Raw genomic sequence first — 57671 nt, 5'->3', positions numbered from 1 at the left:
TCCAGATGGAAGTGCGGCACACCGTGGAAGGACATGACGAGCTTGTCCGCGCGGCCGTTCTTCGCCCAGTGTTCGCGCACGCTGGCCGCGAGAGCACCAATGTAGCCGGCGTCGGCCGCGAAGGCTCGCAGATAGCGCAATTCCGGCAGATTGCGCCAGCGCAGCAGGGTCTGCGCCAGTTCGTCGATCATCGAACCGGTCGTGCTCGATGCCGCCTGCGGATACATCGGCAGCATCAGGATGCGCGTGCAGCCGTCCATCTTCATCTGCTGCAGTACGTCGCCAATGGCCGGACTGCCGTAGCGCATGGCAAAACGCACGTCGATGTCGGGCTGGCCTTCGGCAATCATCCAGCCGCGCAGCAGCTTGGCCTGGCGCTCGGTGTGCACGCGCAGCGGCGAACCTTCGTCGGTCCATACCGAGGCGTATTTTTCGGCTGACTGTTTCGGCCGCACATTCAGGATGATGACGTTCAGGATGAACCACCACACGGCCTTCGGAATTTCGACCACCCGGTCGTCCGACAGGAACTGCTTGAGGTAGCGCCGCAGCGACGGGGCGTCCGGCTTGTCAGGGGTGCCGAGGTTTACCAGCAACACGCCGGTGCGCGCGGGCTGGCCGTGGGTGTAGGTCGGTTCGGCGATGAATCGTGACATGGGCTCGTTGGGGTTGCGGCGCGCACATCCATGGCGCGCCCGGTTCGGGTGAATCGGGTCAGGTCTGGCTGAGCGCGCTCGAAAGCAGCCTGGCGGTGACGTCGACAATCGGAATGACGCGTTCGTACGCCATGCGGGTCGGGCCGATCACGCCGACGCTGCCGACCACCTGGCCCTGTATTTCGTAGGGCGCGGTGACCACGCTGCATTCGTCGAGTGGTGCCAGGCCGGATTCGCCGCCGATGAACAGCTGCACGCCTTCGGCTTGCTGGGACAGATCAAGCAGGCTGGCCAGTTGGGTACGCTGGTCGAACAGCGAAAAAAGCTCGCGCAGACGGGACATGTTCGACGCCAGATCGTCGACCGCCAGCAGATTGCGTTCGCCGGAAATGACGTACTGGCCCTTGTCGCCGGAAAAGGCCTCGTTGCCGGCCTGCAGCGCAGCCGCCATCAGCGACGTCAGATCGCCGTGCAGCTTTTTCAGTTCCGCCTGCAGCCGGCCGCGGATTTCCTCGAAATCGAAACCGACGTAGTTCTGGTTCAGGAAATTGGCCGCGCTGACCAGTTCCGCCGGCGAGAAATTGCGCTCCGTCAGCAGGATGCGGTTCTGCACCTCGCCCTGATCGGTCACGATGATGAGCAGGATGCGTTTGTCGGACAGGCTGAGGAATTCGATCTGGCGGATGCGCACCATCTGGCGGCGCGGTGCCACCACAATGCCGGCGAAATGGGTCAGTTGCGACAGCAGTTGCGAGGCCTGACCGACCAGCACGCGCGGGTCGGCCGGGCGCAGTTCGCCCTTCAATTCGCTGATCTGGCCGGGCTCCAGCGGCTGCACCGACAGCAGGCTGTCGACGAAGAACCGGTAACCGCGCGGCGTCGGAACGCGCCCGGCCGATGTGTGCGGGCTGGTGATGAAGCCCAGTTCTTCGAGATCCGACATCACGTTGCGTATCGTGGCCGGCGAAAGGTCCAGTCCCGAATACTTCGAAAGCGTGCGGGAGCCCACCGGCTGACCGTCGGCGATGTAGCGTTCGACCAGGGTTTTGAGCAGCAGTCTGGAGCGGTCTTCGAGCATGACTTCGCGGTTTGTGTGCGCTTCCGGCTTCAGATTCTAGAACGGTGCCGCGGGTGCGACGGTGTCAGGCCCGGATATTGACACAGGCCGGCCCGCTCTCGTCGGCTTCGCGGTCGATCGCGGCCTTTGTGGTTTAATTCGACGATGGATAAAACCCCACCGTCGTTCGGCTGCGTCGCCCTGATTGGCAAGTACCAGAGCGCGGAAGTGGGCGAATCGATGCGCACGCTCGCGCACTGGCTGCGCGATTCCGGCCGCGAGGTGCTGATCGAGCAGGATTCGGCAGACGCCTTGTCCGGCAATGATTTCGAGCCGGCTGCGTTCGACGGGATCGGCCGTCGCGCCGCGCTGGCGGTGGTCATTGGTGGCGATGGTTCGTTGATCAGCGCGGCCCGCAAGATGGCGCCGCACGATGTGCCGCTGGTCGGCGTCAATCAGGGGCGGCTGGGTTTTCTGACCGACGTCGCCCGTTCCAACATGCTGTCGGCGATGGAAGCCCTGATGGCCGGGCAATTCACCCGTGAGCGCCGAGCGCTGCTGCAGGCGGGCGTATTGCGTGACGGTGAGTCGATGTTTTCGGCGCTGGCGCTGAATGATGTCGTGCTGTCCAAGGGCGACCTCGGCCGCATGATCGAATTCGAAGTCCGGGTGGACGACGAATTCGTATACAGCCAGCGCTCCGACGGGCTGATCATTTCCACGCCGACCGGCTCGACTGCGTACTCGTTGTCGGCCAACGGTCCCATCGTGCATCCGTCGCTCGGAAGCATGCTCATCGTTCCGCTGTGTCCGCATGCGTTGTCGTCGCGGCCGATTGCGTTGAGCGACAGTTCGGTACTCGATGTCCGGCTGTTTCTGCGGCATGACGCGCGCGCCCATTTTGACGGCCAGGAACATTTCAATCTGCAGGGTGGCGACTGCCTGCGCATCGAGCGATCGCCGTATTGCGTGACCCTGATGCATCCTCCGGGCTACAGCTACTTTGCCATGTTGCGCGAGAAGCTCCGCTGGAGCGAAGCGCCAAAAGAGGCCTGAGCTTTTCCCGTTCCGCCCAATTTACATCATCGATCCGAATCCTCACCGCGCTGCATGCTCGAACGCCTTTTCATCCGCGATTTCATCCTTGTTGACCAGCTCGAACTCGACTTTTCGGCCGGCTTCGGTGCGCTGACCGGTGAAACCGGGGCCGGCAAGTCCATCCTCGTCGATGCGCTCGGCCTGCTGCTTGGCGCGCGCGCCGACGCATCGGTCGTACGGCTCGGACGGGAGCGCGCGGAGCTGTCGGCCGAATTCGTGCTCGCACCGGACAGTCCCGCGCGCGACTGGCTGGTTGCGCAGGATTTCGAATGCGACGGCGACCGGGTCATCGTGCGACGGGTGATCGACAGCGGCAGCCGATCGCGTGCATGGATAGGCGGCGCGCCGGCCGGCATCGCACAACTGCGCGAACTCGGCGGCTTGCTGGTCGACATCCATGGCCAGCATGCACATCAGGCCCTGATGCGCGAATCGGCGCAGCGCGAGCTGTTCGACCAGCATGCCGGCCTGCAGGCTGAGGTCACGGAGGTCACGAAGCTTTATCGGGAATGGCAGGCGCGCGAACAGGCGCTGCTGCGTGCCGTGCAGGACAGTGATGCCGCCCTGCGTGAGCGCGAACGCGTGCAGTGGCTGGTCGAGGAGCTCACCGCACTGGCGTTCGAACCCGCCGCCTGGGCGGCGCTGCAGCAGGAACACAGTCGGCTGGCGCATGTCACGCAACTGCTCGAAGGCAGTGCCGAGGCGCTCGCGTCGCTGGAGGACGGTGAGGTCGCGCTGGATGCGCAGCTCGCCCACATCGCTGCCGTGCTCGGCCGCTTGCAGGGGTTCGATGCGGCGCTGGGCGAATGCTGCAGCCTGATTGATTCGGCGTCGGCCCAGGTCGGCGAAGCCGCGCGCGCGCTGCGCGCCTACGTACATCGACTCGATGCGGATCCAGCGGCACTGGCACGTGCCGATGATCGCATCGCTGCCGTGCTCGGCGCCTCCCGCAAGTACCGCTGCGAGCCGGACGAACTGCCGGCGCTTCTGGCCGACAGCCAGCTGCAGCTCGACCGGCTGGCCGCCGACGCGGATCCGGCCCGGCTCGAGCAGGCGCGCGATGCAGCGCGCACCGCCTGCCTGCAGGCCGCGACGCATCTGTCCGGTGCGCGCAAGCCGGTGGCTGAGCGCCTGTCGGCCGAGGTGACCGCGGCCATGGCCGAACTGGCGATGCAGGGAGGTCGCTTCGAAGTTGCGCTCCAGCCACTCGCAGAACCGTCCGCCACCGGACTGGAAGAGATCGAATTCCGCGTTTCTGCCAATCCGGGGCAGCCGCTGGCACCGCTGGCAAAAGTCGCGTCGGGTGGCGAATTGTCACGCATCGGACTGGCGATACAGGTGATCGCCAGCGCACGCAGCGGAACGCCGACGCTGGTGTTCGACGAAGTCGACGTCGGCATCGGCGGCCGGGTGGCCGAGGTGGTGGGGCGCCAGCTGGCGCGGCTGGGCAAGGCGCGTCAGGTGCTGTGCGTCACCCACTTGCCCCAGGTTGCGGCGCGCGCCGACTGGCAATGGTCAATCGCCAAGCGCAGCGACGCCGGTCAGACGGTCAGTGCGGTGAGCGCGCTCGACGCGGCAGCGCGGATCGAGGAAATCGCACGCATGCTTGGCGGTGAAGTCATCACCGATACGACGCGCGCGCACGCGAAGGAAATGCTGGGCGAGCGCCCGGCGAGCTGATCAACCCGGTTCGGATCCGCCCGGATCGCGCTGTGGCTTCTTCTTGTTCGGGCAGGCTTCGGTCGTGCAATTGGCGAAAATCGTCAGTGCGTGGTCATGCATCGCGAAGCCGTGGTCCTTGGCAACCTTGATCTGGCGGCGCTCGATTTCCGCGTCGTAGAACTCTTCCACCTTGCCGCACTGGATGCAGACGAGGTGATCGTGGTGATGCCCTTCGTTCAGTTCGAACATCGCCTTGCCGGATTCGAAGAAATGGCGTTCCAGCAGACCGGCGTGCTCGAACTGGGTGAGCACCCGATAGACAGTGGCCAGACCGATGTCCATGTCTTCCTGCAGCAGCGCCTTGTAGACGTCTTCCGCGCTCATGTGGCGCACATCCGTGCGCTGGAACAGCTCAAGGATTTTCAATCGCGGCAGCGTGGCTTTCAGGCCGATATTCTTCAGGTTGTGCGAGTTCGCGCTCATGGGCAAGGCTGACGGCAGTATCAAGGTCGCTATAATATAGACTTTCGTCTCCCGTCCCGCGTCGTGCCGCGAGCGGGCGGATCTGCCCGAAGCCCTAACCGAGTCCCGTCCAGCGATGTCCTTCGCCCCCGTGGTAGTTGTACGCTACGCCCTTGCCGCCCTGATTCCGGTGCTCGCGGGATGCTCCAATGTGCCTTCGGCGCTCGACGTGACCAATCGTCTGAACCCGTTCCGCATCGATATCCGCCAGGGCAACCTGGTGACGCAGGAAATGGCTTTCCAGCTCAAGCCGGGCATGTCGCGCGACCAGGTGCGTTTCGTGCTCGGCTCGCCGATGCTGGCCGACGTATTCCATCCCGACCGCTGGGACTACCTGTACTACTTCAAGCCGGGCAACAAGCCGCAAGATACCCAGCAGCGCCGCCTCATTGTCTATTTCGAGGATGACAAGCTGGTCAGCCTCGGTGGCGATGTGGTGGGGGCGGAAGAAGCCGAGTTGAACCAGCCCGAAGCGCCGCGTACCCGCACGATAGATCTGGGCGAGGTTGTCGCGCCGAAGTGACGCGACGCAGGGTCATCGCGGCACATTTCACGTCTGAAAGGATTCCATGTCACCGATGCGCATAGCGATCACCGGGGCGTCCGGCCGCATGGGCCGCATGCTGATCGAAGCGACTTCGCGCGATGAAGGCGCCCGGCTGGTCGCTGCCCTTGACCGCCCCGATGCGCCTGCCATCGGTGAAGACGCTGCCGCCTTTCTGGGCCGTCCGGCCGGCGTGCCGATCAGCAGCGATGTCGATGCCGCCCTGACCGGTGCCGACTTCCTGATCGACTTCACCCGTCCGGAAGCCACGCTGGCTCACCTTGACGCCTGTCTGCGCCACAACGTGAAGATGATCATCGGTACGACCGGCTTCACCGACGCGCAGCGCGCCCGGCTGGTCGAGGCCTCGCGCGACATCGCCATCGTGTTCGCGCCGAACATGGCGGTCGGCGTGAATGCCGTGTTCCGGCTGCTCGACGTCGCCGCACGCATCCTGAACAGCGGCTACGACGTGGAAGTGATCGAGGCGCATCACCGCATGAAGGTCGATGCGCCGTCCGGTACAGCGCTGCGCATGGGTGAAGTGGTGGCCGACGCGCTCGGTCGCTCGCTGGCCGACTGCGCCATCTATGGCCGCGAAGGGCATACCGGCGAGCGGCAGGACACGACCATCGGCTTTTCGACGATACGCGGAGGCGACATCGTCGGTGACCACACCGTGCTGTTCGCCGGCCTCGGCGAGCGCATCGAAATCACCCACAAATCGGCCAGCCGCATGCCCTATGCGCTGGGCAGCCTGCGCGCCGCGCGCTGGCTGGCCAGCCGGGAGACCGGTCTGTACGACATGCAGGACGTGCTGGGCCTGCGCTGAGTGGTGGGTACAGGGCCGCGCGCGCTCCGGTTCTTCAGCCCGCCGTTGTACGGTCGTTAATTCAACAGGTCTTACCTGTCCCGGATTTCCATGCATCCAGCGCTGTCCTCCCTGTTGCTGCAGCACCTTGGCCTGCTATCCATCGATGAAGCCGAAATCGCACGATGGCTTGCCGGCGGGCCATCCGCGGCGGCGCTGGCCGAGTCGCTGCAGCGCATCGACCAGTTGCTCGACGCGGGCGACACGACCGATGCATCGCGCCATCGCTGGCAGTGGGCGCCTTCGAGTTCGCGCTTCGAGGTGTCGGCTGAATTCAAGGCAGCACTGGGTTACGGCCCGACCGATCTGCCGGACTCGCTTGCGGTATGGCGCGACATCGTGCATGCCGACGAAACGACCGCCTTCGACCAGTGGCTTGAAGACAGGCTGGCCAGCATGGCGGACGACGCCTCGCTGGATTGCCGCGTCCGCCATGCCGACGGCCGTACGGTCTGGGTCAGGCTGGAAGCCGGTGCAACCGAGCGCGACGAACGCGGCCGCGTCACCCGGGTATCGGGCTATCTTGGCCAGCTTGATGCGCGACGGCAGGCCGAAATAGAACTGCTGCTGGCCAAGGAAAAGGCGGAGGCGGCCAGCCGGGCCAAAAGTGACTTCCTGGCCAACATGAGCCACGAAATCCGCACCCCGATGAACGGCATCATGGGCATGTCGGAACTGATGCTGGACACCGCGCTCGACAGCGAACAGGCCGAATACGTGCGTGCCATCAAGACGTCGGCCGATGCGCTGCTGGTCATCATCAACGACATCCTCGACTTTTCGAAGATCGAAGCCGGCAAACTCGCAATCGAACAGGTCGAGCATTCGGTCGGGGACGTGGTCGGAGATGCCGCGCGCGGGCTGGCCATCGCGGCGCAACACAAGGGGCTGGAGCTGTACTGTCGCCTGTCACCCGATCTGCCGGTGCGCATGCTGGGCGACCCCGGGCGCCTGCGGCAGATTCTGGTCAATCTGATCGGCAATGCCGTCAAATTCACGGCGCGCGGTGAAATTGAAATCGGCTGCGAGACAACAGGCACGCCGGTCGGGAGCGGCAGCGAGGTCGAACTGCATGTCTGGGTGCGCGACACCGGGATCGGCATCGACACTGCGAAGCAGGCCGTCGTGTTCGAAGCGTTCGCGCAGGCCGACACCTCAACCACGCGGCGCTTCGGTGGCACCGGCCTCGGACTGGCCATCTGCAACCGGCTCGTGTCCCTGATGGGTGGCCGTCTGTGGCTGGACAGCGTGCCCGGGCAGGGCTCGACCTTTCATTTCACGCTGCGCGGCACGGTGATCGAACAGGCCACGCTGCCAGCGCACTTCCGTCGCTTTGCCGGGCGCCACGTGCTGCTGATCGAAGACCACCTGCCGTCCCGCAGTGTGGTGGCGGCCATGCTGGGCGACATGGGCGCTTCGGCGCTGGCGGTCAGTTCGGTGCAGACAGCGCGCCAGGCACTCAAGCAGGCACATGAATCAGGGCGCCCGTTCGACATCCTGCTGGTTGACCGCACATTGCCGGATGCCGACGCCTTTGATTTCATTTCCGCCTTCTGCGAGGGGCCGAACCGGCTCAATCGCGTCGTGATGATGTTCAGCGGCTCCAATCAGGCGGCCGATAACGCACACGCCCGCTCGCTGGGAGTGCGCGGGCGTCTGCACAAGCCGTTTTCGGCGAACGAGCTGGCCGGCGCGCTGGCCGAGGCACTGGCCACCCATCCGGACGACGCCGCACCGGAAATGGATGATTTCGCTTTTGCCATCGGGGATCTCGATATCGAGCGCTCGCTGGCGCACGAAGGCATCGGCAACGCGCGCAAGCGGCGTGTGCTGCTGGCTGAAGATAATCCGGTCAATCAGCTGGTGGCCGTGCGTACGCTTGAGCGTGCGGGATATGTGGTAACGGTCGCGTCGAATGGTCAGGAAGCGCTGGATCTTCTCGAGCGCGACCACTTCGAGGTGGTGCTGATGGACGTGCAGATGCCGGTCATGGGCGGCATCGAGGCCACGCGCGCCATCCGTGCGCGCGAGCAGCGACGGTCCTGGGTGGTCGATACCGACCATGTGCAGCACATGCCCATCATCGCGATGACCGCCAATGCGATGAAGGGTGACCGCGAACTGTGCCTGGAAGAGGGCATGGACGACTACATCAGCAAGCCGGTCAAGGCGGACGAACTTCTGGCGACGCTGGAGCGCGTGCTGTCGCGCAGCGAACCTGACGGTACGCCGGTCAGTACCGATTTCAACGGTGCCGTGCTCGATGCGGAGCTGCCCGAACCGCCGGTGATCGACATTTCACACACGCTGGAAACCCTTGAAGGTGACCGCGCGATGGTCTTGCGCGTGATCGATGTGTTCCTCGGCGAACTGCCGCAACTGCGCAGTGGCCTCAAAGTGTGCATCCAGCTCAAGGACAGTGCCGGCGTCGCCCGCATCTGTCACCGCCTTCGGGGCTCCCTGTCGGTATTCGGCGCCGCGCGCGCCGAAGCCGCCGTAGTAAAGCTCGAGGACAGCGCCCGCTTGGGCGATGTACCGGCGCTGGCAGGACAGCATGAGCGGGTGGATGTCCATCTCGCCCGGTTGTCCGAAGCGCTGCTCGACGCGCGCGATGCGGTGATGGCGCCCGCGGACTCCTAGGGCGTGTTCTCATTTGTCGAATTAACGGTATGCCAAATGGAAGCGCCATCGAAAAAGTCGTTCACGGTCAAAGGCATAGCAGGGGACTGTTCACAGCGGCCTGAATCTGGTCATATCCTGACTTTTGGGCTGATGTCAGGATGGATCGGAAGATGCTGCGCGATGACCAATGGGAGCGCATTGAGCAACTGTTGCCCGGCAAGGCGACCGACCGTGGCGTCACGGCCAAGGACAATCGGCGCTTCGTCGAAGCGGTGTTGTGGATCATGCGTACAGGCAGTCCGTGGCGCGATCTGCCGGAGGAACTGGGGCATTGGCATCGGACCTTCGTTCGCTTCTCGCGCTGGCGCGAGAAAGGGGTGTGGGAGCGGGTCGCCACAGCGCTGCGCAGTGAGGCCGACATGGAGCATCTGTTCCTCGACTCGACGATCGTGCGCGCGCACCAACATTCTGCCGGCGCCCAAAAAAAGCGGGCGACCAGCAAATCGGCCGCTCCCGGGGTGGATTGACCACCAAGCTGCATGTGGCAGTGGATTCCTTGGGCAATCCAACGAGAGTCATTCTCACGGCAGGCCAGATCTCCGATATTGGGCAAGCGGCCGCACTGATCAAAGATCAGCTTGCCGAGTTCATTGTGGCCGACAAGGGCTACGACTCGGATGCCTTTGTCGAAATCATCACGGCGCAAGGCAGCCAGGCGGTCATTCCACCTCGCTCCAACCGACTCAACCCTCGTGGGTTCGATCGCCATCTCTACAAAGATCGAAATCTGGTCGAGCGCTTCTTCAACCGCATCAAGCAATTCAGACGCATCGCCACGCGATACGACAAACTCGCTCAGTCCTTCCTGTCCTTCGTTCATCTCGCTTGCGCATTCGTCTGGTTGGCATAATTGAGAACAGACCCTAGTCTTCCGTTTCGATGTCTTCGTGCTCGGCGTTGAGATCACCAATGCTGTAGCGGCGCAGTTTCACGTACAGACTTTGCCGGCTCAGGCCGAGCATTTCGGCTGCCGATGCTCGGTTGTCATGCGTCAGTTCGAGCGCCGCCTCGATGCACAGCTTCTCGATCAGGTCGGTCGATTCGCGCACCAGTTCCTTCAGCGACACGCGGCCGACCAGTCCGGTCAGCTGTTCGACCGACCTGGGCAGTTCGCGACCCATCCGGGGATCCGCTTCGATACGCCGGCTGATGCCACGCACCGTGAAGCCCAGACAAGGCGTTTCGCCATGCGGGACCGACACGGCCGAAATTTCGACTTCCACATCCGAGCCATGTTCACCACGAACCAGGGTGGAAAAAAGCCTGACCGACCCGTGCTGGCGCAGGTTGACCATCAACACCTTGAAATCGACTCCGGGGCGGCCCAGCCAGCGTTCAAGCGGCTCGCCACGCGCCTGCTCGACGGACGCCAGCTGGGAAAGATCGAGAAAGGCGTGGTTGGCCGTCAGGATATGGCCCGATTCATCCGTCAGTACAAAGCCGTCCGGCACGTGCTCCATCACGTCCAGCAGGGCCTGATGCAGACCCGAGGTCGTGTGTTCGACGGCACGTGGCGAAAGGCGCACGAGAAAGAGCGCCGCGTTGTCCTGCCTGACCAGCGATGCGGCGACCTGCAGCTCGCGTCCGTCATCGGCCAGGCGCACGCGCACGTCGTCAGCGCGACCGGCCGCCCTGACACTGGCCAGCAGATCCTGTGCCGACTGCATGCCGGCTTCGTCGAATCCTTCCGGAAAGGTACGCCCGACCAGGCCCTTGGGGGACGGACCGAGCAGGCGGAGCGCCGCCGGATTGGCTTCCATGACGCGCTGACTGCCGGCCTCGACGATGAGCACCGCTTCCGATGTCATCTGGAACAGCAGGCGATAGCGGGTTTCCAGTTGCCGCAGCTTGGCGTAGTCACGCTCGATCGACTGCTGCGCGTCGACCAGTCGCTGCTGCAGCGACGACAGGGAGCGCAGATCGCGGCCGAACGCGACAACCCGGCCTTCGTGCCCGACCTTGATGGCCGAATACAGTACCGGCATGTCGATGCCGCCGGATACCGGATGATTCACGTGCCGCCACTTCTGGGCGGCCTCGGCCGAAGCATCGATCAGCAGGGCCTCGACCTTGGCGCGGCTTTCGACCGTCACGATGTCGGTCCAGCGTCGGCCGACCCAGCCCTCGTACCCATCGGGCACCAGCTCGTCGTTGCCGAAGGCTACATCGCGGATGATGCCCTGCTTGTCCACCACCAGCGCCAGATCCGACGCAGCGGCGATGAGTTTCGCTGTGGAGTTGGCATCGACGCCTCCGAACGATAGGAGGGGCGATTCAAACGGCTTCACGTTGGCAGCCCCCCACTTCCCGTCGATTCTGGAAAACTCACTGCGCTCCTGCTCCAATCCCAATCGTTCACCTCGTCAAACCGGTTCAGCCCTGCGTACATCGCAGCGGCACCATGGCGTCAGCGCGCCGCACAGCGTCTTTTGCATCACTAGCGGTCGCATCCGCACCCACCAGTGCCACCCACTCCGGGTGTTCGACAAAGATCGGGCCACCCACCATCACGATCAGGTCGCGATTGCGGGACGCCAGACGCACCGCTTCGATCAGCCGCTTCAAAGGTTCGATGCGTGCTTCGCTACCGACCGAAAAACCCAGCACATCGAACCACTCATTCTGCGCCGCCAGCACCAGATCGAGGCTGCGGCCGGATGCTTCGGCACAGACTTCCCAGCCACTGTTGCGGAAAAATTCACCGACCATCAACAGGCCCAGCGTGTGCTGGTCCCCCGGTGCCGCAGACAGTAGCACCCTGCGGCCATTCGGCGCGAACGGGGCGTCCGGGCGGAAGCTCGGACCCAACTCATGCACCACCTGCTGGATCCGCCACAGACCGAGCGTCACCTGCGTGAAGTCACACAGGTCCGCTTCCCACAATTCGCCGAGTCGCCGTGCGGCCGGCGCCAGCAACTCAAGAAAAATCGTGTCGGGCGACGCGCCACGTGCGCGTACCGCCTCCACCCACGTGCGCGCGACGCGCGCGTCCTGCGCGAGAACCAGATTCGCGAACTCGACCACCTCCGGCGAAGACGGTGCCGGGCTTTCACAGGCGACCTGCGGTGCCGAGGGGTCGGCGCCGCCGTGCGCGAGCATGAGGCGCGGAATGATTTCAGCTTCGATGGTACGGGCAAGATCGCCCATCCAGTCATCCACCGGAAAAACAAGTTCCCCGCCGTTGTGAATGCCTGATTGCGGAGGGCTTCGCTGAAGTGCATCCGTGTCCGACCAGTACTCTCCCGTCGTGCGCGCCTTGCCGGCGTCTTCCTGCGCTCTTCCGGCCATCTCTCGTCCTTTGGTGTTTGTGTTTTGCCGGCTCCGACTCAGGCGTCCCGCGGCATGGCAGGGAAGCAAGGAACGGCCGTGCTTTTAATGACTTCGTACAGCACTTACCCCGGCGCGCAGCCCATGGAGGCACCCATCACAAGAGCAACCAGCTTATAGAGATAGTTCGCGTCAAGGGCAACTGTCAAGTTTACTTGTCAGTATCGAACGCCATCAACGCTTTGCGGCGACCATTCATCGCGCTTCATGACAATCCGGCTGCAGGTTGTTCGCGTGTCAATCATGATGTACGTCAATTTTTATTGACACTCCGTCTCCAGACGTCTAGATTTTCAGTCAAAGAAGAAAGACCAAGGAGACGTCACCGATGCACCCGCAGCAGGCCAGACCGCAGCCTCCGCTTTACACGGCAGAAGAACGCCGCCGCCGCGATGCATCGCCCTGGACCATGCTCCAGGGTGTGCTGGCGCCGGTGCAGTTCATCGCCTTCCTGATCAGCCTGGTGCTGGTGCTGCGCTTCCTGATGACCGGCGAGGGGCTGCAGGCCGCCTCGGTGTCCGTGGTGATCAAGACGGTGCTGCTGTACACGATCATGATCACCGGATCGATCTGGGAGAAAGAGGTGTTCGGCGTCTGGCTGTTCGCCCGCCCCTTCTTCTGGGAAGACGTATTCAGCTTCGCCGTCCTTGCACTGCATACGTGGTACCTGATCGCGCTGGCGACCGACAGCCTCGGCCCGGACAGCCTGATGTGGCTCGCCCTCGCCGCCTATTTCACTTACGTCATCAACGCCGGCCAGTTCATCCTGAAACTGCGTGCCGCGCGTCTGCAGCAGTCGGCCGCCATGGCCTTCGGCGACGACCAGCTGGTGCCGTGCAAATGAGCAACCTCCAGGACATTCCGGTCGTACTCAGCCAACGTACTGGCAGCGACCTGCCGGTGCTGCGCGAACGCGGTCAGCGCGAAGTGTTCTGCGGGCTGACCGGCATCGTGTGGCTGCACCGCAAGCTGCAGGACGCCTTCTTCCTCGTCGTCGGTTCGCGCACCTGTGCCCATCTGGTGCAGTCGGCTGCCGGCGTGATGATCTTTGCCGAACCCCGCTTCGGTACGGCCATCCTGACCGACCGCGACCTCGCCGGCATCGCCGACGCCAACGACGAACTCGACCGGGTGTGCATGTCGCTGCTGGAACGCCGGCCGGAAATCAAGGCGCTGTTCCTGGTCGGCTCCTGCCCGTCCGAAGTCATCAAGCTTGATCTGGCCCGCGCAGCGGAACGCCTGAACGAGCGGCTGCTGCCGCAGGTGCGGGTGCTCAGCTACTCGGGTTCCGGCATCGAAACCACCTTCACGCAGGGCGAAGACAACGCGCTGAAGGCCTTCGTGCCGATCATGCCGCAGACCGACGCCCGCCAGTTGCTGGTCGTCGGTTGCCTGCCGGACGTGGTGGAAGACCAGTTCCGCCGGCAGTTCGAACAACTGGGCATCGGTCCGGTGAATTTCTTCCCGGGTCGGCGCGCCGATGATGTGCCGTCGATCGGCCCGAACACGCAGTTGCTGCTGGCCCAGCCATTCAATGGCGAAACCGTGCGCACGCTCACCGCTCGCGGCGCCAGCGTGCTGGCTGCACCCTACCCGTTCGGCGTCGAAGGTACGACCGCCTGGCTGCGCGCAGCCGCCCGCGCCTGGCAGACGCCCGACACGCAGTTCGATGCCGTCACTGCGCCGCTGATCAGGCGCGCGCGCGCCGCACTCGAACGCTACCGCCCGCAACTGGCCGGCAAGCGCCTGTTCATGCTGCCCGATTCACAACTCGAAATTCCGCTCGCGCGCTTCCTGAATCGCGAAATGGGCATGGCACTGGTCGAGGTCGGCACGCCTTACCTCGACCGCCAGATGGTCAGCGAAGAACTGGCCTTGCTGCCGCCGGACGTCGTGCTCAGCGAAGGCCAGCACCTGGAACGCCAGCTCGACCGCGTGCGCGCCGCCCGCCCCGACCTGACGGTGTGCGGGCTCGGCCTTGCCAATCCGCTGGAAGCCGAAGGCCTGACCACGAAATGGTCGATCGAACTGGTTTTCTCGCCGATCCACGGCTACGACCAGGCCGCCGATCTTGCCGAACTGTTTGTACGCCCGCTCGCTCGCCGCGAACGGCTGGCGGTCTGAGGAGCAACTGATGCAACTGACCTTGTGGACCTACGAAGGACCGCCTCACGTGGGCGCCATGCGGATTGCCACCTCGATGCGCGACGTGCATTACGTGCTGCACGCCCCGCAGGGCGACACCTACGCCGACCTGCTGTTCACGATGATCGAGCGTCAGGACCGCCGCCCGCCGGTGACCTACACCACCTTCCAGGCGCGTGACCTGGGCGGCAGTACCGCCGATCTGGTCAAGACCGCCGTGGCCGAAGCGTATGAACGCTTCAAGCCGAAGGCGCTGCTGGTCGGCGAGTCCTGCACCGCCGAACTGATCCAGGATCAGTCCGGCTCGCTGGCGTGCGGCATGAACCTGCCGATCCCGGTCATCCCGCTCGAACTGCCGTCCTACTCGAAGAAGGAGAACTGGGGCGCAGCCGAAACCTTCTATCACGTGGTGCGTGCGCTGCTCGCCGATCAGGTGCCGCCGCCGGGCACGCCGCGTCCGGCACGCGCCGAAGGTCGCCGCCCGCGCGCCAACCTGCTCGGCCCGACCGTGCTCGGCTTCCGCTGCCGCGACGACGTGCAGGAAATCCGCCGGCTGCTCGACCTGCTGGGCATAGACGTCAATGTGATCGCGCCGCTCGGTGCGTCGCCGGACGATATCCGTCGCCTGCCCGAAGCTGACTTCAACATCGACCTCTACCCCGAAGTGTCGCGCACGACCGCGTCGTGGCTGCAGCGCAATTTCGGCATGCCGGCCACCCGCGTCATTCCGATGGGTGTCGGCGCCACGCGCGACTTCATCGCCGAAGTCGCACAGCTGGCAGGCATCGATGCGTCGGCCTTGCTGGCTTCCGAACAGCCGGGCGTTGCGGGCTTTTCGTCCTCGCTGTCGCGCATGCCCTGGTATGCACGCTCGGTCGATTCGACCTACCTCACCGGCAAGCGCGTGTTCATCTTCGGTGATGCGACCCACGCCATCGCTGCCGCACGCATCGCCAGGGAAGAAATGGGCTTCACCGTTGTCGGCCTGGGCACCTACAGCCGCGAATTCGCGCGCGACGTGCGCGATGCCGCGAAACTCTACGATGTCGAGGCGCTGATCAGCGACGACTACCTCGAAGTGGAACAGGCCATCGGTGCTGCGTCACCGGAACTGGTGCTCGGCACCCAGATGGAGCGCCACATCGCCAAACGTCTCGGCGTCGCGTGCGCGGTGATTTCGATCCCGATCCACGTGCAGGACGTACCGGCGCGCTACAGCCCGGTGTACGGCTTCGAAGGCGCCAACGTCATTTTCGATACCTGGGTCCATCCGCTGGTGATGGGTCTTGAAGAACATCTGCTGCAGATGTTCCGCGACGACTTCGAATTCCACGATGACGCAGCGGCGTCCCATCTGCCGGCCGTCGCTCGCGACGCACGACACGCTGCAGCGCCTGATGCCGTCGCCCCCGTCGAACCGGTTGCGGCTTCGGTCGCGACACCCGAACCCGTCATCGCCGCCGCGGGCGAGCCGACCTGGAGCGAAGACGGCGAACGCGAGCTGAAAAAGATTCCGTTCTTCGTGCGTGGCAAGGCCAAGCGCAATACCGAAGCCTTCGCACGCGAACACGGTCTGGCAACGATCACGGTGGAGACGCTCTACGATGCCAAAGCTCACTATGGACGCTGAATCCGTGTCCGCCGACTTCGTGCGCGCCGCACGTCACGACAGAGTGATCGACGCATGACCTCCATCGGACTTCCATCGATGCTGAGAAAACGTGCCGTCGATACGAGCGCTGCCTCGGCGGTCACCCGGCAGCCCATCAGCATCGTGATCGTCACGATGGACACCCATCTTGCGAGCGCGGTCGAACGCGCCCGGCCGCGTCTGTCGCGCGAGTTTCCGGGTCTGACCGTGAGCCTGCACGCCGCGTCGGAGTACGCCGGCAACGAGTCGGCGATCGCCCGCGTCAAGGCAGACATCGCCAGCGCAGACATCATCGTCTGCGGCATGCTGTTCCTGGAAGACCACTTCCTGCCCATCCTCGACGACCTGCGTGCGCGTCGCGACAACTGCGACGCCATGATCTGCATGGCATCGGCCAGCGAAGTCGTGAAGCTGACCCGTCTCGGCCAGTTCGACATGGACAAGCCGGCCAGCGGCCCGATGGCGCTGCTCAAGCGCCTGCGTGGCAACAAGAGCAAGACTGCCACCGGCGGTGCGGCCCAGATGAAGACGCTGCGCCGCATCCCGCAGATGCTGCGCTTCATTCCCGGCACCGCCCAGGATGTGCGCGCCTACTTCGTGACGCTGCAATACTGGCTCGGCGGCTCGGACGAGAACGTGCTGAACCTGTTGCGCCACGTCGTCGACCGCGGTGCCGATGGCCCGCGCAAGGAACTGCGCGGCAAGATCAAGGTTCAGCCGCCGATCGAATACCCGGAAGTCGGTGTGTACCACCCGCGCATGCCGGGTCGCTTTGCCTACGAAGCGTCCGCGCTGCCCGACCCGATCGGTCGCGAACTGCGCGGCACGGTTGGCGTGCTCGTGCTGCGCTCCTACCTGCTGTCGGGCAATGCCGGTCACTACGACGGCGTGATCGCCGCGCTCGAGGCGCGCGGCCTGCGCGTGGTACCGGCCTTCGCCGCCGGACTCGACTCGCGCCCGGCGATCGACCAGTTCTTTTTGAAGGACGGCCACAGCATCGTCGATGCGGTCGTGTCGCTGACCGGCTTTTCGCTGGTCGGCGGTCCCGCCTACAACGATGCCAAGGCGGCCGAGGAAATCCTCGCGCAGCTCGACGTACCGTACGTCGCGGCGCACCCGGTCGAGTTCCAGACACTCGATCAGTGGGGCGAGTCGGATCGCGGCCTGCTGCCGGTCGAAAGCACCATCATGGTCGCCATCCCGGAACTCGACGGCGCGACCAGCCCGATGGTGTTCGGCGGCCGCCCGGGCGCGCCCGGCGTCACCTGCACCGGATGCCATCACGCCTGCACCTTCACTGCAGCGGACAACAAGCAGGACATGCACAGCTGCCCCGAGCGCGCGCAGACACTGGCCGCCCGGGTCGACAAGCTGGTGGCGCTCAAGCGCAGCGAACGCGCCCACCGCAAGGTTGCCATCGTCATTTTCAACTTCCCGCCGAATGCGGGCAGTGTCGGTACAGCCGCCTATCTGTCGGTGTTCGAATCGATGTTCCACACCCTGACGGGAATGAAGCAGCAGGGCTACCAGGTCGACCTGCCCGACAGCATCGATGCGCTGCGCGACAGCGTGCTGTTCGGCAATGCGTCGAAATACGGTGCCGATGCCAATGTGCATACGCTGATCAGCGCCGAAGACCACGTGCGGCGCGAACCGTGGCTGAAGGAAATCGAGGCCGAGTGGGGCCCGGCGCCCGGCAAGCAGCTGAGCAACGGCAGTTCCATCCTGGTGCTGGGCAAGCAGTTCGGCAACATCCTGATCGCGGTGCAGCCGGCTTTCGGTTACGAAGGTGACCCGATGCGGCTGCTGTTCGAAAAGGGTCTGTCGCCGACGCACGCCTTCTCCGCCTTCTACCGCTACCTGCGCGAAGACTTCAAGGCGCACGCCGTGCTGCATTTCGGTACCCACGGCGCACTCGAATTCATGCCGGGCAAGCAGAGCGGCATGGGCGGCAACTGCTGGCCGGACCGCCTGATCGGCGACATGCCGAACGTCTACCTGTACGCCTCCAACAATCCGTCGGAAGGCGCGATCGCCAAGCGCCGCTGCGGTGCCACGCTGATCAGCTACCTCACGCCGCCGATCGCGCAGGCCGGTCTGTACAAGGGTCTGAACGAACTGAAGACGTCCATCGAGCGCTGGCGCACGATGGAACCGGCATCGCCGGAGCGCGCCGACCTCGCGGTCGTGCTGCAGGCGCAGGCCGCCGCACTTGACCTCACCGCCGCCGAGCCGCTGTGGGACATTTCGCCCGCCGGCGGTACCGACGCCCGCGTGATGAAGCTGGCCGAGCAGATGCTCGAGCTCGAATACACGCTCATCCCGCATGGCCTTCACGTGGCCGGGCGCGCACCGTCGGAGGCGGAACGCGTCGACATGCTGCTGTCGATGGCCGATGCCTCGCACGGACAGCAGCTGGAACGCAGTGCGATCGAGGCACTGGTGGCCGGCCTGAGCATCGACCGGGTACTCAAGCTGTCGGGGCTGCCGCGCGACGACAGCACGGTCGAACTGTTCAACGAACTGGTCGACATCAACGGCAAGCTGGCGGAAGACACCGAAGTGGCCGCGATGCTGCAGGCGCTCGACGGTCGCTACATCCGCCCGGCACCGGGCGGCGACATCCTGCGCACGCCGGCAGTGCTGCCGACCGGCCGCAACATCCACGGCTTCGACCCGTTCCGCATTCCGAGTGCATTTGCGGTGAAGGACGGTGCTGCGCAGGCACAGCGCCTGCTCGACCGCTACACCGAAGACGGTTTCCCGTTGCCCGAATCGATCGCCATGGTCATGTGGGGCAGCGACAACCTGAAGAACGAAGGTGCGCCGATCGCCCAGGCGCTCGCCCTGATGGGTGCGCTGCCGCGTTTCGACAGCTACGGCCGCATCGCCGGTGCCACGCTGATCCCGCTGGAAGAGCTGGGCCGCCCGCGCGTCGATGTGGTGATCACGCTGTCCGGCATCTTCCGCGACCTTATGCCGCTGCAGATCAAGCTGCTGGCCGAAGCGGCCTGGCTTGCCGCCACCGCCGACGAGCCGCTGGAGATGAACTGGATCCGCCGGCACGCGCTGGCCTATCAGCAGGAACACGGCTGCACGCTGGAGATCGCCGCGCTGCGCGTCTATGGCAATGCCGAAGGCGCCTACGGCTCGAACGTGAACAACCTGGTGGAAAGCAGCCGCTGGTCGGACGAGGACGAAATCGCAGAAACCTACACGCGCCGCAAGGGCTTCGCCTACGGCCGCACCGGTCGCGCGTCGCAGCAGACCGCATTGCTGCAGAGCGCACTCGCCGATGTGCAGCTGACCTACCAGAACCTCGACTCGGTCGAACTCGGCGTCACCACGGTCGACAACTACTTCGATACGCTGGGCGGCATCACGCAGGCGGTCAAGGTGGCGCGCAACGGCCATACGCCGCCGGTCTACATCGGCGACCAGACCAAGGGCGACGGCGCCGTGCGCTCGCTGCAGGAGCAGGTGGCGCTGGAAACACGAACCCGCATGCTCAACCCGAAGTGGTACGAGGGCATGCTCGCTCACGGCTACGAAGGCGTGCGCCAGATCGAAACCCACATCACCAACACCATGGGCTGGTCGGCCACGACGGGTCAGGTTGCGCCGTGGGTCTACCAGCAACTGACACAGACCTTCGTGCTCGACGACGGTATGCGCAACCGGCTCGCCAGCCTCAATCCGACCGCTGCCGCCAAGCTCGCAAACCGTCTGATCGAAGCCCACGACCGCGACTACTGGCAACCCGACGCGGCCATGCTGGCCAAGCTGCGGGCCGCTGGCGAAGAACTGGAAGACCGTCTGGAGGGCGTATTCCAGCCCGTCAGCGCATGAAATCCCCTACCCCCCGTCCGCCCGTGCGGACACACCCGAGGTTTCAGAGTGAACACAGTCACCACCACCCACGTCCCGCTGTCGGCGCTGAAAACGCGCAACCCGGGCTCGTCACGCAATGACGGAGAGGGCAGCGTGCAGGTCCACCTCGACCCCTCGCTGAAGCTCGGTACCGCGAAGGTTTTCGCGGTGTATGGCAAGGGCGGCATCGGCAAGAGCACGACGTCATCCAACCTGTCGGTCGCCTTTTCCAAGCTCGGCAAGCGCGTGCTGCAGATCGGCTGCGACCCGAAGCACGACTCGACCTTCACATTGACCAAGTGTCTGGTTCCGACGGTGATCGACATTCTCGAAACGGTCGACTTCCATTCGGAAGAACTGCGCACCGAAGACTTCGTTTTCCCCGGCTACAACGGCGTGATGTGCGTCGAGGCAGGCGGCCCGCCGGCGGGCACCGGCTGCGGCGGTTACGTGGTCGGCCAGACGGTCAAGCTGCTGAAGGAACATCACCTGCTCGAAGACACCGACGTGGTCATCTTCGACGTGCTGGGCGACGTGGTATGCGGCGGTTTCGCCGCCCCGCTGCAGCATGCCGATCGCGCACTCATCGTCACCGCGAACGACTTCGACTCCATCTTCGCGATGAACCGCATCGTGGCCGCCATCCAGGCCAAATCGAAGAACTACAAGGTGCGTCTCGGCGGCGTCATCGCGAACCGCAGTGCGGCCACCGACCAGATCGACCGCTTCAACGAACGGGTCGGCCTGAAAACCATGGCGCAGTTCCGCGATCTCGACGTGATCCGCCGCAGTCGCCTGAAGAAATCGACGCTGTTCGAAATGGACGACAGCCCGGAAGTGCTCGAAGTGCAGCAGGAGTACCTGCGGCTGGCGGCTTCGCTGTGGGCCGGCACCGATCCGCTGATCGCGGAGCCGATGAAGGACCGCGACATTTTCGATCTGCTCGGTTTTGACTGAGTCTTCGAACGGGACCGATGACACCATGAACAGCTCTTACACAGATCGCCGCGGCCAGATCCAGACCTACTTCGACCGCACCGCGGTCGACGCCTGGAAGCGTCTCACCTCCGACGCACCGGTGGGCCGCGTGCGGGCAACGGTACGCGCCGGGCGCGACCGCATGCGCGCAACACTGCTCGACTGGCTGCCGCAGGACCTGCGTGGCCGCAAGGTGCTGGACGCCGGCTGCGGCACCGGTGCGCTGGCGGTCGAGGCGGCCCGGCGCGGCGCACACGTGGTGGCCATCGACCTGTCTCCCACGCTGGTGCAACTGGCGCGCGAACGCATGCCGGAAGACCTGAACGGCGGCGAGATCGACTTCCGTTCGGGCGACATGCTGGATCCCGCGCTGGGCTGGTTCGACCACGTGGTCGCCATGGATTCGCTGATCCACTACCGGGCCGACGACGCCGTGCGTGTCCTGTCCGGGCTCGCTGCGCGCACCGAACATTCGATCCAGTTCACCTTCCCGCCGAGCACGCATGCGCTCGAAGCGATGCGCTTCATCGGCAAGTTCTTCCCGCGCGGAGATCGCGCGCCGTCGATCGAACCGGTACGCGAAACCCTGCTGCACCGGCTGATCGACGAAGAGCCGGCGCTCGACTGCATGACCATCGGCCGCTCGCAGCATGTGTCGAGCGGCTTCTACAAATCGAAGGCACTGGAGCTGCGCCGCAGATGAAAACGCTGTCCGCCCGCTCGCTCAACGACCGCGCTGCAAAGCTGTGGACGGGTGTGGGCACGCGCTTCCTGCCGTTCGCCGATGTCGCGACGGCGGAGTTGCCGCTCGGGCGTCTGCTGCGTCTGTCGCTGTTCCAGGTGTCGGTCGGCATGGCGACGGTGCTGCTGATCGGCACGCTGAACCGCGTGATGATCGTCGAGATGGGTATGGCCGCCTGGCTGGTCGCGCTGATGGTGGCGCTGCCGCTGCTGTTCGCGCCCTTCCGTGCGCTGATCGGCTACCGCTCGGATACGCACCGTTCGGTGCTGGGCTGGAAGCGCGTGCCCTATATCTGGATGGGATCGCTGATCCAGTTCGGCGGCCTGGCCATCATGCCGTTCTCGCTCATCCTGCTGTCCGGCGACACCCAGGGTCCGGCGTGGATCGGGCAGGCCGGCGCCGCACTGGCCTTCCTGATGGTCGGTGCCGGCATGCAGACCGCGCAGACCGCCGGCCTCGCGCTGGCCACCGACCTCGCTGCGCCGGCGAACCGGCCGCGGGTGGTCGCGATGATGTACCTGATGCTGCTGGTCGGCATGGTGGTCAGCGGCATCGTGTTCGGCCTGCTGCTGGCCGACTTCACGCAGCTGAAACTGATCCAGGTGGTTCAGGGCTCGGCCATGCTCACGATGGTGCTGAACGTCATCGCGCTGTGGAAACAGGAGCCGCGCGGCATGCGCACGCAGGCGCAGCAGGCGCCGCGGCTGCCGTTCCGCGAAGTCTGGCGCAGCTTTTCGCAGCACGCCCGCGCCACCCGTTACCTGTGTGCGGTCGGTCTGGGCAGCGCGGCCTTCAGCATGCAGGACATCATTCTCGAACCGTACGGCGGCGAAATCCTCGGCATGGGCGTCGGCGCCACCACGTCGCTCACCGCCATGATGGCGCTGGGCGCGATCGCTGCCTTCGCACTGGCCGCACGCGTGCTGGCGCGCGGCTTCGATCCCTACCGTCTGGCGGCGCTTGGCGCGTTGACCGGCATCGTCGCGTTTTCGGCCGTCGTGTTTGCCGAACCGCTGCATTCGGTTCCGCTGTTCCGCGTCGGCGTGGCGCTGATCGGCTTCGGCGGCGGGCTGTTCTCGGTCGGCACGCTGACTGCCGCGATGGGACTCGAAAGCGGCGGCCTGAATGGCCTCGCACTCGGCGCTTGGGGTGCGGTACACGCCACCTGCACCGGCATGGCGATTGCACTGGGCGGCGCGCTGCGCGACGTCGTGTCGGGACTGGCCACGTCGGGCGCGCTCGGTTCAGCGCTGAGCAGTCCGGCGACCGGCTACAGCTTCGTTTACCACTGCGAGATTTACATGTTGTTCGCAAGCCTGATCGCGATCGGCCCTCTGGTCCGCTCTGCGCATCAATCCTCCACACCAGGCAGCACGAAGTTCGGACTGGCCGAGTTTCCCGGCTGATCGTCATTCCAAGAAGGAGAGCAAAATGGGTACGGGTGCCATCACTGCATACATCGACGTCGCGCAGATCACGCTCTACGTGTTCTGGGCCTTTTTCGCCGGCCTGATCTACTACCTGCACCAGGAGAGCAAGCGGGAAGGCTACCCGCTGGAGTCCGATCGTTCGGGCAGCATCAAGGTCCAGGGCTTCCCGGCGATTCCGGATCCGAAGACCTACAAGCTGCAGGATGGCCGTACCGTCACCGCCCCGAACTTCGCTGTGTCACCGCAGACGCTGAAAGCGGTGCCGAGTGCCAGGTTCCCCGGTGCGCCGCTGAATCCGACCGGCAATCCGATGCTCGATGGGGTCGGACCGGGTGCCTATGCAGACCGGGCCGACATTCCGGACGTGACCTATGACGGTCGCCTGCGCATCGTGCCGCTGCGTGCCGACACGGCCTACGGCGTCGCGCATCAGGACACCGATCCGCGCGGGCTCCCGGTGGTCGGTGCCGACGGCAAGGTGGGCGGCGTGGTGCGCGACCTTTGGGTCGACCGTTCGGAAGCGATGTTCCGCTACCTCGAACTTGACGTGCCGGTCGGTGGCGGCACGCGTCGCGTGATGCTGCCGATGAACTTCAGCCGCATCGGCGCCCGCCAGGTCAAGGTGGCGTCCATCCTGGGTCACCAGTTCTCCAGCGTGCCCAGTCTTGCATCGCCCGATCAGATCACCTTCCTCGAGGAAGAAAAGGTCATGGCCTACTACGGCGGCGGCACGCTGTACGCCGAAGCCAGCCGCAAGGAGCCCTGGCTGTGAGCACGCTCAAGGCCGTGCCCAACACCGGGCACGAACACGAGTTCGAACCGCAGCTCGGGCTGCCGGAACGGCTGCCGCAGGATGAACACGTGCTGTGGCAGGGCGCACCGGACTGGAAACGCATGGCACGCGAGCGCTTCCATCTGCCGGCGCTCTCCGGCTACTTCACCGCCATCCTGATCCTGCGTGCGGGTTTCATCCTGTCCGGCGAAGGCAGCATCGGCGATGCGGCGATGGCGGTCGTCATGCTGCTGCCGCTGGTGGTGTTCGCGCTTGGTTCGCTGGCCCTGCTGGCCTGGCTGTCGGCGCGCACCACGGTCTATACGATCACCGACAAGCGCGTCGTGATGCGTGTGGGCATCGTGCTGAGCCTCACGTTCAACCTGCCGCTGCGGCGCATCGAATCGGCCGGGCTCAAGCTGCACAAGGACGGTCACGGCAACATTCCGCTGACGCTGGGCGGCAGCGAACGCATCGCGGTGCTGCACCTGTGGCCGCATGCCCGCCCGTGGCGCGTGACGAAGCCCGAACCCATGCTGTGCTGCGTGCCGGATGCTGCCCATGTTGCGCAGATCCTGCAGACAGCATGGACGGCGGCCGCGGGCGAAGAAGCTGCAGCAGCGGCATCGACTGCGTCGCCGGTACGTGCCGCGAGCAGCGAAGCGACGCAGCCTGCACGCAGCCGGAACGGCAACACCCCGCAACTCGCGATCGACTGAGGTCAGGATCATGGAAGCCCACGTTGTCTCGCATCACCCGCTGTCACGCGGCCCGCTCATTGCCATCGGCGCCATGCTGCTGGTCGTGCTGCTGGCAGTCACCACGGTCAGGCTGTCGGGCATGAACATCAGCGTGCCCGATGCCGCCGCCGTGGCAATACGCGATCTGCGCTTCGAGGACAGGGCCGACGGCAGCATCGCCGTCATCGATGCCCGAAGCGGCGCCGAACTCGAATCGATCGTCGGTGAGCAGGGCTTCATCCGCGGCACGCTGCGCGGGCTCGCACGCGAGCGCAAGCGCCAGGGCATCGGTGCGGACGTGGCCTTCCAGCTGGTCGGGCGGGCCGATGGCCGACTGACCCTGATCGACCCCGCCACCAACCGCCGTGTCGACCTCGATTCGTTCGGCCCGACCAACGCCGGCGCCTTCGTCAAGTTGCTCGACGTTGCCCGGTCGCCCGAAATGCACGCCTCAGGAGCACCGCAATGACTACCGCCACCCACACCGCAGCCGCGGCTGCCGTATCCGAGGAATCGACCGCCAAGGCGCGCGTGAGCACCATGCTCAGCCCGCGCTTCTACACGACGGACTTCGCGGCGATGGAACGCATCGACGTCAGCCCGGTTCGCGCGGAATGGGACGTGATGATGGCCGAGTACGAAGGCGACAACAATCACGATCACTTCCAGCGCACCGAAGACTTCGGAGAGCAGATCAGGCAGCTGCCGCCGGAGCTGCACCAGGAGTTCATGGATTTCCTGATCAGCTCGATCACGTCGGAGTTTTCCGGCTGCGTGCTGTACAACGAAATCAAGAAGAACGTCGACAACCCGGACATCAAGGAATTGATGTCGTACATGGCGCGCGACGAAGCACGGCACGCCAACTTCCTGAACATGTCGCTGAAGGATTACGGCCTGGGCGTCGATCTGGGTGGCCTGAAGCGCACGAAGAAGTACACCTACTTCAAGCCGAAATACATCTTCTACGCGACCTATCTGTCGGAGAAGATCGGCTATGCCCGTTACATCACGATCTACCGCCAGCTGGAACGTCACCCGGAGCTGCGCTTCCACCCGATCTTCCGGTGGTTCGAGCGCTGGTGCAACGACGAATTCCGCCACGGCGAATCGTTCGCGCTGATCATGCGCGCCAATCCGCACCTGCTGCGCGGCGGCAATCTGCTGTGGGTCAGGTTCTTCCTGCTCGCCGTGTATGCCACGATGTACGTACGCGATCACATGCGTCCGCAACTGCATCAGGCAATGGGTCTGGATGCCGACAACTACGATTACGAAGTTTTCCGCATCACGTCGGAAATTTCCAAACAGGTCTTTCCGCTGACGCTGGACACCGACAGCGCGGTGTTCCGTGCCGGCTTCGAGCGTCTGTTCGCGCTGGCCCAGGCGAACGAGCGCGCCAAGGCACAGGGCGGCGTCATCGGCCTGGTCAAGCGCAGCGCCTGCGCGGTGGCGGCATTCGGCACCTTTGCCCGGCTCTACCTGCATCCGGTGAAGCGCAACGACATTCCCGAGTCCGTGCGCATACAACCGGCCTGGTGACACCGATGAGCGACTGGATGACACCGGCGCTGTTTGCACTCGGCCTGTGGTGGTTCGCCACCGGCGCCATCCTCTATCTGGACGGCCTGCCGCGGCACACTTTCCGCCACAGTCTGCTGGCGGCCAGCCTGCTGATGGTGGCGGCACTGTTCGCGCTGAACCACAGCGCGGCCGACACGTCGGTCGCGATGACGTACTGCAGCTTCACCAGTGCGCTCATCGTGTGGGGCTGGCTGGAAATGACCTTCCTGATGGGCTTCATCACCGGCCCGCGCAAGCAGGGCTGCCCGGACGGCTGCGGCGGGGCGGCTCATTTCTGGCACGCCACGGAAGCGATCATCCATCACGAGCTGTCGATACTGGTTGCCGCCATCGCCATCGCGGCGATCACCTGGGGCGATCCGAACCAGACCGGCACCTGGACCTTCATGCTGCTGTGGGGCATGCGGCTCAGCGCCAAACTGAACCTGCATTTCGGCGTGCGCAATTTCAGCGAGGAATTCCTGCCGCCGCACCTGACCTATCTGAAAAGCTTCTTCCGGCGCCGGCGCATGAACCTGCTGTTTCCGTTCTCGGTGACGGCCGGAACCGTCGTGACCGTTCTGCTGATCCAGCAGATCGGTGCAGCCGGCAACAGCGAGGCGACAACCGTCTGTTTCACGCTGCTGACCACGATGTCAGGCCTCGCGGTGATCGAGCACTGGTTCATGGTGCTGCCGCTGCCGTTCAACGCGCTGTGGAAATGGGGCCTGAAGTCGCGCGAAAAGAAATCGGCTCCGGTCGTGAAGCGGGATCATGAATGTCCGACGGCGGTGCACACGCACCGCATCGTCACCATCGACGCCGCCAAACCCTGATCTGCAACCAGGCACCCGTTCGGGCGCAGCTCGAACGGATGCCTGATGCGTCACTACTCGACCTTTGCCTTGCCCAGCAGCGTCGTGACGTGCTCCTGCACGGCCTGCTGCTGCAGGTGCTGGACCATGCGCTCCTTCACCTGTTCGAGCGGCGGCGGGCCCTTCTTGCGCACATCCTCGAGCAGGATGATGTGGTAGCCATACTGCGTCTTCACCGGTTCGGTCGTGTACTTGCCCTTTTCCAGCTTCGTCATCGCGTCACTGAATTCCTTGACGTAGGTCGCCGGATCGGCCCAGCCGAGATCGCCGCCCCGTTCCTGACTGCCGGTGTCCTTCGAATACACGACCAGCGTACCGAAGTCGATGCCGCTGTTCAGGTTGTCGATGATGGATTTCGCCGCGCCCTCCTGGTCAACCAGGATGTGCCGCGCCTTGTATTCCGTGCCGGTGCCCATCTTGGCCGCTGCGCGGTCATATTCCGCCGTGATCTGTGCGTCGGTGACCGGGCGCTCCTTCGACCAGCCGTCGAGGTAGGCGTTGATCACCATTTCGTCGCGGGCGTACTCGATGCGCTGCAGCAGCGCGGGATCCTTGTCCACCTTGCCTTCGCGCGCCGCCTGCAGCAGCACCTCGCGACGCACCAGGTGATCGCGCACGCGCGAGCGCAGATCCGGGCTGTCGAGCGCCCCCTGGGCCACCTGTTCCTTGATGAATACATTGCCAAGTTCCGACGGGATCGGCACGCCGTTGACCCTGGCAACCTTGTCGGTGAACGCTGGGGTCGTCGCGGCCGCTTCCTGTGCCGAAGCGGGGAGTGCTGTACCGATCGCGATCGCGGCGGCCAGACAGCTCAAAGTGTGGTTCATCGATGGATCCTTCTGTTTTCAGGTATGAGCTCTGGCCGCAGCGCTGCGGGCACTGGCGAGGCCATGCATGGGTGGGAACACGGAACGGAAAGGGTTGCAGTCCGGCCACGCTCCCCGGCGACAGATTCTCTCAGGTTCGTGGTCAGCCGCGAACCCCTGCACGGATCACGCCGGTACGCGGCAGACGCTGCAGCAGCGCAACACCCACACGGACAAACTCGCGACACCCCCGCGTGAACGGCTTCGGGCCCCGAGGGGCCCGAAGTGTACTGAGAGGGTCCGGATCCGCCCCCGCAAACGCCGTCTGGCACGGCGGGGGTGATGCAGGAGCGGCCGGACGATCTTTGCCGACCACCGGCACGCAGCCGGCGACCGGACTTACGGCTTTTCTGCTTCCGCCGGCATTTCGGCAGCCGGCTCGGCCGGCGCCTCGGCCGCGGCCGGCATCGCTGCCAGTGCGCCCGCCGCACTGAGCGCCATGTAGTCCTTCAGCATCGACGCACCGTACAGCGGCTTGTAGGCACCCTGATGGCAGGTCGCGCAATTCACCTTGGCCACATCACCCAGGGCGCCGAGGCGATGGACCGGGAAGGTCTGCGCCAGCGGATCCATATAGGTGTTGTTCAGGTCACGCGACATCCGGATGCCGTGCCAGGCCGTCACGCGCTGCGGCGTGCTGGTTTCCCACGACGAGAAGGCACGCGTGTTGTGGCAGTAGGTGCAATTCACGCCGAGGCCATCCGACATGTGCATCATCAACGCGTAGGTGTCTTCGGTCGCCTGGATCGATCCCACCCGTACGTTCGGCAACGCGGTCTTCGCATTCACGGCGATCGTGTTGGCCTTGCTCAGATACGGGGTGAAAGGATCGTAGGGCAGCGATGCATAGGCCACCGACTCGGCCGGCGTGTTCTGCCCGCCCTTGTTGCCGACCATGCGCGTCGCGTGCTTCTGCGGCTCCGGTGCGAACCACACATTCGCCGGCACCGGCATGCCGCGATGGCAGGTGTAGCAGGTGACGCCGGTATCTGCGACGTGGGTCTTGTAGTCGCTGTTGATGGTCTGCGTCATCTGGATCATGCGCCGCGCCACGACCTTGGTGTAGAGCGAGTCATCGGCCAGATTCTGCAGGTTGTGGCAGTAGCCGCAACCCTGCTCTGGCGCGACCCACTGCGTCATGGCAACCATGATGCGGGTGAATTCCGCCACGCTGACGTCGCCCAGCACCTTGACGTTCTGATACACCTCGGACGCCTTCTGCCCTTCCTGCGGCGCGGCGGGAAGCGCCGCGGGTACGGCATGGATGCCGGCCTGCCCGGCGACGATGCGCGGGTTGGCGACCTTGACCATCGCCGTGCCGCGGAAGCCGTGCTGCTCGGTGGTGATCGGCGGCCTTTCGCATGCCGACACCAGCACGCCGGCCGCCAGCAACAGTGCGATGCGGATCGCTGTACAGGACTTGATCATTGTTGCGCTCCTTGCAGCGTTGCGGGATCGACAACCGTGCCGAATACCGCCGGGTACATCGGTGCGACGTGGTGCTTGACCGCCCACAGATACCAGTTGTCGACCACGGTGCCGGTGAGCAGGATGCCGATGCCGCCGGTCAGCGGGCACAGCACTGCGAACCACCAGGCCCAGCGGTGGATGGATTCCATCGACGCGTTGAAGCCCATCGTCCAGCGCCAGAACAGGGCTGCGCGCTCCGATGCCGTACCTCGATCGACGATCTGTTCGATTTCCCGCTCGCCACCGAAGCGGCTGACCGCAAGGATGGTTGCACCGTGCATGGCGAACAGCAGCGCCGATCCGTAGAGGAAGGCGATCGACAGCATGTGGAACGGGTTGTAGAACAGGTTGCCGTAGCGGATCGAGAACGCCGCCGTCCAGTCGAGGTGCGGGAAGATGCCGAACGGAACCGCCTCCGACCAGGAACCCATCAGCAGCGGACGGATGAAGCCGAGCACGAGGTAGAGCCAGATCGCCGCGGCGAAAGCCCAGGCCACGTGGGTGCCCATGCCGAGGGCCTTGGCGCGGCGGTACATGCGCAGCCACCACAGCATGATCGACAGCGTGAGGAAGAAGCCGGCCATCAGCCACCAGCCACCCTGATTCAGCGGCGGCAACTTCAATCCATATTCCGGCGGCGGCGGCTCGAGCGCCAGCCAGAACAGCTGCCGCACGAACTCGATCGGGCTCCAGTTCACCGAGGCCAGCATGTTGAGGCCGATGATTTCGAACGCGACCAGGAAACAGACGATCGATGCGATGCCCAGCCAGCCCAGATAGATCGGGCCGATCTGTGCATCGCCCAGCCTGCCGAACAGATGCACATCCGTGGGTTTGCCCATCCGCTCACGGTCGTCGCGACCGATCGAGACGCCCGGAAAGGCGGGTCCATGTACCTGGACCTGGGTGAAAATATTCTGGTACTCCGCCATGACTCTACCCTCTCTTTCTTCTGTTAGCGCCACACGGGGAGGTTGAGCCACCAGCTCCACCATTCGGGCCAGCCGCGCGTCCAGAACGGGCCGCTGATGATGATGCACACGGCACTCCAGAAGACTGCCGACAGCGCAAGGAACAGCCCGAGACGGTGCACACCGAGCGTGCCGATCGAGTAGCCGATCGCATCGCGGAAGAAGGTGTTTTCATGATCCGGCGTCTTGACCACTTCGCCCTTCGCAGGGTTGGTCGAGGACAGGATGAGCGCGCCGTGCAGCGACAGTGCGAGGGTGGTGGCAAAGAAGAAGCTCACCGCCAGCATGTGCGCCGGGTTGTAATGGAAGTGCAGATACTGGTAACCGGTATTCGAAACCCAGTCCAGGTGACTCATGATGCCGTACGGGAATCCATGTCCCCACGCGCCCATCAGGATGGGCCGGAACACGACCAGGGTCACGTAAGCCAGGATCGCGAAACCGAATGCCACCGGAACGTGATAACCGATGCCGAGCTTGCGACATATCTCGACTTCCCGGAGTGCCCATGACACGAAGGAACCGACTGCGCACACCGTAGTCAACTGCCATAGCCCGCCTTCCATCAGCGGCGCCATGCCCAGCCCGTAACTCAGATCAGGCGGAGCGATATTGATTTGCCACAGATTCCAGGTCGGCCCCTGCGAGGCGCCCCAGACAATCAGTAGCGTGCCCACTAGGGCAAAGAACATCGTGGTGACGCCGAAGAAGCCTACGTAGAAGGGGCCTACCCAGAAATCGAACAGGTCTCCGCCTATCAGCGTGCCACCGCGGACGCGGTACTTTCTTTCAAAACTGAGCATGGACATGCCAACCCCCTTTTGGGAAGCCTTCGGGCCTCCACTTTTCAAACCTGGCTTCGCAACAAGCGAGGCCGGGCAGGCCCGGTCCTCGCCAGACTTGCGCCTTCCTCTTTACTGCACCTGATTCAGTGCAACCGGTGCCGGCATTGCGACACTTGCCGCAGCCATCGGCTTCTTGCTCGGTCCTTCGATCCAGTTGAAGCGATCGGTACTGAGAAGAATGAAATGAATCACGATCGCGAGCACAAACAGAAAGGTAAACAGAGCTACCAGTGATCTGCGCGGATCGAACAACATCCATATACGCCACATATTTTTGCTCCTATGCCTGATAGATGTAAGGAATGACTGAGTACGTCGCTGCCCGGACGCCTTCAATCAGTGACGCATAACCTTCCGAACCCGGCAGCCACGGACGCCAGTTCCAGACGAGGATGTGTGCAACGATTGCGACGACAAGAAAGACGATGAAACTCGTCATGAAAATGGCGTGGAATTCACGCGCCTCGGAAGCTGTCAGTCCTGACAGGGATCCGCTATTGGCATCAGCCATAACATTTACCTCCTGATGGGCCTTTCGGCCGTATTACCACCGCGCAAATCCCGCGCGGCAGGGACTTTCGAGGCGGATCGCACCCCGGAAGATCGTGTTCCGGTCAGACCGGACGCATCTTTCGTTTTCTGTCACTGCGCCTTGTCGGACGGCCGCACTCATGTCGGCTCGAGCGCAAGGCGCGCATTCATGACCCGTTCCGCCGTGATGCGCGCTTCATCGGCGCGGCGGGCGTCTTCTTCCGCCCGGTCGCGCAGGCGCTTGGCGGCCGAGATGCGGACCAGAAAGGGTTTCTCATTCACGTACTGGTCGAGCAGGCGCTGCGCCTCGTCATCCCACGGACGCGTATCGGCGCGCGTGATGCGTGCAGGCGTCGGATCGACCCGGTCCATGTCGGTAGCCAGCGGCAGGATGTGGAACAGCGCGTCGAACAGCGCGTTGCACACCTCCTGCACCACATACGTCGCACCGGCGTAGCCCATGAAGGGCGTGCCCGTGTGGCGGCGGATGATGGCGCCCGGGAAGGACGACGGGATATAGCTGGCGCGGGCGCCGCATTCGGCCATGTACATGCGTTCGTTGTAGCTGCCGAACATCACCAGCGGCGTCTTCTCGCGCACCAGACGACGCACGTCCGCGTTGTCGGTCTTCTGCCCGGGGCAGCGCGACACCGCGAAGTTGCACGGCAGGCCCATGTCTTCCTCGAGGAAGTGGCGCAGGCCGCGCGCGTAGGTTTCGTTGGCGACCACGGCGAAGCTGGCGGTGCCGAAGAAATCCTGGGTGACCGAGCGCCACAGGTCCCAGATCGGCTTGATCGTGGTGTGCTTCTCGCGCTCGATGAACGGCTCCGGATCGACACCGGTCAGTTCGCCCAGCTTGCGCAGGAAAAGGGTTGTGCTATGCAGGCCGATCGGCGCCTGCAGGTAGGGACGTTCGAGCGTTTCGCAGAGCAGGCGACCGAATTCCCGGTACATGCAGACATTGACGTCGGCATTGACCAGCTTCGGTACGTCGGCCAGGTGACTCCCGAGCGGGAACACCATATTGATTTCGCAGCCGATGCCTTCGACCAGGCGGCGGATTTCGGCCAGATCACTCGGCGTGTTGAAGGTGCCGTAGATCGGCCCGATGATGTTCACCCGCGGCTTTTCGCCTTCGGCGCGCGGCTTGCGCTCCGGAATCTTCTTCGTGCCGTACTGTGTCCAGAGCCAGTTGATGGCGCGATTCGCGCACTGCCACTGGTCCTCGTCGATGGTGCGCGGCAGGAAACGCTGGATGTTCGTGCCTTCGGGCGTCACACCGCCGCCGATCATTTCGGCGATGGAACCGGTGACCACCACGGCCGGCATGTCGGGATCGAGCACCGCGTGCGCGCGCTTCATCGCGCCTTCGGTACCTTCGCGCCCGAGCTGCTCTTCGGCCAGTCCGGTCACCACGATGGGCAGTTCATGCGGCGGCAGGCCGTCGGTGTAGTGCAGCACCGAGGTGACCGGAAGGTTTTCGCAACCGACCGGACCATCGATGACCACCTGCAGTCCCTTGACGGCGGTGAACACATACACCGCACCCCAGTAGCCGCCTGCGCGATCGTGATCGAGGACTAGCATGTCGTCCTCCGCCCGGCCGTCCGAAGGAGGGCGACCGCCCCCTCGGGGGGCAGCCGATGTTTGGCGCGGGGGCTCCGATTCGGCCTCATATGGCCTCCTCTACGCTGCGCGCCTTGGCCAGCCTGGCCATTTTCGCCTTGTAGGCGGTGCGGAACTCGGGATGGTCCTTCGGCGATTCCTGCCAGACACCGGCGGTGTGCCGGGTGCCGACGCCTTCGAAGAAGTCGCTCATGGTGTCGAAGCGCGCCTTGTTGGCGATGGCGCTGTTGATCACGGTAGCCAGCGAGCCGGCACCGGCCGGTCCCATCAGCGGGCGGGCGGAAATCAGGTTCGTGAAGTACAGACCCGGAATGCGCGCTTCCTTCGCCGCTTGCACGATGGGCGTCGTGCCGATCGCCAGGTCGGGCTTGAATTCGTGCATTGCCGCCAGATCCTGCTCCAGCGACGCGCGGTACTGCACATGGACGCCGTGCGCGTTCAGCCAGTTGAGGTCGGCCGCGCTGTGCACCGTCTGCGGGCAGGCCGTGCCGACGTAGCGCAGGTCGGCGCCGCTTTCGACCAGCAGGCGGGCGACCAGCAGTTCCGACCCTTCATAGCCGCTCAGCGTGATGCGACCCTTGATCGGATTGGCCGACAGCGCGCCACGGATGGCCGGCAGGAAGCGGTTTCTGGCCGCATCGATCTGCGCCTGTCCGACATTGCACGCATTGCCGATGGCCTGCAGCCATGCATCGGTGCCGTCGTGTCCGACCGGCGCCGAACCGACGATGGCGCGCCCTGCGGTTTCGAATTCACGGAAACTCGCGGTGTAGAAAGGATGGATCCCCGCCACCACGGCGCAATCGAGGGCTGCGTACAGCTCGCGCCACTCACGCGTCGGGACCACCGGACCAGCCGCCAGGCCAAGGGGTTCCAGCATTGCACCGATGCCGACCGGATCCACCGGAAACATTTCGCCCACCAGGGCGACCGTGGGCTTGTCGCTGATGCCGTTGCGCGGCGCCTGCACCGGGCCCTGCTCGGCTTCGGTGCGTGCGTATCTCAGCATCGCGCCGGCCAGTACGTCCTTTGCCTCGGCGTGCGTCGGCACGCCGAAACCCGGCACGTCGATGCCGATGATACGCACGCCGTTGATGTCCTTGGGCAGCAGCTGCAGCGGCACACCACTGGCGGTCGGCACGCACAGGTTGATGATGACCACTGCGTCGTACTGCGCCGGATCCGCCAGCTTGAACACCGCTTCGCGGATATCTTCGAACAGCTTGCCGGTCACCAGCGATTCGCTGTTGAACGGCACGTAACCCACGCTGCGACGCGCACCGTAGAAGTGCGAGGTGAAGGTCAGTCCATAGACGCAGCAGGCCGAGCCCGACAGCACGGTCGCAGTGCGGCGCATGCGCAGGCCGACACGCAGCGAGCCGAAGGCCGGACACATCGACTGCGGCTGGTCATGCGGACCCTTCGGATAATCCGCGGCGTACTGATCCAGCACATCGCTCTTGCCGGCGGCGCGGGCCGCACCCTCCAGCTGGTCGCGACCGGCATGACAGCCCAGACCGTCGCTTTTCAGCGCATCGGCGTTGATGACCTTGATGTCGGAAATGTTGGACATGGTGGCCACCTCAAACGGTGTCGTACACCACTTCGAGCGTGGGCTTGATCACTTCATCCTTGCCCAGCATGTCGGCCACGGTGGCCGGCGTCATCACATAGTCGCGCCCCGTGACATCGGCGGCGAACAGGCCCAGCAGCCCGTCCTGCGTCATCGGTTTCGGCCGTACCGGCGGCGCTTCGGCCACATTCATCGCCAGTTCCTCGAACAGCGGCGCCCACTGCGAGCCGGGCCGGCCGATGATTTCGTAGCTGGCGCTCTTGCGGCGGATGTCGTCGTTGGCGGGAATCGTGGCCAGCACCGGTATGCCGGCGGCTTCGGCAAATTGCGCCGCCTCGCCGGTGCCGTCGTCGCGGTTGATCACCACGCCGGCCACGCCGACGTTGCCACCGAGCTTGCGGAAGTATTCGACCGCACTGCACACGTTGTTGGCGACGTACAGGCTCTGCAGGTCGTTGCTGGCGACGACGATGACCTTCTGGCACATGTCGCGGGCGATCGGCAGACCGAAGCCGCCGCACACCACGTCGCCCAGGAAGTCGAGCAGCACGTAGTCGAAGCCCCAGTCGTGGAAGCCCAGCTTTTCGAGCGTTTCGAAGCCGTGGATGATGCCGCGACCGCCGCAGCCGCGACCGACTTCCGGTCCGCCCAGTTCCATGGCGAACACGCCATCGCGGATGAAGCAGACATCGCCGATCTTGACTTCCTCGCCGGCGAGCTTCTTCTTGCTGCTCGTTTCGATGATGGTCGGGCAGGCCTTGCCACCGAACAGCAGGCTGGTGGTGTCGCTCTTCGGGTCGCAGCCGATCAGCAATACCTTCTTGCCCTGCTGCGCCATCATGTAGCTGAGGTTGGCGAGCGTGAAGCTCTTGCCGATGCCGCCCTTGCCGTAGATCGCGATGATCTGCGTCGTCTTGGTCGCTTCACCGGTCGGAACCGGATCCGGATCGATGGCGGCTTCGGCACGCAGCACCTTGTTCAGGTCGAACTTGATCGGCGAAGTGCCGGACGATGTTCCGCAGGCGTCGCTCATGACATGGATCTCCAGTCGAGAATCATTTTCAGGCAGGCCGGATCGGAAAACGCCGTGCGGTATGCCGCATCCGCATCGGTCGCAATCTGCCGGTGGGTAATCAGACCTTCGAGCGACAGCCGTCCTGCGGCTGCCATGTCGCGCACCGTCACCAGATCGCTTTCCAGCCACTGCGCGGCAATGCGCAGGCGGGCTTCACGCATGAAGGCCGGCGGGAAGTTGAAGGACAGTGCGTCTTCGTAAAAACCGGCCAGCACAATCTCTCCGTGCGGGGCCAGCCGGGCAATGAGTGCGTCGAGCAGGCTGCCGTCGCCGCTGACATCGCAGATGCAGCGGTAATTGCGGCGCTCGTCGGTGGCGGGGTCGATGACGCGATAGCCTTCTGCGCCGTCGGCGCGCGCCGGATTGCGTTCCCACACGATCGGGTCGCCCCCGGCGGCAACGGTCAGGCGGGCGATCATGCGACCCAGAACGCCGTGGCCGATGATCAGGTCGGGCAGGTGATCGCCGTCGGCGATCGCATGTTGCCCGGTCGCCGCAAGCGCCAGCAGGATGCCGCGTTCGCCGAAGCTGTCGTCCAGCGTGACAGTGCGGGCAGCCGGCACCACCAGGCGGGAGGCCGCACCGCCGAACAGGCCGCGCACTTCGCCGAAGCAGCGTGCACCCGGCACAAATACGTGATCACCGACATTCAGACCGGACGTGGCACCGGCGGCGCTGACGCGCCCCACCGATTCATAGCCCGGCACCAGCGGATAACCCATGCCGGGGAACGGCGGCATGCGGCCGGACCACAGCAGGCGCTCGGTGCCGGTACTGATGCCGCTCCACTCGACGTCGACCACAACATCGGCATCGCCTGCCGGTGTCAGTTCGAGCTGGCTCAGCTCCAACTGCTCCGGCTGCTTCAGTACTACGGCAATACTGTTCATCGCGCCTCCGCGTTGAGGACCCCGTCGTCCATGTGTCACGACTGCTTGTCACCTTGAGTGTCATTCTAGACTTACTCTGATTAGTGTCAACTAATCATTACATTTATGTCTGTAAATGTTTCGGACGCGCAACCAGCACGCACGTCTGCAAAGGAATACGGGTCGGAATCAGGCCGATCTGGCAGAAGCCGGCGGCACGCAGCATTTCGGTCAGGCGGGCTTCGGAGCGCGGACGCCCGCGGCCCATCGCCATCAGGTAGAAGCCGAAGTAGGCATCGCCCACCGGCTCGGCGCCACGCACTCCGGACATCTGTTCGGCAATCAGCAGCACGCCGTCGTCCGGCAACGCACGATGGATGGCCCGCAGCAGCGCCATGACGTCTTCGTCGTCGTGGTCGTGCAGCACGCGCACCAGTGACACCAGATCGGCACCGGTCGGCATTTCGCCCGACTGGAAGGAACCGCCGAAGGCCGTGGCACGCGCGGCAAGACCGGCCGCATCGAAACGCATGCGTGCGCGCTCGGCGACCGCCGGCAGATCGAACAGCTGAAGTTTCAGGTCGGGCGCGCGCTGCGCCGCCGCGGCGAGGAAGCTGCCGTCGCCACCGCCGATGTCGAGCAGGCAGCGATGCATGGCGACCGGATAGGCGTCGAGCACCTCCGCCGCCACCATCGGCTGCGACGCGGCCATCAGCGCCGTGTAGTCGCGGATGCGTTCGCCTTCCAGCGCCGACGCCTGTTCGTTGCCGGCATACGGCCAGTATTGCGACAGCGCGGTGCGCTGCGACAGGCCGCGCAGCAGCGCCAGCGGATCTTCGAAATCGCGGTAGATGCGGCCGTGGTGTTCCACCATCGCCGCGATGCCCGGGTTGGCGACCATCGCCGTGCCCAGCATGCCCAGACCGTACCGGCCACCTGAACGACGGGCCACCAGGCGCAGCGCGACCGCCGCGTCGAGCAGACGGGTGGCCGCTTCGTCCGACATGCCGATGCGCGTTGCAATCCGATCTGCCGCCAATGGCCCGCCGGCCAGCAGCCGGAACAGGTCGACCCGCACGCAGGCCAGCAATATCTGCGAATAGACGAAGCCGCCGCACAGATCGAACAGCGCACGCGCCTCGCGCCGGGCCTTCCAGCGGGTCAGCGGAAACGCAGACGCCCAGTGATGAAAGCGCGGGCTGCTCAGCAGGCGATCGGCCGCGTCACGCAGGCGATCGGCGAGACCCGGCTTGCGATCGCCGTCGAAGGCCGACGACTCCATGCTGAACCGGGTACTCATTTCGTCTGTGCGCGGTCAGGAAGCGGGCAGGCCCGGCTTCAGAGAACGCTGTCTGCAAGTTCGCGCGGGATCAGCCGCGACGCTTCCATCGCGATGACGGCGCGCAGACCGTCGGCACCCGAACACACCGGTACCGAATCGATGGCTTCGGCCACCAGCAGGTTGAGGCGACGGATCGCACCGTGCAGGCCCAGTTCGCGCACTGCGCTCGGACGGCCGAGCGCCACGTCGCGGCCGACCGGCTTGCCGATCCTGGACGCATCCGACGCCGCATCGAGGATGTCGTCGGCGACCTGGAAGGCTTCACCCATGCAGTCGCCGAGCGCACGCCAGGGGCCGGGATCCGCGCCGGCAGCCGCGGCACCCGCCATCGTGGCCGACGCAAACAGCGAACCGGTCTTGGCCTGCTGGTATTCGCGCAGATTGACGTCGGACTCGCATTCCCAGGCCTGACCGGCCACGATGCCCGACGGCACGCCGACCCCGCGGCCGATGATGGACAGCAGCGGCACCAGACGGTAGGGCGCATTCGCGCCCCCACGCGCCAGGGTCTGGAAGGCGAGCACGATCAGCGCATCGCCGGCCAGCACCGCAATGCGTTCGCCGTAGGCGCTGTGTACCGAAGGTTTGCCGCGGCGCATCGGTGCATCATCGAAGCAGGGCAGATCGTCATGCACCAGCGAAGCGCAGTGCAGCAGTTCGATGGCGGCGGCGGCATGATCGGCCACCGAGGTGTCGTCTTCGCCGCAGGCGCAGGCGGCGGCAAGACACAGACGCGGGCGGATGCGCGCACCACCGGGAAACACGGCATAGCGGATGGCGGACGCCAGCAGCGGCGGGCAGGTCGGACCGTCGGCATGCGACAGTGCGGCCTCCAGCGATTGTTCGACTGCCGCACTCAGGGCCCGCTCGATACGCTTCATGCCGTCCATGTCCGTCTCCTGTTGTTGTCGCCGCGACTGTCAATCTTTCTTGTCGCATAGTCGTGTAATGTAATGTAGACATTACACTCAGCAACGTCAATCACGATTTACAAGAGCTTCCGTGAGCGCGCATGACAAGGTCGGAAACGGGCAGGATGCGGAGCGATGCCGGCGCACAACAGGCCGATGAACGCGCGCGACTTCTCGGCCCGCGTGCCGCCGGGCGGCTATCAGTGGTGGTATGTCGATGCGATGAGTGACGACGGCCACTACGGCCTGACCATCATCGCCTTCATCGGCAGCGTGTTTTCGCCGTACTACGCCGCAGCGCGGCGACGCGCACCGGGCCGGGCCGATCCGCAGGATTTCTGTTCGGTCAATGTCGCGCTGTACGGCGACTGCCGGCGCTGGGCAATGACCGAACGCGGCGTCGGCGCGCTGCGCCGTTCGGCCCATGAACTGGCCATCGGCCCGAGTCGCCTGCACTGGGACGGTGACGCGCTGGTGATCGATCTCGATGAAGTGTCCACGCCGCTGCCGCAACGCCTGCGCGGACAGGTTCGCGTACAGTCACCGGTGCTGTCGCGCAACGCCTTCGCGCTCGACGCCGAAGGGCGCCACCTGTGGTCGCCGATCGCGCCCTGCGCGCGGGTCAGCGTGCAGCTCGACGCGCCCGCATTGCACTGGCAGGGCGACAGCTATCTCGACAGCAACGCCGGCGAAACCTCACTCGAAGACGCCTTCAGTCGCTGGCACTGGTCACGTGCCAGCCTGCGCGGCGGCGACACGGCCGTGCTCTATGACGTGACACGGCGCGATGCGTCGAACGCGTCGCTTGCGCTGCGCTTCGATGCCCGCGGCGGCTTCAGCAGCTTCGACCCGCCGCCCGAGCAGAAGCTGCCGACCACGTTGTGGCGCGTCGGTCGCGCCACGCGCAGCGAGCATGCGGCGCCGCAGGCGCAAACGCTGGAAGACACACCGTTCTACGCCCGGTCGATGGTGCGCACGCAGCTGCTCGGCGAATCGGTCGGCAGCATGCATGAAAGCCTGGATCTCGACCGCTTCCGCAGCCGCTGGGTGCAGACCCTGCTGCCCTTCCGCATGCCGCGTCGCAGCGGCACGCGGGTGCGCGCGGCGCTGTAAGCTCAGTGCGCGGCGCCGTTGTCCGTGTCCGCCGCGTCCGCCCGCGCGCGGTCTTCGCGGATCTGGCGTCGCACCGATACCAGTTGATACACGGCGAATCCGAGCACACCGCCGAACACCAGAACCGCTTCGATCAGTTTCAACATTGTGGAACTCATGTTTCGCCCTCCTTCGGCCATTCATTTGCGGCACCTCTTCCGGTGGTGCTGACCCCACCCTCCGGCACAGGTTCTGCCGCTGCACCGTCATGAGGGCGCTCGACTGGACACGCGACGGCAGCGACTGGCCAAACCGCGCGGCCAGCCGCTTCGTCGACGCAGGCGGGCTGCGCTGGCATGTGCAGGTGGCCGGCGACGGACCCGTCCTGTTGCTGCTGCACGGCACCGGCGCCGCCACGCATTCGTGGCGTGCGCTGCTGCCCGAACTGGCGACGCGTCATACCGTCATCGCGCCGGATCTGCCCGGCCACGGGTTCAGCGGCACGCCGGTGTCGCACCGGCTGACGCTGCAGGGCATCGCGCGCGCGCTCGGCGGACTGCTGGCGGCGTTGCAGGCGGAGCCACAGGTGGTCGCCGGGCATTCGGCCGGCGCAGCCATCATGCTGCGCATGAATATCGACGGGCTGCTGCCGGCACGCACGCTGGTCAGCCTCAATGGCGCAATGCTGCCGTTGCCCGGGCTGGCCGGGCTGCTGTTCCCGCCGGCGGCACGCCTGCTGTCCGCCCTGCCCTTCGCGCCGCAGGCATTCGCCTGGCGTGCCACGCAGCGCGACGCGGTCGAGCGCCTGATCCGCAGCACCGGATCGGCGCTCGACCCGGCCGGCGTGGCGCTGTATCACAAGCTGGTCAGCACACCCGCCCATGTCGCCGGCGCACTGGCCATGATGGCGAACTGGGATGTGGCGCCGCTGCTGCGCGACCTGCCATCGCTGCGCGCACCACTGACGCTGGTGATCGGCAAGGGCGACGAAACCGTGTCGCCGGAGGAATCGCGCCGGGTGCACCGCATGGTGCCGGGCTCGCGTCTGGTGGAACTGGACGGTCTGGGTCATCTGGCACACGAAGAAGCGCCCGCGCTCGCCGCGCGGCACATCTTCGAAGCCGATGATTGCCGCGGTACGGCGTACCGCTGAACGAATTCAGCCCGTCGTGCCCTGGGTGCTGCGAGCGCGCTCTTCGCGTTCGAGCCGCTCGAACAGGTCGATCAGCCACTCGACGCGCTGCCGCGGCGTACGCTGCGGAATGCCGGTCAGTGCCGACATGTCGACGGTCGGCGCAGCGGCCACCGCGTCAGCCAGCGCGGACACCTCATCGAGCACGTGGTAATGCGCCGTGGCGGACAGGGTCGGCGCGCCGCTCAGCGCTTCGGCCAGCAGCACGCTCTTGCGCCAGGGCGACACGATGCTGCGCGTCGACACGGAATCGTAGCCGCGGCGTTCGACACCGCGGCCGATCTCGGCATAGACGCTGCGCGCTGCGCGAATGCCGGGGCGGCAGCCCGACGGCAGCTTTTCGATGCCGGGCGCGGCACGCGCATACAGCAGGTCGGCACACTGCAGCAGGCGGCGCAAAACCTGCGCGAGCCGGTCGTCGAACACCGGTTCGGCCAGCCAGCCCGCCGGATCGAGCCCCGCTTCGATCAGCCAGTCATGCGGCAGGTAGAGCCGGCCGCGCCGGGCGTCTTCGCCGACATCACGCGCGATGTTGGTGAGCTGCATCGCCAGACCCAGATCACAGGCGCGCGCCGCGATTTCACGGTCGCGCACGCCCATCAGCAGCGCCATCATCGCGCCCACCGTGCCGGCGACGCGGGCGCAGTACTGGAACAGTTCGGACTGCGTCATGTACTGACGACCACGCGCATCCCACTCGAAACCTTCGATCAGCGCCAGCAGCAGCGATGCCGGAATGTTGAAGCGAGCCACCACGCGTGCCAGCGTGCGGTCGGCCGGTTCCGGATGCGGATGTCCGGCGCAGGCCTGTTCGACCCGCCAGCGCAGGTGCGCGACCGCGTTCTCGTCGGCCTGGCTGTCATCGACCAGATCGTCGGCGATGCGGCAGAACGCATACAGCGAACAGGCCGGCTCGCGCACCGCGCGCGGCAGCAGCAATGAAGCCGCGAAGAAGGATTTCGAGCCGTTGCGCAGCAATCTGCGACAGGCCCGCATGTCCTCTGCGTGCGTCGGCTCAGCCATGCCGATCACGGTGCGACGCACTGCGACGCCGGGGCGCTCACGGCGTGCGATGGCCGGCGCGCACAACGGCAGAAGCCGTGCGGCATGGCGATTCCTGACAGGGCGGGATGAAGCGACATTGTGGATCGAGTATAGGTATGTCAATTTATATTGACAATCAATTTCTCGACATATTGACACTAATCAGCCTCGCGGCCGCATTCAGGTGTACTCGCTGCGCCGGCTCAGCTGATCGCGCGGACGATCTTCGAAATGCTGACCGCATCGGCCGCCGACAGCGGCATGTACATCGCCGCCATGTCGGCCGCCAGTTCGCGCGCCGCAGGCTGCGGCCGTGGCGACGTGTCGATGAACAGCGCGCGAAAGGCGCTGGCGCGCACCCGGCGCGCGGCCGAGCGCGCATCCTCCTCGGCACGGGCGCGGCCGCCGGCGCCGTCGCGCGCCACATTGGCACGACCGTCGGTCAGCAGTACCAGCGTCGGCGTGTCGCCACGGCGCTGCACCGCGTCGGCCATCAGCCAGCCGGCATCAATGCCGGCGGCCAGCGGCGTGCCGCCACCGCCGGGCAGACCGGCCAGACTGCGCTTGGCGCGCACCAGCGAACGGGTCGGCGGCAGCAGCACCTCGGCGCCGGTGCCCCGGAAGGCGATCAACGCCACGCGGTCGCGCCGCACGTAACAGTCGGCCAGCAGCAGTTCGACCGCTCCCTTGGCTTCGGCCAGCCGGTTCAGCGCCGACGAACCGGAGGCGTCGACCAGGAAGATCGTCGTGGTTTCCGAGCGCTGTGCGAAGCGGGTGATGCGGAAATCATCCGGCCGTACATCGATCAGGCAGTTCGACGGCGCCCCGGCGCGGGCGGCGCGGCGCAGCGGTTGCCAGGGCGCGGCCGCACGCAGCGTTTCGATCAGGTTCAGGCGCGCACCGTTGCCGGGTGTGCCGCGGCGGATGCCGGCCGGCCGGCCGCGCAGGCCGCCGGCGCGCAGCGCACCGGCCCGGCCGGCGCTGCGCGCACGCGGCAGACGCCCGGCCGCCGCCTGCAGGCGCGCCAGCAAGCCGGGGGGAATCGCTGCCTGTGCGGCTTGCAGCACGACATCGTCCAGCGGCCGGTCGTCCGGTGGTTGCGCATCGCTGTCCGACGCGTCCTGCCCGGCTTCGGGTTCGGGCGGCGACGTGTCTTCGGGGGGCGTGTCGTCCGGTTCCGGCGGCGGGGCATCGGCCTGTTCGGGCGCCGTTTCGCTGGTTGGAAACTGCGTGGCACGCGGTGCGAGCACGAGCTGGGCGGCCAGCGTCACGTCGTCTTCGGCCACCGCATCGCGGCCGTCGAGCGCCGCGGCGGCGCGCGCCACGCGGACCGACTGCAGCAGTGCGCGCATCGACGAAACGCCGAGCGCAAGCGCCGTGGCCGCCAGCGCCTCGGTGGCGCCGGGCGGCACGGCGATCACCGGCAGACGGGCACGCGCCCGTTCGATGTCGGCGGCGCTCACCGGCAACGGGGTGCAGGTCTGTGCGCGCAAACCATCCAGATCGAGGTGGAAGGCCAGGCGGTCGCACAGCGCCGTCGACAGCGGCTCGTCCTCCAGCCCTTCGTCGAGCGCGACCACCGCAAACGCCGCCGCGCTGGTCAGCGCAATGCCATCACGGGCAAGCGCCACTTCGCCAGCGTCCATCACCGCGGTGACGCGGGCGGCCGTGCCGGGCGGCAGGCGTTCCGCCATCGCCAGCAGCACGAAACCGCCATGCGCCTCGACCAGCAGGCCGCGCTCGGCCACCGGGCGGCCGGCGCGCAACGTGGCGGTCAGGTCCAGCCCGCCGAGCAGGCGGCCGTCGGTGACATTGAACGGCACGCGGCGCATCGGCGTGCCGGGCGGCAGCATGTCGCGCAACTGAGCAAGCCAGGCGTCGCGCACCGGTCCGGCCTGGGCGTGCAGGCGCACGCCGCCGGTGCCGACCGGATCGACCGCGCACAGCGCACAAGCCAGCGCGGCGCGCAACCAGGGGTCATCGACGACCGTCGCGCGGTCGTCGCCAGGTCGCGTCCTATTTTCCAAACAGGTCTTCCACCGCGCGATCGACACGCGCGCCGGAACCGGCGTCATCCAGCGGATCGCGGCGCAGGCGGTGGCGCAGCGCGGGCGGTGCGATGCGGCGCAGGTGAGCGTCCCTCACCGCGTCGTCACCCTCGAAAGCGGCCAGCGCGCGGGCGGCACGGATCAGCGTCAGTTCGCCGCGCAGGCCGTCGGTGCCGAGCGCCATGCACAGGCGGGCCGCCTGCTCGACCACACCGTCAGGCACCTGCACGTTGGGCAGGTGTTCGCGTGCGGCGATGATCTTCTTGCGCAGCTTGTCGTCGTGCTTCTTCCAGTGGGCGACGAAGGCATCGCGGTCACGCTCGTACGCATCGCGCCGGCGCACCACCTCGACCCGGGTCGGCAGGTCGGTCGGCGTCGTCACCTCGACCGACAGTCCGAAGCGGTCGAGCAGTTGCGGACGCAGTTCGCCCTCTTCCGGATTGCCGCTGCCGACGATGACGAAGCGAGCCGGATGGCGCACGCTCAGGCCTTCGCGCTCGACCAGGTTTTCGCCCGACGCGGCAACGTCGATCAGCAGGTCGACGAGGTGGTCTTCAAGCAGGTTGACCTCGTCGATGTACAGGAAGCCGCGGTTGGCACGCGCCAGCAGGCCGGGCTCGAAGGCCTTTTCACCGCGCGTCAGCGCGCGTTCGAGATCGAGCGCACCGACCACCCGGTCTTCGGTCGCACCGAGCGGCATGTCGACCACCGGCACCGGCACGAGGTGGCTCTTCAGCGTGCCCTTGCCGGCGGCGCACTGCGCACAGCACGGTGCACCGTCGGCCGGATCGCACTGATAGGGGCAGCCGACGACCGCGCGCATCTTCGGCAGCAGTGCCGCCAGCGCGCGCACCGCGGTCGACTTGCCGGTACCGCGGTCGCCGAACACCAGCACGCCGCCGATGGAGGCGTCGACGGTGGCGACCAGGATGGCCAGTTTCATTTCGTCCTGGCCGACTATGGCCGAGAACGGGAAGGGTTGTGACATCGACAAACCTCGGGTCAGGGCCGCGCGCTGCGCGCACCCGGTTTGATTGACGCGCCTGCGTCTCGGTGTGTCACTTTAGAGTGACACTTGTGGGCTGTCCAGCGCGCTTACGGTGCGGCCGCCTCGGACCCGCCGGGGGCAGCGTCGTCCGGCGCGTACAGCCCGACGTCGAGCGTGGCGACTTCGCCGAAGGTCGCACCGCTGCGGATCGACAGCCAGATGATCTGCGACGCGGTCAGCGGCATCGCGAGGAAAGGCAACGGATCGCGCCAGCGCCAGGTCACGTCGCGCGCCCGCAAAAAGCGCGACAGGTTGCGCCGGAAGTCCGGCCCGAAGGCCTTCGGGCTGAACATCGATTTCTGCACCTCGGTCAGGCAGGGATAGAACTGCTGCATCAGTGGCGCCTTGCGGAAACGCGCCGGCTGCGTCCCGTCCAGCACGCCATCCGGCGCCACGACAGCGCGCGCCAGATCGTCCGGATCAATGAAATGCAGGCCGCTGGTGGCGCGCGGATTGCATTCGATGCCGTGCGCCTGACCGTCGGCGTCCACCACCAGATCGAAGGATATGAAGCCGGTGAAGCCCGCCGCGGCGATGAATCGGCTCACCCAGTCGGTGACCGGCCGGTGCTGCGGGTCGGCTTCGGTCACACGTTCGAAGCACACGGCGACCGTGCCCGACATGACCGCGCCGCGATACACCACTGTGACCAGCGGCCGGCCGGCGGCAGCGATCGAAAAGGTGCTCAGCACATTGCCCTTGACCCAGCGCTGCACGATGGCCGGCCGACCGGGCGTGACCTCGGGCAGCGCCTCGCCCTGCCGGCGGAACAGCACGCCGCGACCGGAGCAGGAATAGACCGGCTTCACGATGTGGTCGCCCGCCTGCGCCAGATCGACAGCGCCCGGCGTGCCCAGCGCGCAGGTGGCCGGCGCGGCCACACCGTAATCGCGGCAGCGACCGATGAACTGCAGCTTGTCGTGCAGCGGCATCAGCACCCCGGGCGGCATCGAATACAGCTGCACGCCGATCGGCAGCCGACCGGCCAGATGGCTGACATGCATGATTTCTTCCGACACCGGCACCACGAGATCGACGCCTTCCTTCAGCACGATGTCGCGCAACTCGTCGAGATAGCGTTCGCGGCTGAGCGCCGGCGCGGTCACCGTGTAGCGCCGCGCCACCGCATTCGACATCGCGCTCAGATGCCATCTGAATGGTTCGGCGACGATGACGCGCCAGCCCAGCCGATGAAAGCTGCGCGCCAGATCCAGCCCCTTGGGCAGGCGGCCGAGCGTGATCAGCACGACCGGTTTCATGCGCCGGCCCGCTCGCGCAGACGCACGCGGCACATGATCTGGTGCTTCGGCCGCGTGGTCAGGCGCGCCACCGGGCGCACCGCGTCGGCGTCGAGCGCGCTGAAATCGAATCGGCGCACCAGGCGCGCAAGAATCAGCGTCGCTTCGGTGGTTGCGAAGGCGGCGCCGACGCACACGCGCGGTCCGAGCCCGAATGGCAGATAGGCGCCGGGCACCAGTTCGTGCTCGCGTTCGGCGCTGAAGCGGTCGGGGTCGAAGTGGTGGGCGTTGCGCCAGTAATTTTCGTTGCGGTGGATGGTCCATGGCGAAATCATGATCATCGCGCCCCGCTTCACCCGGTATTTGCCGATCTGCGTCGCCTCGGCCGCCACGCGCGGAATGAAGGTGATGGGCGGATACAGCCGCATGGTTTCGCGGAACACGTTGCGCGTGAAGGTGAGCCGGCGGATGTGCTCGAAGCCGATGTCGCCCTCGCCCACCACCGCATCCACCTCGGCGCGCATGCGCGCCACCGTGTCGTGCTGCGAACTCAGGATGAAGAACACCCAGGTCAGCACGCTGGCCGTGGTTTCGTGGCCGGCGAGGAACATGACACCCAGCTGGTCGATCAGCTCCTTGCGGTCGAAACGGTCGCCGGTTTCCGGGTCTTCCGCATTCACCATTTCGGCGGCGATGTCGTTCCAGCGCGTGATCGGCCCGGTCAGATGCGTATCGACCAGTTCACCCAGGCGCTGGCGGATGATGCGGCAGGCGGCTTCGACGTCCGGGCGCTGATCGACGCGCTTCCATGCCGGATCGAAAATGAGCCGCTTCCACTCGACCTGGGCCACGCTGCGCTCGAACAGCGTGAACGCATCGAATACTTCGCGCGACGCCTTCGTGTCGAACGAAGTCGAAAACACCGTGCGGCAGATGATGTCGGCCGTCAGGTGGCTCATCGCCAGATCGAGCGAAAAGGCTTCACCGGTCAGTGCCTGCTCGCGCAGCGTGTCTTCACAGGCATCGACACCGGCCGCCATCGACGGGAAGGCCTGACTGAGCCGCATGTGCGAAAAGGCCGGATCAATCATGCGGCGCTGCTTGCGCCAGGTGTCGCCGGACGACACGAAGATCGAGTTGCCGACCAGCGGTTCCAGCGCGCCCACCATCAGGTCATTCTTCGGATAGATGTCGGTCGGATCGGTCAGGATGCTGCGATAGAACTGCGGATCATTGACGATCAGTATCTGCCGCCGCGAATAGCCCAGATGGCCCACCGGCACACGGTAGGCGTCAGCCGGCAGCAGGCTCAGCAGGTCGCCATCGCCCTGCGCAATCAGACGGAACAGCGAAATGATGGGCGACAGCGCCTGTGGCCGCGGCGGAATGTAGGTCGGGCTCGCATCGAGGCCCGCAGGAATGGCTGTCACTTCGGCCGCTGTCCGTGTGCGTTGTGCTGTGAGCGTTGTGCTGTGTGTTGCGTGCGTTGCTGTGTCTATCGGTCAGTCCGGCGGGTCGAGCGGCGCCCGGACGGACGGCGCCCTCCGTGTCACGGCCCGAGTATAGGTGTCGGGCCCGGATCCGGCTTGCCGCACTGCACGATACCGAATCTGTCCGCCCGAGGTTACAGTGCAAAGTGTCAATGCATCGAGCACCCGCTTTTGTCGTCATGTGGGTTCCCCGCCCTTCACCTTTGGCAAGGCCTGTCGAGCGCGCAACATGTCCGTGTCCGAGCTGTTCCACCGCTTCGTCGCCCGTCACATCGTGACCGGCGCAACCGGCCTGCTGCTGACCGGCGCGGCGGCGGCAACGCACGTGAAAGGCAGGCGTGGCGTCTGAACGGGTGGTGGTCATCGGCGCCGGCATGGGCGGGCTGTCGGCCGCGGTCGATCTGGCGCGTCGGGGTGTCGACGTGCAGCTGCTCGAACGCGCCCCTGCGCCCGGCGGCAAGATGCGTGAAGTGAAGGTGGGCGGCGCCGCCATCGACGGCGGCCCGACCGTATTCACGATGCGCTGGGCGTTCGAATCACTGTTCGCCGACGCCGGCGCCTCGCTGACCGACGCACTGACGCTGCATACCACCTCTGTGCTGGCGCGCCACGCCTGGCGCGAAGGCGGCCGGCTCGACCTGTTCGCCGACATCGAACGCAGCGTCGAGGCGATCGGCGACTTCGCCGGCGCACACGATGCCGCTGGCTACCGCGCCTTCTGCGCGCGCAGCCGCGAGATCTACCAGACGCTGCGCGGCCCCTTCATCGATGGCCAGCGGCCGTCGGCGATCGAACTGACACAGCGCGTCGGTTTCGCCCACCTCGGCGCGCTGTGGCGCACCCAGCCGATGAGCACGCTGTGGAGCGCGCTCGGCCGGTACTTCCGCGACCCGCGCCTGCGCCAGTTGTTCGGCCGCTACGCCACCTATGTCGGTTCGTCGCCGCTGCGCGCACCGGCCACCTTGATGCTCATCGCGCATGTCGAACAGGACGGCGTGTGGATCGTCGAGGGCGGCATGCGCCGCGTGGCCGACGCGCTGCAGGCGCTGGCCGAGCGGCACGGCGCGCGCTTCCGCTTCGACTGCCAGGTGGAGGAAATCGTCGTGCGTGGCGGTCGGGTCGCCGGGGTGCGGCTGGCCGGCGGCGAAGTCATCGACTGCGAACGCGTGGTGTTCAACGGCGACGTGTCGGCGCTGGCGACCGGTCTGCTCGGGTCGACCGTGCAGCGGGCGGCCCCCGTCATCAAGCCGGCGGAGCGCTCGCTGTCGGCGATCACCTGGTGCGTCCATGGCCGCACGCGGGGCTTTCCGCTGCACCACCACAATGTGTTCTTCGCCGAAAACTATCCGGACGAATTCGCCGCGGTGTTCCAGCGGCGCAGCATCGTCGATGCGCCGACCGTCTATGTGTGCGCGCAGGACCGCGCCGATACCCCTGACGGTGCGGCGGCGCCGGCACTCGATCGCGAACGCCTGCTGGTGCTGATCAACGCACCCGCCGACGGCGACACGCGGCCTTTCGGTGATGCCGAAGTCGCCCGGCTGGCCGACAACGCCTTCGACCTGATGCGCCGCTGCGGGCTCGACATCGACCGCGCGTCGATGGACGCGGTCGCCACCACGCCGCACGGTTTCAACCAGCTGTTCCCGGCCACCGGCGGCGCGCTGTACGGCCGCGCCAACCACGGCTCGATGGGCAGCTTCGCGCGCCCTGGCTCAGCCAGCGCCATTGCGGGCCTGTATCTGGCCGGCGGCTCGGTGCACCCCGGCCCGGGCATTCCGATGGCCCTGCTGTCCGGGCGCCGCGCAGCAGAGCGGCTGGTCGCCGACCTCGGCCATGCGCGCTGATTGCCACGCCCGCACTCTGCCGGCTGCCCGGGCGGAGCTTTTGTTGCCCCGGACGGTCAATCGCGTGCCGACACCATGCATTGATTTCATCCGCTGCAACCCTGAATCGACTTCGTTCCAGTGACCTTGCCAGACTGACCCGCCCGAATGACCGCCTCCATGATCTCCACCCCTGAATCCGACCGACCGCACGCCCTCGTCATCGGCGCAGGTTTCGGCGGCCTCGCCGCGGCGATCCGCCTCGGCGCCCGCGGCTACCGCGTCACCGTGCTCGAAAAACTCGATGCGCCGGGCGGTCGCGCCTATGTATACCGGCAGGACGGCTTCACCTTCGACGGCGGGCCGACCATCGTCACCGCGCCCTTCCTGCTCGAAGAGCTGTGGGCGCTGTGCGGCAAGACCTTTTCCGACGACGTCGATCTGCGGCCGGTCGCGCCCTTCTACCGCATCCGCTTCGACGACGGCGAGCACCTCGACTACTCCGGCGATCCGGCAACCATGCGGCGCGAAATCGCCCGCTTCGCGCCCGACGACGTCGCCGGCTACGAACGTTTCATGAAACAGGCCGAAGCCATCTTCGACGTGGGCTTCACCCAGCTGGCCGACATTTCGTTCGCCGACTGGACGACGATGCTGAAGGTCGCGCCCGAACTGGTCCGGCTGAAGAGCTACCGCACGGTGTACGGGATGGTCGCCAGCTATGTGAAGGACGAACGCATCCGCACGGTGCTGAGCTTTCACCCGCTGCTGATCGGCGGCAACCCGTTCACGACCACCTCCATCCTGTGCCTCATTTCGCATCTGGAGCGACGCTGGGGCGTGCATTTCGCGATGGGCGGCACCGGCCGGATCGTCAAGGGCATGATCGGGCTGATCGACGGCCAGGGCGGTACGGTGCGCCTGAACGCCGAAGTCGCATCGATTGACGTGGCCAACCGCCGCGCCCGCAGCGTGACGCTCGCATCGGGCGAAGTCATCGCAGCCGATGTCGTGGTGTCGAATGCCGATGCGGCCTGGACCTACCGCAAGCTGGTGGCGCCGGAACATCGCCGGCGTTGGACCGACCGGCGCCTGGAAAAGTCGAAGTATTCGATGAGCCTGTTCGTGTGGTACTTCGGCACCCGCCGCCAGTACCCGGACGTGCAGCATCACACCATCCTGCTCGGCCCGCGCTATGAAGGCCTGCTGACCGACATCTTCCGCAACAAGGTGGTGGCCGACGACTTCAGCCTCTATCTGCACCGGCCGACAAAAACCGACACCTCGCTGGCGCCGGACGGCTGCGACGCCTTCTATGTGCTGTCGCCGGTGCCGCATCTGGGCAGCGGCACCGACTGGCGCGAAAAGGCCGAGCCTTATCGCAAGGCGATCGAGAAGTATCTGAGCGATTCCATCCTGCCCGGGCTGGCGGACGAAATCGTCACGTCGATGATGCTCACGCCACAGGATTTCCAGGACCGGCTGAATTCCATCAATGGCGCGGCCTTCAGCCTGGAACCCGTGCTGACGCAGAGCGCCTGGTTCCGGCCGCACAACCAGAGCGAAGAAGTGGACAACCTGTATCTGGTCGGCGCCGGCACCCACCCGGGTGCCGGTGTTCCGGGCGTGATCGCATCGGCCAAGGTGCTCGACCGCGTGGTGCCGGACCCGCGCCGCCGTTAGGGAAGGCAGCGCTCAGCGCTTCAGGAAGGCGCGCACCGGTTCGAGTGCGCGCGCCGGCGCTTCTTCATGCGGCAGGTGGCCGACGCCCGGCAAGGTCACCACGGTGGCGTCGGCAATAGCGGCCTTGTAATCGGCCGCATTGGCGACCGGAATCATGGCGTCCTGCTCGCCCCACACGAGCAGCGTCGGCGCGGTGATGCGCTTGAGCAACGGCACCGGATCGACCAGTTTCACCTGCGCCATGCGCTGCATCATCGCGTCGCGCCCACCGGGCGCCAGCACCAGGTCATGGTAGCGATCGGTCATCGCGTCGGTCAGCACCGCCTTGTCAGCGTAGGCCGGCTCCAGACTCATCTTCAGCATGAAGCGCGGCAGGCAGTGGCGCATCAGCGACATCAGCGCCGGCACCTCGGGCGCCTTGTCATACTCGAAGCCGGGGCTGGCGAAACCGTCGGGCGACAGCAGCACCAGCTTGTCGACGCGCGCCGGCTGCGTCGCGGCGAAGGTCCACGCGATGCGCCCGCCCATCGAATTGCCGACCAGCGTCGCGCGCGCCACGCCGAGGCGGTCCATCAGCGCCGCCACGATCTGCATGCTGCGCGCATCGGTGTAGTCGCCCGTCGTATCCGGGGGGCTCAGGCCACTGCCCGGCAGGTCGAAACGGATCACCCGGTAGTCGCCCGCCAGCGACTGCGCCCACGGCTCCCAGGTGTGCAGGCTGGCGCCGAAGCCGTGCAGCATGATCAGCGCCGGCGCGTCCTTCGGGCCGCTGTCGCGCACATGCAGCCGGGTGCCGGCCACTTCCAGCATGTCGCCGGGTGCCGCCAGATAGCGCGCTTCGAGTTCGGCAAGTTTGCGATCCGGCGTCCAGAGCCAGAACATCAGCCCGGCCAGCAGCACCAGCGCCGCCAATAGATATTTCACGTTCGACTCCCGCAGGCAAGGCATGACGACCGGGCCGGACTGTAGCGCAGTTCGCGCCGCACAAGGCCGGAAAGACACGTCCGTCGGGGGCGCTCGCAAGTGCGTTCGAGGTGCGCACCCGGCACGACTGCGCATCGCGTTCGGCTGCCGCCACGATGCACCCGCCGCCGGGCCGGCTCAGGACATCAGGCCCCGTGCTGCCTACGGCGACGAACCCTCGCACCCAGCACCGCAAGGCCGGCGAGCATCAACGCGTAGCTGCCGGGTTCCGGCACGGCGGCCGCCAGCGCGGTGACCTGGAAACCCCGCAGGCTGAGATTGTCGGCCACGAAGATTTCCGCGCTTTCCGGGCCGTCGGTGTTGACCGTGAAGGTCAGCAGACCCTGCCTGCCTTCGAAACCGCTGATGTCGATGTTGAGCATCTGGATCTCGTCGGTCAGGTAATCGCTGCCATGGAAGGTCATCAGCGATTCACCTTCGAACGCGACATCCAGCGTGGCTTCCATATTGTTCTTGATGAAGGCGATCGGAACGTCGATGAACGCGGTGTCTGGCAGCGTGACGTCGTAGGCCAGAATGCCCGGCGATGCGGTGTGCACTTTGAAGCCGGTGAAGGTGGCATCGCCGCGGATACCGGGGCCGCCGTTACGGGGTGGTCTGATGTACAGGCTGTTCGTACTGCGCTCCGCATGTTCGGACTTTTCCTGAACGTACTCGCGAAGCATCTTGACCACGTAGTCTTGCGCATTGAATTCCGACACATTCTGCAGCCAGCCGAGGGCCGTGTCGAAGAAGGTGTCGGTCCGGTAGGCAACGCTGTAGTTCGCCCTCAGCATGACAACACCTCTGGCGTCACCCTTGATCGCCAGCGGATTGGCGACGATGTAGTCGTCGATGCGCGCCTGCGGCGCCTCTGACACCACAATGGTGTTGTACCTCGATGAATCGGGGTCAACGTGTATCACGTAGGGTTCGGATCCCTTGACCGCGATGTTGTACACGCCGAGGGTCATCTGCTCGGAAAACAGGCTGCCCGCCGAAAATGTCTGGCTGCCATAACCGGGCGAGACATTCATCCCGATGATCAGCTCGTGGCGATAATTCACATCCAGCAAGGGGGCAACGATGTCGCCGGGGGCCTTCAGGAACGCACCGTCCATCGTAACGGTCGAGGACAGGACTCGTCCGAAATTGGTGTCCGGCTGCAGATGTATGGACAGCAACGCCTTGCCGGAATCGAATGTGTAGGGAACCGTCGTGGTGACCGTGTGATTGACCGAAATATCGACTGCACCGGATGCACCGCTGACTGTCAGCAGGGCGCTTGCCAGCGCCAACGTGGAACGCACTCTTTTTGTATTCATCATTTGCTTTGGTAGGAGTTGGGTTCTGCGTACGTTCAAGGTGATTTCAGGCGGTACCTTGTGCTGACACGGGGCTGCGTCGCGGCTGCGTAAACCGGCGACGCGCCATGACACCGACCAGCGCCAACCCGCCCGTCATCAACGCCCACGAGCCGGGTTCCGGCACGGGCGCCGCCAGTGCGGTGACCTGGAAACCCCGCAGGCTGAGATTGTCGGCCACGAAGATTTCCGCGCTTTCCGGACCGTCGGTGTTGATCGTGAAGGTCAGCAGCCCCTGCCTGCCTTCGAGGCCGGCGATGCCGATGCTGAGCATCTGGATCTCGTCGGTCAGGTAATCGCGGCCATAAAAGGTCATCAGCGATTCACCTTCGAACGCGACATCCAGCGTGGCCTCCATATTGTTCTTGATGAAGGCGATCGGAACGTCGATGGTGGCGGCGTCCGGCAGCGTGACGTTGTAGGCCAGGATGCCCGGCGAAGCCGTATGCACCTTGAAGCCCGTGAAGGTGCCGTCGTTCCGGATGTTGTCGGGAGTCCGCGGCCCCCTTACGTTGATGTACAGCTTGTTTTCGCTCGGCGCGGCGTGCAGGGAGTTGCCCTCGACGTATTCGCGAAGGGTTCTCGCGGCGTTCAGGGCAGTGGTGTCCGATACGTTCTGGAGCCAGCCGAGGGATGTGTCGAAGAAGGTATCGACGGCGTACACGACGCTGTAGTTCGTGCGCAGGACCACTGATCCTTCGACGTTACCGCGGATCGCCAACGGGTCGGCGACGGTAACCGTGTCGATGCGGGCCTGCGGCGCCTCGGTCACCACGATTTCCTCCGGTATCTTCGTCACGGAGCCGAGATAGATCCGGTACGGCTGCGAGGGGCGCCCATCGTAGTACCTGACCGTGCCGTCGCCTTGCTGCTCGACGATCAGGTTGCCGGCGGAAAACACCTGCGGCTCGCCGTAGACGCCACCGTAGTCGGGCGACACCTTCATCTGCAGGTAAAGGTTGTGCACGTAGTTGACGGTCGGTTCGGGGGCGGCAATATTGCCGCCGGTCTTACGGAAAACGCCGTCTATCATGACAATCGACTTCAAGAAGCGGCCGAAACTCGTGTCTTCCGTAAGCTGGATGGACATCAACTCCCGGCCGTAGTTGACGGTGTAGGGAACCACGGTGACAGCTTCGAAATTGACCGAAATATCGATCGCACCGGATGCACCGCTGAAGCTCAGCAGGGCGCTGGCCAGCGCCAACGTGGAGCGCACTCTCTTTGTTTTCATTATTGGCTTAGGTAGGGGTTGAATTCTGCGATGTCACGACTGCAGCGGACGGTCACGGCGATTTGAGGCGGCGCCGGGCCTTGCCACGCGCCGTCGCGCACCGGCGAACGTGCGTGGGGCTTGCAAGATTCGAGCCATCAGTCCAAGGTCTGTTCGAACAACGGGTTGAACGACCACGGTGACAAGTACTGTCAAATTGTTCGACACCCAAGGCGAAGCGGACACGGGCGGGGAACCGTGGTGCGCCTGCCGTGCGGGGTCTCGCCACCACCCGCCCGCACCGGGCAATGCGTGTCAGCTGAACCCGCCTCCGGGCATGCGGCTCGCCGATGCGAAGCACCCCGTCGTCGAGTGCGTCGGAACACTTTCGGAGGTGGCGCCAAGAAAAAGAAAGCTTCTGTTTGATGCCGGGTTGTTGAACTCCCGGTGCAGCAAATCGGCCTCAGTGTCGTGATCATGATGAGGCCCGTACCGATGCATCCTGTTTCCCCCTTCGTGCCAACCCGGCTCGTGCCCGCGTGGGGCAAGCTGCTGGTCTCGACACTCATGCTGTTCGGCCTTTCCATGCCCCTGCACGCCACGGAAGAACCCGAATACCAGGTGGTCCGCACACAGGCTGATTTCGAGGTGCGGCAGTACGCCGACTACACGGTGGCCGAGGTCGTGGTACCCGGGCCCGCGGACGAAGCGGGCAGCCAGGCTTTCCCGATCCTGGCGGGATACATCTTCGGCAAGAACAAGGGCGAGAAGAAGTTCGCGATGACGGCACCGGTCACGCAGGCCCCGGCGCCTGTGAAGCTGCCGATGACCGCCCCGGTCACCCAGACCGCATCGCAAGCGGGTTTCCTCGTGCAGTTCGTGCTGCCCAGGGGCGTGACGGCGGCCGACGCACCGGAGCCGCTCGATGCGCGCATCCAGCTGCGCGACGTATCGCCCGGTCAGGTGGCCGTCATCCGCTACTCGGGCTTCTGGTCAGAATCGAATTACACCGAGCATCTGGGCCGGCTGCAGTCGGCACTGCGCGCCGCCGACATGAAGTGGGCCGGCGAGCCGGTATTTTCGCGCTACAACGCGCCGTTCACACCCTGGTTCATGCGGCGCAATGAAATCTGGCTGTACCTGACGGCGCAGCCGTGAATTCAGGGGTGAGCGTCTTGTCGCCAGAAGAGGCCTTGAAGTCCGTCCGAAACGAAGCGCCCGGAAACGAAAACGGCCCCCATCGCTGGGAGCCGCTTGAAAGCTGGTGGTGATGGGGGGACTTGAACCCTCGACCTACGGATTATGAATCCGTCGCTCTAACCAGCTGAGCTACATCACCCTTTGAAAGGCCGTGGATTGTCGTGGAGCGACCGGGTCTTGTCAAGAATGGCGGCCCGGCCGGACAATCGCGGGTCTTTCATCCGTGCGGTCATTTTCGCGATGCAGCAGGATCTCAAGTTCGACGTGGTCATCGTTGGCGCCGGCCTGCCCGGACTGGCGCTGTGTGCGGCGCTGCGCCGGGCGCAGTTGTCGGTGGCGCTGGTCGAGGGACGGATGCCGGAGTGGCCGGTCGGCAGCTGGGACGCGCGGGTGTATGCGGTCAGCCCGTCGAGCGCGGCCTTTCTCGAATCGGTGGGCGCCTGGGCGCACCTCGATCATGCGCGGATGCAGCCGCTCGCCCGCATCGAGGTGTTCGGCGACCGCGGTGCACGGCTCGACTTTTCGGCGTTCGACGTCGGCGTGGGTGAGCTGGCGTGGATTGCCGAATCGAGCCTGATCGCGCGCGAGCTGTGGGAAGGCGTGAAGCGGCAGGCCAATGCCACCTTGCTGTGCCCGGCGCGGCCGGCGAAGCTGGCGCACGAGCGCGGCCGCTCGCGGCTGACGCTCGAAGACGGGCGCACGCTCGATGCCGCGCTGGTGGTCGGCGCCGATGGCGTCAATTCATGGGTACGCACGCAGGTCGGGCTGGACGCGCGCTTCACCGATTACAACGAACTGGGCGTGATCGCCAACTTCCGCTGCGAAAAGCCGCATCTGGGCTGCGCCTGGCAATGGTTCAGGCCGGATGGCGTGCTGGCTTTCCTGCCGCTGCCGGATCAGCACATGTCCATGGTGTGGTCGGCGCCCGAAGCCAGGGGTCGCGAACTGCTGCAACATGACGCGGCCACACTGGCGATCGAGGTTGCGGCCGCGGGCGATCACGTGC

50 protein-coding genes and 1 tRNA gene (2 of these 51 running past the window's edge) are annotated in these 57671 nt (G+C 65.5%); 24 read left to right on the top strand and 27 right to left on the bottom strand.

Annotated elements, in window-relative coordinates:
* Both hemH and hrcA read right to left on the bottom strand, forming a co-directional pair.
* Positions 1-656, bottom strand: the 5' portion of a protein-coding gene (hemH, locus tag Q8Q80_RS07770) for a ferrochelatase (protein WP_305632357.1). The gene continues 442 nt to the left of window position 1, outside the view; only the first 656 of its 1098 coding nucleotides appear in the window; it begins with the start codon at positions 654-656; its stop codon lies off the left edge, out of view.
* 58 nt (positions 657-714) lie between these two features.
* Entirely contained in the window at positions 715-1734 is a 1020-nt protein-coding gene (gene hrcA / locus Q8Q80_RS07765) for a heat-inducible transcriptional repressor HrcA (RefSeq protein ID WP_305632356.1), read from the bottom strand.
* A 144-nt stretch (positions 1735-1878) separates the two neighbouring features.
* Between hrcA and Q8Q80_RS07760 the strand changes: the two genes are divergently transcribed.
* Together Q8Q80_RS07760 and recN are read left to right on the top strand one after the other, a co-directional pair.
* Positions 1879-2769, top strand: a complete 891-nt coding sequence (locus tag Q8Q80_RS07760; protein WP_305632355.1) for an NAD kinase — start codon at positions 1879-1881, stop codon at positions 2767-2769.
* A gap of 54 nt (positions 2770-2823) precedes the next feature.
* On the top strand, positions 2824-4491 hold the full coding sequence (gene recN, locus Q8Q80_RS07755; protein ID WP_305632354.1) for a DNA repair protein RecN: 1668 nt from the start codon (positions 2824-2826) through the stop codon (positions 4489-4491).
* Here recN and fur read toward each other — a convergent pair whose 3' ends face one another.
* The gene (gene fur, locus Q8Q80_RS07750) at positions 4492-4956 is read right to left on the bottom strand and encodes a ferric iron uptake transcriptional regulator (RefSeq protein ID WP_305632353.1); all 465 of its coding nucleotides are present in this window, start codon (positions 4954-4956) and stop codon (positions 4492-4494) included.
* Between the two features lie 115 nt (positions 4957-5071).
* On the opposite strand from fur, the gene Q8Q80_RS07745 reads away from it, so the two are divergent.
* From Q8Q80_RS07745 to Q8Q80_RS07730, 4 genes are all read left to right on the top strand, one after another.
* Positions 5072-5518: an outer membrane protein assembly factor BamE gene (locus Q8Q80_RS07745; RefSeq protein WP_305632352.1), complete on the top strand. Its 447-nt coding sequence runs from the start codon at positions 5072-5074 to the stop codon at positions 5516-5518.
* A 55-nt stretch (positions 5519-5573) separates the two neighbouring features.
* The gene (dapB, locus tag Q8Q80_RS07740; protein ID WP_305632351.1) at positions 5574-6371 is read left to right on the top strand and encodes a 4-hydroxy-tetrahydrodipicolinate reductase; all 798 of its coding nucleotides are present in this window, start codon (positions 5574-5576) and stop codon (positions 6369-6371) included.
* A gap of 90 nt (positions 6372-6461) precedes the next feature.
* Positions 6462-9050 carry a response regulator gene (locus Q8Q80_RS07735; RefSeq protein ID WP_305632350.1) on the top strand — a complete coding sequence of 863 codons (2589 nt, stop codon included), beginning with the start codon at positions 6462-6464 and terminating at the stop codon, positions 9048-9050.
* 140 nt (positions 9051-9190) lie between these two features.
* Positions 9191-9942 (top strand): IS5 family transposase gene (locus Q8Q80_RS07730; RefSeq protein ID WP_305632349.1). Its coding sequence is split into 2 segments (ribosomal slippage): positions 9191-9518 and positions 9518-9942, totalling 753 coding nucleotides; the frame shifts between segments, so codons are not numbered across the junction.
* A gap of 13 nt (positions 9943-9955) precedes the next feature.
* On the opposite strand, the gene ppsR is transcribed toward Q8Q80_RS07730, so the two are convergent.
* Both ppsR and Q8Q80_RS07720 read right to left on the bottom strand, forming a co-directional pair.
* Positions 9956-11380 (bottom strand): transcriptional regulator PpsR, encoded by a 1425-nt coding sequence (ppsR, locus tag Q8Q80_RS07725; RefSeq protein ID WP_305632348.1) that lies wholly within the window; start codon positions 11378-11380, stop codon positions 9956-9958.
* 85 nt (positions 11381-11465) lie between these two features.
* Entirely contained in the window at positions 11466-12239 is a 774-nt protein-coding gene (locus tag Q8Q80_RS07720; protein ID WP_305632347.1) for a B12-binding domain-containing protein, read from the bottom strand.
* A gap of 508 nt (positions 12240-12747) precedes the next feature.
* Between Q8Q80_RS07720 and bchF the strand changes: the two genes are divergently transcribed.
* The 12 genes from bchF to puhE all read left to right on the top strand — a co-directional run bounded on the left by bchF (position 12748) and on the right by puhE (position 27146).
* A complete protein-coding gene (bchF, locus tag Q8Q80_RS07715; RefSeq protein ID WP_305632346.1) occupies positions 12748-13263 on the top strand; it encodes a 2-vinyl bacteriochlorophyllide hydratase in 516 nt (171 codons plus the stop codon).
* A complete protein-coding gene (locus tag Q8Q80_RS07710) occupies positions 13260-14543 on the top strand; it encodes a ferredoxin:protochlorophyllide reductase (ATP-dependent) subunit N (RefSeq protein WP_305632345.1) in 1284 nt (427 codons plus the stop codon). The genes bchF and Q8Q80_RS07710 overlap by 4 nt, the downstream gene beginning before the upstream one ends.
* Before the next feature lie 10 nt (positions 14544-14553).
* Positions 14554-16194 carry a ferredoxin:protochlorophyllide reductase (ATP-dependent) subunit B gene (bchB, locus tag Q8Q80_RS07705; RefSeq protein ID WP_305632344.1) on the top strand — a complete coding sequence of 547 codons (1641 nt, stop codon included), beginning with the start codon at positions 14554-14556 and terminating at the stop codon, positions 16192-16194.
* Between the two features lie 78 nt (positions 16195-16272).
* Entirely contained in the window at positions 16273-20064 is a 3792-nt protein-coding gene (locus tag Q8Q80_RS07700; RefSeq protein ID WP_305632343.1) for a magnesium chelatase subunit H, read from the top strand.
* A gap of 78 nt (positions 20065-20142) precedes the next feature.
* The gene (bchL, locus tag Q8Q80_RS07695; RefSeq protein WP_069040649.1) at positions 20143-21042 is read left to right on the top strand and encodes a ferredoxin:protochlorophyllide reductase (ATP-dependent) iron-sulfur ATP-binding protein; all 900 of its coding nucleotides are present in this window, start codon (positions 20143-20145) and stop codon (positions 21040-21042) included.
* A 25-nt stretch (positions 21043-21067) separates the two neighbouring features.
* Positions 21068-21766, top strand: coding sequence for a magnesium protoporphyrin IX methyltransferase (bchM, locus tag Q8Q80_RS07690; RefSeq protein WP_305632342.1), 699 nt, complete (start codon positions 21068-21070; stop codon positions 21764-21766).
* Positions 21763-23211: a BCD family MFS transporter gene (locus Q8Q80_RS07685; RefSeq protein ID WP_305632341.1), complete on the top strand. Its 1449-nt coding sequence runs from the start codon at positions 21763-21765 to the stop codon at positions 23209-23211. Before bchM ends, Q8Q80_RS07685 begins: the two co-directional genes overlap by 4 nt.
* Before the next feature lie 25 nt (positions 23212-23236).
* Entirely contained in the window at positions 23237-24007 is a 771-nt protein-coding gene (puhA, locus tag Q8Q80_RS07680) for a photosynthetic reaction center subunit H (RefSeq protein ID WP_305632340.1), read from the top strand.
* Positions 24004-24726: a photosynthetic complex putative assembly protein PuhB gene (gene puhB / locus Q8Q80_RS07675; RefSeq protein WP_305632339.1), complete on the top strand. Its 723-nt coding sequence runs from the start codon at positions 24004-24006 to the stop codon at positions 24724-24726. Before puhA ends, puhB begins: the two co-directional genes overlap by 4 nt.
* 10 nt (positions 24727-24736) lie before the next feature.
* Positions 24737-25216, top strand: coding sequence for a photosynthetic complex assembly protein PuhC (puhC, locus tag Q8Q80_RS07670; protein WP_305632338.1), 480 nt, complete (start codon positions 24737-24739; stop codon positions 25214-25216).
* Positions 25213-26289: a magnesium-protoporphyrin IX monomethyl ester (oxidative) cyclase gene (gene acsF / locus Q8Q80_RS07665; protein ID WP_305632337.1), complete on the top strand. Its 1077-nt coding sequence runs from the start codon at positions 25213-25215 to the stop codon at positions 26287-26289. The genes puhC and acsF overlap by 4 nt, the downstream gene beginning before the upstream one ends.
* 5 nt (positions 26290-26294) lie before the next feature.
* On the top strand, positions 26295-27146 hold the full coding sequence (gene puhE / locus Q8Q80_RS07660) for a putative photosynthetic complex assembly protein PuhE (RefSeq protein ID WP_305632336.1): 852 nt from the start codon (positions 26295-26297) through the stop codon (positions 27144-27146).
* A gap of 53 nt (positions 27147-27199) precedes the next feature.
* On the opposite strand, the gene Q8Q80_RS07655 is transcribed toward puhE, so the two are convergent.
* The 12 genes from Q8Q80_RS07655 to Q8Q80_RS07600 all read right to left on the bottom strand — a co-directional run bounded on the left by Q8Q80_RS07655 (position 27200) and on the right by Q8Q80_RS07600 (position 39243).
* Positions 27200-28012: a peptidylprolyl isomerase gene (locus Q8Q80_RS07655; protein WP_305632335.1), complete on the bottom strand. Its 813-nt coding sequence runs from the start codon at positions 28010-28012 to the stop codon at positions 27200-27202.
* A gap of 378 nt (positions 28013-28390) precedes the next feature.
* On the bottom strand, positions 28391-29479 hold the full coding sequence (gene pufC / locus Q8Q80_RS07650; RefSeq protein ID WP_305632334.1) for a photosynthetic reaction center cytochrome PufC: 1089 nt from the start codon (positions 29477-29479) through the stop codon (positions 28391-28393).
* Positions 29476-30453, bottom strand: coding sequence for a photosynthetic reaction center subunit M (pufM, locus tag Q8Q80_RS07645; RefSeq protein WP_305632333.1), 978 nt, complete (start codon positions 30451-30453; stop codon positions 29476-29478). Before pufM ends, pufC begins: the two co-directional genes overlap by 4 nt.
* A gap of 23 nt (positions 30454-30476) precedes the next feature.
* A complete protein-coding gene (pufL, locus tag Q8Q80_RS07640) occupies positions 30477-31301 on the bottom strand; it encodes a photosynthetic reaction center subunit L (RefSeq protein ID WP_305632332.1) in 825 nt (274 codons plus the stop codon).
* Between the two features lie 105 nt (positions 31302-31406).
* On the bottom strand, positions 31407-31607 hold the full coding sequence (gene pufA, locus Q8Q80_RS07635) for a light-harvesting antenna LH1, alpha subunit (protein WP_305632331.1): 201 nt from the start codon (positions 31605-31607) through the stop codon (positions 31407-31409).
* A gap of 10 nt (positions 31608-31617) precedes the next feature.
* A complete protein-coding gene (pufB, locus tag Q8Q80_RS07630; RefSeq protein WP_083224038.1) occupies positions 31618-31848 on the bottom strand; it encodes a light-harvesting antenna LH1, beta subunit in 231 nt (76 codons plus the stop codon).
* Positions 31849-32006: 158 nt separating this feature from the next.
* Complete coding sequence (bchZ, locus tag Q8Q80_RS07625) at positions 32007-33455, bottom strand: chlorophyllide a reductase subunit Z (protein WP_305632330.1); 1449 nt, start codon at positions 33453-33455, stop codon at positions 32007-32009.
* A gap of 85 nt (positions 33456-33540) precedes the next feature.
* A complete protein-coding gene (gene bchY, locus Q8Q80_RS07620) occupies positions 33541-35067 on the bottom strand; it encodes a chlorophyllide a reductase subunit Y (RefSeq protein ID WP_305632329.1) in 1527 nt (508 codons plus the stop codon).
* Between the two features lie 10 nt (positions 35068-35077).
* The gene (locus Q8Q80_RS07615) at positions 35078-36100 is read right to left on the bottom strand and encodes a chlorophyllide a reductase iron protein subunit X (RefSeq protein ID WP_190295015.1); all 1023 of its coding nucleotides are present in this window, start codon (positions 36098-36100) and stop codon (positions 35078-35080) included.
* A complete protein-coding gene (gene bchC / locus Q8Q80_RS07610; RefSeq protein ID WP_305632328.1) occupies positions 36097-37032 on the bottom strand; it encodes a chlorophyll synthesis pathway protein BchC in 936 nt (311 codons plus the stop codon). The genes Q8Q80_RS07615 and bchC overlap by 4 nt, the downstream gene beginning before the upstream one ends.
* A 103-nt stretch (positions 37033-37135) precedes the next feature.
* A complete protein-coding gene (locus tag Q8Q80_RS07605) occupies positions 37136-38311 on the bottom strand; it encodes a methyltransferase (RefSeq protein ID WP_305632327.1) in 1176 nt (391 codons plus the stop codon).
* Between the two features lie 38 nt (positions 38312-38349).
* Entirely contained in the window at positions 38350-39243 is an 894-nt protein-coding gene (locus Q8Q80_RS07600; protein ID WP_257095399.1) for a polyprenyl synthetase family protein, read from the bottom strand.
* A 156-nt stretch (positions 39244-39399) separates the two neighbouring features.
* Here Q8Q80_RS07600 and Q8Q80_RS07595 point away from each other — a divergent pair, with 156 nt between their 5' ends.
* On the top strand, positions 39400-40377 hold the full coding sequence (locus Q8Q80_RS07595; RefSeq protein ID WP_305632326.1) for a carotenoid 1,2-hydratase: 978 nt from the start codon (positions 39400-39402) through the stop codon (positions 40375-40377).
* A 2-nt stretch (positions 40378-40379) separates the two neighbouring features.
* On the opposite strand, the gene Q8Q80_RS07590 is transcribed toward Q8Q80_RS07595, so the two are convergent.
* On the bottom strand, positions 40380-40535 hold the full coding sequence (locus Q8Q80_RS07590) for a hypothetical protein (RefSeq protein WP_305632325.1): 156 nt from the start codon (positions 40533-40535) through the stop codon (positions 40380-40382).
* Between the two features lie 89 nt (positions 40536-40624).
* Here Q8Q80_RS07590 and bchO point away from each other — a divergent pair, with 89 nt between their 5' ends.
* Positions 40625-41509 carry an alpha/beta fold hydrolase BchO gene (gene bchO, locus Q8Q80_RS07585; protein ID WP_305632324.1) on the top strand — a complete coding sequence of 295 codons (885 nt, stop codon included), beginning with the start codon at positions 40625-40627 and terminating at the stop codon, positions 41507-41509.
* A gap of 6 nt (positions 41510-41515) precedes the next feature.
* Here the strand turns inward: bchO and Q8Q80_RS07580 are convergent, their stop codons facing one another.
* The 5 genes from Q8Q80_RS07580 to Q8Q80_RS07560 all read right to left on the bottom strand — a co-directional run bounded on the left by Q8Q80_RS07580 (position 41516) and on the right by Q8Q80_RS07560 (position 48356).
* Entirely contained in the window at positions 41516-42571 is a 1056-nt protein-coding gene (locus tag Q8Q80_RS07580; protein ID WP_305632323.1) for a phytoene/squalene synthase family protein, read from the bottom strand.
* A gap of 224 nt (positions 42572-42795) precedes the next feature.
* On the bottom strand, positions 42796-44619 hold the full coding sequence (locus Q8Q80_RS07575; protein ID WP_305632322.1) for a magnesium chelatase subunit D: 1824 nt from the start codon (positions 44617-44619) through the stop codon (positions 42796-42798).
* Positions 44609-45628, bottom strand: coding sequence for a magnesium chelatase ATPase subunit I (gene bchI, locus Q8Q80_RS07570; protein ID WP_305632321.1), 1020 nt, complete (start codon positions 45626-45628; stop codon positions 44609-44611). The genes Q8Q80_RS07575 and bchI overlap by 11 nt, the downstream gene beginning before the upstream one ends.
* A 107-nt stretch (positions 45629-45735) precedes the next feature.
* Positions 45736-46947, bottom strand: coding sequence for an ATP-grasp domain-containing protein (locus tag Q8Q80_RS07565; protein WP_305632320.1), 1212 nt, complete (start codon positions 46945-46947; stop codon positions 45736-45738).
* Entirely contained in the window at positions 46944-48356 is a 1413-nt protein-coding gene (locus Q8Q80_RS07560; RefSeq protein ID WP_305632319.1) for a cytochrome P450, read from the bottom strand. The genes Q8Q80_RS07565 and Q8Q80_RS07560 overlap by 4 nt, the downstream gene beginning before the upstream one ends.
* Before the next feature lie 398 nt (positions 48357-48754).
* On the opposite strand from Q8Q80_RS07560, the gene crtD reads away from it, so the two are divergent.
* Both crtD and Q8Q80_RS07550 read left to right on the top strand, forming a co-directional pair.
* Positions 48755-50263 carry a 1-hydroxycarotenoid 3,4-desaturase CrtD gene (crtD, locus tag Q8Q80_RS07555; RefSeq protein ID WP_305632318.1) on the top strand — a complete coding sequence of 503 codons (1509 nt, stop codon included), beginning with the start codon at positions 48755-48757 and terminating at the stop codon, positions 50261-50263.
* Between the two features lie 159 nt (positions 50264-50422).
* On the top strand, positions 50423-51925 hold the full coding sequence (locus Q8Q80_RS07550; protein ID WP_305632317.1) for a phytoene desaturase: 1503 nt from the start codon (positions 50423-50425) through the stop codon (positions 51923-51925).
* A 12-nt stretch (positions 51926-51937) separates the two neighbouring features.
* On the opposite strand, the gene Q8Q80_RS07545 is transcribed toward Q8Q80_RS07550, so the two are convergent.
* From Q8Q80_RS07545 to Q8Q80_RS07535, 3 genes are all read right to left on the bottom strand, one after another.
* The gene (locus tag Q8Q80_RS07545; protein WP_305632316.1) at positions 51938-52849 is read right to left on the bottom strand and encodes an alpha/beta fold hydrolase; all 912 of its coding nucleotides are present in this window, start codon (positions 52847-52849) and stop codon (positions 51938-51940) included.
* 185 nt (positions 52850-53034) lie between these two features.
* Positions 53035-54252: a PEP-CTERM sorting domain-containing protein gene (locus Q8Q80_RS07540; RefSeq protein WP_305632315.1), complete on the bottom strand. Its 1218-nt coding sequence runs from the start codon at positions 54250-54252 to the stop codon at positions 53035-53037.
* 7 nt (positions 54253-54259) lie between these two features.
* Entirely contained in the window at positions 54260-55459 is a 1200-nt protein-coding gene (locus Q8Q80_RS07535; protein WP_305632314.1) for a PEP-CTERM sorting domain-containing protein, read from the bottom strand.
* 501 nt (positions 55460-55960) lie between these two features.
* Here Q8Q80_RS07535 and Q8Q80_RS07530 point away from each other — a divergent pair.
* Positions 55961-56623: a heme-binding protein gene (locus tag Q8Q80_RS07530; protein WP_305632313.1), complete on the top strand. Its 663-nt coding sequence runs from the start codon at positions 55961-55963 to the stop codon at positions 56621-56623.
* A gap of 104 nt (positions 56624-56727) precedes the next feature.
* On the opposite strand, the gene Q8Q80_RS07525 is transcribed toward Q8Q80_RS07530, so the two are convergent.
* Positions 56728-56804, bottom strand: a tRNA-Met gene (locus Q8Q80_RS07525).
* 101 nt (positions 56805-56905) lie between these two features.
* Here Q8Q80_RS07525 and Q8Q80_RS07520 point away from each other — a divergent pair.
* On the top strand, positions 56906-57671 hold the 5' portion of the coding sequence (locus Q8Q80_RS07520) for a UbiH/UbiF family hydroxylase (RefSeq protein WP_305632312.1). The gene runs 401 nt beyond the window's last position; the window shows 766 of its 1167 coding nt (coding positions 1-766); it begins with the start codon at positions 56906-56908; its stop codon lies off the right edge, out of view.

Source organism: Methyloversatilis sp. (genome assembly GCF_030698125.1).
Classification (GTDB): domain Bacteria; phylum Pseudomonadota; class Gammaproteobacteria; order Burkholderiales; family Rhodocyclaceae; genus Methyloversatilis.
Note: the sequence above shows the minus strand (reverse complement) of the source record. Positions and strands in the feature narration are given on the sequence as shown.

What these genes read in the sequence shown, in the direction of transcription:
- hrcA (WP_305632356.1), bottom strand. Translation starts at nt 1,734, where the DNA reads ATGCTCGAAGACCGCTCCAGACTGCTGCTCAAAACCCTGGTCGAACGC.
- Q8Q80_RS07760 (WP_305632355.1), top strand. Translation starts at nt 1,879, where the DNA reads ATGGATAAAACCCCACCGTCGTTCGGCTGCGTCGCCCTGATTGGCAAG.
- recN (WP_305632354.1), top strand. Translation starts at nt 2,824, where the DNA reads ATGCTCGAACGCCTTTTCATCCGCGATTTCATCCTTGTTGACCAGCTC.
- fur (WP_305632353.1), bottom strand. Translation starts at nt 4,956, where the DNA reads ATGAGCGCGAACTCGCACAACCTGAAGAATATCGGCCTGAAAGCCACG.
- Q8Q80_RS07745 (WP_305632352.1), top strand. Translation starts at nt 5,072, where the DNA reads ATGTCCTTCGCCCCCGTGGTAGTTGTACGCTACGCCCTTGCCGCCCTG.
- dapB (WP_305632351.1), top strand. Translation starts at nt 5,574, where the DNA reads ATGCGCATAGCGATCACCGGGGCGTCCGGCCGCATGGGCCGCATGCTG.
- Q8Q80_RS07735 (WP_305632350.1), top strand. Translation starts at nt 6,462, where the DNA reads ATGCATCCAGCGCTGTCCTCCCTGTTGCTGCAGCACCTTGGCCTGCTA.
- Q8Q80_RS07720 (WP_305632347.1), bottom strand. Translation starts at nt 12,239, where the DNA reads ATGGGCGATCTTGCCCGTACCATCGAAGCTGAAATCATTCCGCGCCTC.
- bchF (WP_305632346.1), top strand. Translation starts at nt 12,748, where the DNA reads ATGCACCCGCAGCAGGCCAGACCGCAGCCTCCGCTTTACACGGCAGAA.
- Q8Q80_RS07710 (WP_305632345.1), top strand. Translation starts at nt 13,260, where the DNA reads ATGAGCAACCTCCAGGACATTCCGGTCGTACTCAGCCAACGTACTGGC.
- bchB (WP_305632344.1), top strand. Translation starts at nt 14,554, where the DNA reads ATGCAACTGACCTTGTGGACCTACGAAGGACCGCCTCACGTGGGCGCC.
- Q8Q80_RS07700 (WP_305632343.1), top strand. Translation starts at nt 16,273, where the DNA reads ATGCTGAGAAAACGTGCCGTCGATACGAGCGCTGCCTCGGCGGTCACC.
- bchM (WP_305632342.1), top strand. Translation starts at nt 21,068, where the DNA reads ATGAACAGCTCTTACACAGATCGCCGCGGCCAGATCCAGACCTACTTC.
- Q8Q80_RS07685 (WP_305632341.1), top strand. Translation starts at nt 21,763, where the DNA reads ATGAAAACGCTGTCCGCCCGCTCGCTCAACGACCGCGCTGCAAAGCTG.
- puhA (WP_305632340.1), top strand. Translation starts at nt 23,237, where the DNA reads ATGGGTACGGGTGCCATCACTGCATACATCGACGTCGCGCAGATCACG.
- puhC (WP_305632338.1), top strand. Translation starts at nt 24,737, where the DNA reads ATGGAAGCCCACGTTGTCTCGCATCACCCGCTGTCACGCGGCCCGCTC.
- acsF (WP_305632337.1), top strand. Translation starts at nt 25,213, where the DNA reads ATGACTACCGCCACCCACACCGCAGCCGCGGCTGCCGTATCCGAGGAA.
- puhE (WP_305632336.1), top strand. Translation starts at nt 26,295, where the DNA reads ATGAGCGACTGGATGACACCGGCGCTGTTTGCACTCGGCCTGTGGTGG.
- Q8Q80_RS07655 (WP_305632335.1), bottom strand. Translation starts at nt 28,012, where the DNA reads ATGAACCACACTTTGAGCTGTCTGGCCGCCGCGATCGCGATCGGTACA.
- pufC (WP_305632334.1), bottom strand. Translation starts at nt 29,479, where the DNA reads ATGATCAAGTCCTGTACAGCGATCCGCATCGCACTGTTGCTGGCGGCC.
- pufM (WP_305632333.1), bottom strand. Translation starts at nt 30,453, where the DNA reads ATGGCGGAGTACCAGAATATTTTCACCCAGGTCCAGGTACATGGACCC.
- pufL (WP_305632332.1), bottom strand. Translation starts at nt 31,301, where the DNA reads ATGTCCATGCTCAGTTTTGAAAGAAAGTACCGCGTCCGCGGTGGCACG.
- pufA (WP_305632331.1), bottom strand. Translation starts at nt 31,607, where the DNA reads ATGTGGCGTATATGGATGTTGTTCGATCCGCGCAGATCACTGGTAGCT.
- pufB (WP_083224038.1), bottom strand. Translation starts at nt 31,848, where the DNA reads ATGGCTGATGCCAATAGCGGATCCCTGTCAGGACTGACAGCTTCCGAG.
- bchZ (WP_305632330.1), bottom strand. Translation starts at nt 33,455, where the DNA reads ATGCTAGTCCTCGATCACGATCGCGCAGGCGGCTACTGGGGTGCGGTG.
- bchY (WP_305632329.1), bottom strand. Translation starts at nt 35,067, where the DNA reads ATGTCCAACATTTCCGACATCAAGGTCATCAACGCCGATGCGCTGAAA.
- Q8Q80_RS07615 (WP_190295015.1), bottom strand. Translation starts at nt 36,100, where the DNA reads ATGAGCGACGCCTGCGGAACATCGTCCGGCACTTCGCCGATCAAGTTC.
- bchC (WP_305632328.1), bottom strand. Translation starts at nt 37,032, where the DNA reads ATGAACAGTATTGCCGTAGTACTGAAGCAGCCGGAGCAGTTGGAGCTG.
- Q8Q80_RS07605 (WP_305632327.1), bottom strand. Translation starts at nt 38,311, where the DNA reads ATGAGTACCCGGTTCAGCATGGAGTCGTCGGCCTTCGACGGCGATCGC.
- Q8Q80_RS07600 (WP_257095399.1), bottom strand. Translation starts at nt 39,243, where the DNA reads ATGGACGGCATGAAGCGTATCGAGCGGGCCCTGAGTGCGGCAGTCGAA.
- Q8Q80_RS07595 (WP_305632326.1), top strand. Translation starts at nt 39,400, where the DNA reads ATGCCGGCGCACAACAGGCCGATGAACGCGCGCGACTTCTCGGCCCGC.
- Q8Q80_RS07590 (WP_305632325.1), bottom strand. Translation starts at nt 40,535, where the DNA reads ATGAGTTCCACAATGTTGAAACTGATCGAAGCGGTTCTGGTGTTCGGC.
- bchO (WP_305632324.1), top strand. Translation starts at nt 40,625, where the DNA reads ATGAGGGCGCTCGACTGGACACGCGACGGCAGCGACTGGCCAAACCGC.
- Q8Q80_RS07580 (WP_305632323.1), bottom strand. Translation starts at nt 42,571, where the DNA reads ATGGCTGAGCCGACGCACGCAGAGGACATGCGGGCCTGTCGCAGATTG.
- bchI (WP_305632321.1), bottom strand. Translation starts at nt 45,628, where the DNA reads ATGTCACAACCCTTCCCGTTCTCGGCCATAGTCGGCCAGGACGAAATG.
- Q8Q80_RS07565 (WP_305632320.1), bottom strand. Translation starts at nt 46,947, where the DNA reads ATGAAACCGGTCGTGCTGATCACGCTCGGCCGCCTGCCCAAGGGGCTG.
- Q8Q80_RS07550 (WP_305632317.1), top strand. Translation starts at nt 50,423, where the DNA reads ATGATCTCCACCCCTGAATCCGACCGACCGCACGCCCTCGTCATCGGC.
- Q8Q80_RS07530 (WP_305632313.1), top strand. Translation starts at nt 55,961, where the DNA reads ATGCATCCTGTTTCCCCCTTCGTGCCAACCCGGCTCGTGCCCGCGTGG.